The organism is Shewanella sp. UCD-FRSSP16_17 (genome assembly GCF_001675935.1).
GTDB classification, from domain to species: Bacteria; Pseudomonadota; Gammaproteobacteria; order Enterobacterales; family Shewanellaceae; genus Shewanella; species Shewanella japonica.
Genome location: NZ_LZFV01000013.1, coordinates 115,343 through 173,013 on the forward strand (window position 1 = coordinate 115,343; position 57,671 = coordinate 173,013).

General features: G+C 40.8%; 53 protein-coding genes and 1 tRNA gene (2 of these 54 running past the window's edge). 28 read left to right on the forward strand and 26 right to left on the reverse strand.

Annotated features, from left to right (window positions below):
• From phrB to A9267_RS09600, 11 genes are all read left to right on the forward strand, one after another.
• A protein-coding gene (phrB, locus tag A9267_RS09550) for a deoxyribodipyrimidine photo-lyase (RefSeq protein WP_065109008.1) crosses the window boundary here: on the forward strand, window positions 1-452 show its final stretch. 1,015 nt of this gene lie to the left of the window's left edge; 452 of the gene's 1,467 nt are visible here — the last part of the coding sequence; the start codon falls outside the window, past its left edge; its stop codon occupies window positions 450-452.
• Window positions 453-713: 261 nt separating this feature from the next.
• Window positions 714-1,925, forward strand: coding sequence for an NnrS family protein (locus A9267_RS09555; RefSeq protein ID WP_065109009.1), 1,212 nt, complete (start codon window positions 714-716; stop codon window positions 1,923-1,925).
• A gap of 96 nt (window positions 1,926-2,021) precedes the next feature.
• Entirely contained in the window at window positions 2,022-3,377 is a 1,356-nt protein-coding gene (locus A9267_RS09560) for an ammonia-forming cytochrome c nitrite reductase subunit c552 (RefSeq protein ID WP_065109232.1), read from the forward strand.
• 341 nt (window positions 3,378-3,718) lie between these two features.
• Window positions 3,719-4,162 (forward strand): nuclear transport factor 2 family protein, encoded by a 444-nt coding sequence (locus tag A9267_RS09565; RefSeq protein WP_065109233.1) that lies wholly within the window; start codon window positions 3,719-3,721, stop codon window positions 4,160-4,162.
• Window positions 4,159-4,923 carry an SDR family NAD(P)-dependent oxidoreductase gene (locus A9267_RS09570; RefSeq protein WP_065109010.1) on the forward strand — a complete coding sequence of 255 codons (765 nt, stop codon included), beginning with the start codon at window positions 4,159-4,161 and terminating at the stop codon, window positions 4,921-4,923. The genes A9267_RS09565 and A9267_RS09570 overlap by 4 nt, the downstream gene beginning before the upstream one ends.
• A gap of 75 nt (window positions 4,924-4,998) precedes the next feature.
• On the forward strand, window positions 4,999-6,267 hold the full coding sequence (locus A9267_RS09575; protein ID WP_055024264.1) for an NAD(P)/FAD-dependent oxidoreductase: 1,269 nt from the start codon (window positions 4,999-5,001) through the stop codon (window positions 6,265-6,267).
• Entirely contained in the window at window positions 6,264-7,076 is an 813-nt protein-coding gene (locus tag A9267_RS09580; RefSeq protein WP_065109011.1) for a DUF1365 domain-containing protein, read from the forward strand. Before A9267_RS09575 ends, A9267_RS09580 begins: the two co-directional genes overlap by 4 nt.
• 77 nt (window positions 7,077-7,153) lie before the next feature.
• The gene (locus tag A9267_RS09585) at window positions 7,154-8,425 is read left to right on the forward strand and encodes an SAM-dependent methyltransferase (protein ID WP_065109012.1); all 1,272 of its coding nucleotides are present in this window, start codon (window positions 7,154-7,156) and stop codon (window positions 8,423-8,425) included.
• A gap of 2 nt (window positions 8,426-8,427) precedes the next feature.
• Window positions 8,428-8,958: a DUF2878 domain-containing protein gene (locus A9267_RS09590; RefSeq protein WP_065109013.1), complete on the forward strand. Its 531-nt coding sequence runs from the start codon at window positions 8,428-8,430 to the stop codon at window positions 8,956-8,958.
• 13 nt (window positions 8,959-8,971) lie between these two features.
• Window positions 8,972-9,646 (forward strand): chalcone isomerase family protein, encoded by a 675-nt coding sequence (locus tag A9267_RS09595; protein ID WP_082972327.1) that lies wholly within the window; start codon window positions 8,972-8,974, stop codon window positions 9,644-9,646.
• On the forward strand, window positions 9,646-10,191 hold the full coding sequence (locus A9267_RS09600) for a DUF3833 domain-containing protein (protein ID WP_065109014.1): 546 nt from the start codon (window positions 9,646-9,648) through the stop codon (window positions 10,189-10,191). The genes A9267_RS09595 and A9267_RS09600 overlap by 1 nt, the downstream gene beginning before the upstream one ends.
• 117 nt (window positions 10,192-10,308) lie before the next feature.
• Here the strand turns inward: A9267_RS09600 and A9267_RS09605 are convergent, their stop codons facing one another.
• Window positions 10,309-10,653 carry a DUF3634 family protein gene (locus A9267_RS09605; RefSeq protein WP_065109015.1) on the reverse strand — a complete coding sequence of 115 codons (345 nt, stop codon included), beginning with the start codon at window positions 10,651-10,653 and terminating at the stop codon, window positions 10,309-10,311.
• A gap of 286 nt (window positions 10,654-10,939) precedes the next feature.
• On the opposite strand from A9267_RS09605, the gene A9267_RS09610 reads away from it, so the two are divergent.
• Both A9267_RS09610 and A9267_RS09615 read left to right on the forward strand, forming a co-directional pair.
• On the forward strand, window positions 10,940-12,391 hold the full coding sequence (locus tag A9267_RS09610) for an NAD-dependent succinate-semialdehyde dehydrogenase (protein WP_065109016.1): 1,452 nt from the start codon (window positions 10,940-10,942) through the stop codon (window positions 12,389-12,391).
• A gap of 179 nt (window positions 12,392-12,570) precedes the next feature.
• Window positions 12,571-13,311: a DUF599 domain-containing protein gene (locus A9267_RS09615; RefSeq protein WP_055024256.1), complete on the forward strand. Its 741-nt coding sequence runs from the start codon at window positions 12,571-12,573 to the stop codon at window positions 13,309-13,311.
• A 94-nt stretch (window positions 13,312-13,405) separates the two neighbouring features.
• Here the strand turns inward: A9267_RS09615 and A9267_RS09620 are convergent.
• From A9267_RS09620 to rpsU, 5 genes are all read right to left on the reverse strand, one after another.
• Window positions 13,406-13,482, reverse strand: a tRNA-Ile gene (locus A9267_RS09620).
• Between the two features lie 260 nt (window positions 13,483-13,742).
• Window positions 13,743-15,575 carry an RNA polymerase sigma factor RpoD gene (gene rpoD / locus A9267_RS09625; RefSeq protein WP_055024255.1) on the reverse strand — a complete coding sequence of 611 codons (1,833 nt, stop codon included), beginning with the start codon at window positions 15,573-15,575 and terminating at the stop codon, window positions 13,743-13,745.
• Between the two features lie 149 nt (window positions 15,576-15,724).
• Window positions 15,725-17,449, reverse strand: coding sequence for a DNA primase (gene dnaG / locus A9267_RS09630; RefSeq protein WP_065109017.1), 1,725 nt, complete (start codon window positions 17,447-17,449; stop codon window positions 15,725-15,727).
• Between the two features lie 84 nt (window positions 17,450-17,533).
• Entirely contained in the window at window positions 17,534-17,977 is a 444-nt protein-coding gene (locus A9267_RS09635; RefSeq protein WP_065109018.1) for a GatB/YqeY domain-containing protein, read from the reverse strand.
• A 7-nt stretch (window positions 17,978-17,984) separates the two neighbouring features.
• On the reverse strand, window positions 17,985-18,200 hold the full coding sequence (gene rpsU, locus A9267_RS09640; protein WP_055024252.1) for a 30S ribosomal protein S21: 216 nt from the start codon (window positions 18,198-18,200) through the stop codon (window positions 17,985-17,987).
• Between the two features lie 236 nt (window positions 18,201-18,436).
• Here rpsU and tsaD point away from each other — a divergent pair, with 236 nt between their 5' ends.
• The gene (gene tsaD, locus A9267_RS09645) at window positions 18,437-19,450 is read left to right on the forward strand and encodes a tRNA (adenosine(37)-N6)-threonylcarbamoyltransferase complex transferase subunit TsaD (protein ID WP_065109019.1); all 1,014 of its coding nucleotides are present in this window, start codon (window positions 18,437-18,439) and stop codon (window positions 19,448-19,450) included.
• 126 nt (window positions 19,451-19,576) lie between these two features.
• Here the strand turns inward: tsaD and plsY are convergent, their stop codons facing one another.
• Window positions 19,577-20,194 carry a glycerol-3-phosphate 1-O-acyltransferase PlsY gene (plsY, locus tag A9267_RS09650; protein WP_055024250.1) on the reverse strand — a complete coding sequence of 206 codons (618 nt, stop codon included), beginning with the start codon at window positions 20,192-20,194 and terminating at the stop codon, window positions 19,577-19,579.
• Window positions 20,195-20,435: 241 nt separating this feature from the next.
• On the opposite strand from plsY, the gene folB reads away from it, so the two are divergent.
• The 4 genes from folB to A9267_RS09670 all read left to right on the forward strand — a co-directional run bounded on the left by folB (window position 20,436) and on the right by A9267_RS09670 (window position 23,158).
• On the forward strand, window positions 20,436-20,789 hold the full coding sequence (gene folB / locus A9267_RS09655; RefSeq protein WP_055024249.1) for a dihydroneopterin aldolase: 354 nt from the start codon (window positions 20,436-20,438) through the stop codon (window positions 20,787-20,789).
• 110 nt (window positions 20,790-20,899) lie between these two features.
• Window positions 20,900-21,403 (forward strand): 2-amino-4-hydroxy-6-hydroxymethyldihydropteridine diphosphokinase, encoded by a 504-nt coding sequence (gene folK, locus A9267_RS09660; RefSeq protein WP_055024248.1) that lies wholly within the window; start codon window positions 20,900-20,902, stop codon window positions 21,401-21,403.
• A 19-nt stretch (window positions 21,404-21,422) separates the two neighbouring features.
• The gene (locus A9267_RS09665) at window positions 21,423-22,223 is read left to right on the forward strand and encodes an undecaprenyl-diphosphate phosphatase (RefSeq protein ID WP_055024247.1); all 801 of its coding nucleotides are present in this window, start codon (window positions 21,423-21,425) and stop codon (window positions 22,221-22,223) included.
• A gap of 107 nt (window positions 22,224-22,330) precedes the next feature.
• Complete coding sequence (locus A9267_RS09670; RefSeq protein ID WP_065109020.1) at window positions 22,331-23,158, forward strand: SAM-dependent methyltransferase; 828 nt, start codon at window positions 22,331-22,333, stop codon at window positions 23,156-23,158.
• Window positions 23,159-23,330: 172 nt separating this feature from the next.
• Here the strand turns inward: A9267_RS09670 and A9267_RS09675 are convergent, their stop codons facing one another.
• On the reverse strand, window positions 23,331-23,597 hold the full coding sequence (locus A9267_RS09675; RefSeq protein ID WP_055024245.1) for an Lpp/OprI family alanine-zipper lipoprotein: 267 nt from the start codon (window positions 23,595-23,597) through the stop codon (window positions 23,331-23,333).
• Window positions 23,598-23,869: 272 nt separating this feature from the next.
• Window positions 23,870-25,105, reverse strand: coding sequence for a multifunctional CCA addition/repair protein (locus A9267_RS09680; RefSeq protein WP_055024244.1), 1,236 nt, complete (start codon window positions 25,103-25,105; stop codon window positions 23,870-23,872).
• Between the two features lie 184 nt (window positions 25,106-25,289).
• Here A9267_RS09680 and A9267_RS09685 point away from each other — a divergent pair, with 184 nt between their 5' ends.
• On the forward strand, window positions 25,290-26,891 hold the full coding sequence (locus A9267_RS09685; protein ID WP_065109021.1) for an ExeA family protein: 1,602 nt from the start codon (window positions 25,290-25,292) through the stop codon (window positions 26,889-26,891).
• Window positions 26,891-28,036 (forward strand): general secretion pathway protein GspB, encoded by a 1,146-nt coding sequence (locus A9267_RS09690; protein WP_065109022.1) that lies wholly within the window; start codon window positions 26,891-26,893, stop codon window positions 28,034-28,036. The genes A9267_RS09685 and A9267_RS09690 overlap by 1 nt, the downstream gene beginning before the upstream one ends.
• 100 nt (window positions 28,037-28,136) lie before the next feature.
• On the opposite strand, the gene hemL is transcribed toward A9267_RS09690, so the two are convergent.
• The 3 genes from hemL to A9267_RS09705 form a co-directional block, all read right to left on the reverse strand.
• The gene (gene hemL, locus A9267_RS09695; protein WP_055024241.1) at window positions 28,137-29,429 is read right to left on the reverse strand and encodes a glutamate-1-semialdehyde 2,1-aminomutase; all 1,293 of its coding nucleotides are present in this window, start codon (window positions 29,427-29,429) and stop codon (window positions 28,137-28,139) included.
• 28 nt (window positions 29,430-29,457) lie between these two features.
• Window positions 29,458-30,477 (reverse strand): aspartate carbamoyltransferase, encoded by a 1,020-nt coding sequence (locus A9267_RS09700; RefSeq protein WP_055024240.1) that lies wholly within the window; start codon window positions 30,475-30,477, stop codon window positions 29,458-29,460.
• Between the two features lie 211 nt (window positions 30,478-30,688).
• Entirely contained in the window at window positions 30,689-32,413 is a 1,725-nt protein-coding gene (locus tag A9267_RS09705; protein ID WP_065109023.1) for a chloride channel protein, read from the reverse strand.
• Between the two features lie 67 nt (window positions 32,414-32,480).
• Here A9267_RS09705 and A9267_RS09710 point away from each other — a divergent pair, with 67 nt between their 5' ends.
• Both A9267_RS09710 and erpA read left to right on the forward strand, forming a co-directional pair.
• Complete coding sequence (locus A9267_RS09710) at window positions 32,481-33,194, forward strand: DUF6776 family protein (RefSeq protein ID WP_231919069.1); 714 nt, start codon at window positions 32,481-32,483, stop codon at window positions 33,192-33,194.
• Window positions 33,195-33,273: 79 nt separating this feature from the next.
• Window positions 33,274-33,624 (forward strand): iron-sulfur cluster insertion protein ErpA, encoded by a 351-nt coding sequence (erpA, locus tag A9267_RS09715; protein ID WP_055024237.1) that lies wholly within the window; start codon window positions 33,274-33,276, stop codon window positions 33,622-33,624.
• 80 nt (window positions 33,625-33,704) lie between these two features.
• On the opposite strand, the gene A9267_RS09720 is transcribed toward erpA, so the two are convergent.
• The 5 genes from A9267_RS09720 to A9267_RS09740 all read right to left on the reverse strand — a co-directional run bounded on the left by A9267_RS09720 (window position 33,705) and on the right by A9267_RS09740 (window position 38,652).
• On the reverse strand, window positions 33,705-34,217 hold the full coding sequence (locus tag A9267_RS09720; RefSeq protein WP_231919070.1) for a hypothetical protein: 513 nt from the start codon (window positions 34,215-34,217) through the stop codon (window positions 33,705-33,707).
• Between the two features lie 192 nt (window positions 34,218-34,409).
• Entirely contained in the window at window positions 34,410-34,796 is a 387-nt protein-coding gene (locus A9267_RS09725; protein WP_055024236.1) for a DUF2750 domain-containing protein, read from the reverse strand.
• A gap of 135 nt (window positions 34,797-34,931) precedes the next feature.
• Window positions 34,932-35,633 (reverse strand): aquaporin Z, encoded by a 702-nt coding sequence (gene aqpZ / locus A9267_RS09730; RefSeq protein WP_055024235.1) that lies wholly within the window; start codon window positions 35,631-35,633, stop codon window positions 34,932-34,934.
• Window positions 35,634-35,828: 195 nt separating this feature from the next.
• A complete protein-coding gene (locus A9267_RS09735) occupies window positions 35,829-37,004 on the reverse strand; it encodes an anhydro-N-acetylmuramic acid kinase (RefSeq protein ID WP_082972328.1) in 1,176 nt (391 codons plus the stop codon).
• Between the two features lie 121 nt (window positions 37,005-37,125).
• Window positions 37,126-38,652, reverse strand: a complete 1,527-nt coding sequence (locus tag A9267_RS09740) for a peptidoglycan DD-metalloendopeptidase family protein (RefSeq protein ID WP_065109024.1) — start codon at window positions 38,650-38,652, stop codon at window positions 37,126-37,128.
• Window positions 38,653-38,774: 122 nt separating this feature from the next.
• Between A9267_RS09740 and tyrS the strand changes: the two genes are divergently transcribed.
• Window positions 38,775-39,971, forward strand: coding sequence for a tyrosine--tRNA ligase (gene tyrS / locus A9267_RS09745; protein WP_055024233.1), 1,197 nt, complete (start codon window positions 38,775-38,777; stop codon window positions 39,969-39,971).
• Between the two features lie 83 nt (window positions 39,972-40,054).
• On the opposite strand, the gene A9267_RS09750 is transcribed toward tyrS, so the two are convergent.
• The 7 genes from A9267_RS09750 to gltB form a co-directional block, all read right to left on the reverse strand.
• Window positions 40,055-40,498, reverse strand: a complete 444-nt coding sequence (locus tag A9267_RS09750; RefSeq protein WP_055024361.1) for a nuclear transport factor 2 family protein — start codon at window positions 40,496-40,498, stop codon at window positions 40,055-40,057.
• A gap of 42 nt (window positions 40,499-40,540) precedes the next feature.
• Window positions 40,541-41,173, reverse strand: a complete 633-nt coding sequence (locus A9267_RS09755; RefSeq protein WP_065109025.1) for a trimeric intracellular cation channel family protein — start codon at window positions 41,171-41,173, stop codon at window positions 40,541-40,543.
• Entirely contained in the window at window positions 41,166-41,588 is a 423-nt protein-coding gene (locus A9267_RS09760; protein WP_055024231.1) for a DUF2721 domain-containing protein, read from the reverse strand. Before A9267_RS09760 ends, A9267_RS09755 begins: the two co-directional genes overlap by 8 nt.
• Before the next feature lie 68 nt (window positions 41,589-41,656).
• Complete coding sequence (locus tag A9267_RS09765) at window positions 41,657-42,673, reverse strand: cobalamin biosynthesis protein CobD/CbiB (protein ID WP_065109026.1); 1,017 nt, start codon at window positions 42,671-42,673, stop codon at window positions 41,657-41,659.
• A 44-nt stretch (window positions 42,674-42,717) separates the two neighbouring features.
• Window positions 42,718-43,410, reverse strand: coding sequence for a 5'-methylthioadenosine/adenosylhomocysteine nucleosidase (locus A9267_RS09770; protein ID WP_065109027.1), 693 nt, complete (start codon window positions 43,408-43,410; stop codon window positions 42,718-42,720).
• A 256-nt stretch (window positions 43,411-43,666) separates the two neighbouring features.
• Entirely contained in the window at window positions 43,667-45,079 is a 1,413-nt protein-coding gene (locus A9267_RS09775) for an FAD-dependent oxidoreductase (RefSeq protein ID WP_065109028.1), read from the reverse strand.
• Between the two features lie 5 nt (window positions 45,080-45,084).
• A complete protein-coding gene (gene gltB, locus A9267_RS09780) occupies window positions 45,085-49,533 on the reverse strand; it encodes a glutamate synthase large subunit (protein WP_065109029.1) in 4,449 nt (1,482 codons plus the stop codon).
• 516 nt (window positions 49,534-50,049) lie between these two features.
• Between gltB and A9267_RS09785 the strand changes: the two genes are divergently transcribed.
• The 3 genes from A9267_RS09785 to oxyR all read left to right on the forward strand — a co-directional run bounded on the left by A9267_RS09785 (window position 50,050) and on the right by oxyR (window position 52,602).
• Window positions 50,050-50,985 (forward strand): TIGR01212 family radical SAM protein, encoded by a 936-nt coding sequence (locus A9267_RS09785; RefSeq protein WP_065109030.1) that lies wholly within the window; start codon window positions 50,050-50,052, stop codon window positions 50,983-50,985.
• A gap of 179 nt (window positions 50,986-51,164) precedes the next feature.
• Window positions 51,165-51,530 (forward strand): Hpt domain-containing protein, encoded by a 366-nt coding sequence (locus A9267_RS09790; protein ID WP_055025581.1) that lies wholly within the window; start codon window positions 51,165-51,167, stop codon window positions 51,528-51,530.
• Between the two features lie 163 nt (window positions 51,531-51,693).
• Window positions 51,694-52,602 (forward strand): hydrogen peroxide-inducible genes transcriptional activator OxyR, encoded by a 909-nt coding sequence (gene oxyR, locus A9267_RS09795; RefSeq protein ID WP_055025582.1) that lies wholly within the window; start codon window positions 51,694-51,696, stop codon window positions 52,600-52,602.
• Between the two features lie 284 nt (window positions 52,603-52,886).
• On the opposite strand, the gene A9267_RS09800 is transcribed toward oxyR, so the two are convergent.
• Entirely contained in the window at window positions 52,887-53,960 is a 1,074-nt protein-coding gene (locus tag A9267_RS09800) for an adenylate/guanylate cyclase domain-containing protein (protein WP_055025583.1), read from the reverse strand.
• 121 nt (window positions 53,961-54,081) lie between these two features.
• On the reverse strand, window positions 54,082-54,750 hold the full coding sequence (mutH, locus tag A9267_RS09805; protein WP_119968896.1) for a DNA mismatch repair endonuclease MutH: 669 nt from the start codon (window positions 54,748-54,750) through the stop codon (window positions 54,082-54,084).
• 730 nt (window positions 54,751-55,480) lie between these two features.
• On the opposite strand from mutH, the gene rppH reads away from it, so the two are divergent.
• Entirely contained in the window at window positions 55,481-55,999 is a 519-nt protein-coding gene (gene rppH, locus A9267_RS09810; protein ID WP_055025584.1) for an RNA pyrophosphohydrolase, read from the forward strand.
• Between the two features lie 24 nt (window positions 56,000-56,023).
• A protein-coding gene (gene ptsP, locus A9267_RS09815; protein ID WP_055025585.1) for a phosphoenolpyruvate--protein phosphotransferase crosses the window boundary here: on the forward strand, window positions 56,024-57,671 show its 5' portion. The gene runs 587 nt beyond the window's last position; 1,648 of the gene's 2,235 nt are visible here — the first part of the coding sequence; the start codon lies at window positions 56,024-56,026; the stop codon falls past the right edge of the window.

Genomic DNA, 57,671 nt, shown 5'->3' on the forward strand with positions numbered 1-57,671 from the left:
TGAGGCAACTTAATCAAACTGGTTGGATGCATAATCGATTAAGAATGGTGGTGGCAAGTTTTTTAACCAAGCACTTACTTGTAGATTGGCGGTGGGGAGAGCGCTATTTTAGACAACAATTAATTGATGGTGATTTAGCCGCGAATAATGGCGGTTGGCAATGGTCGGCAGGAACAGGTTGCGATGCTCAACCTTACTTTAGAGTGTTTAACCCGATGAATCAAAGCAGTAAGTTTGATCCCGATGCGAGTTTTATTAAACACTATGTACCTGAATTGAAAGATGCGCTGCTAAAAACAATTCACCAACCTACCTTTACTAAAGACACACAAATGTTTGATGATTTGTTTAGTAATAAGCAAGCCAAGTCAGTGAACTATCCTTCGCCTATTGTTGAGCACAGCTTTGCACGCAAGCGAGCAATAGAAGTATTAAGTTCGCTAAAGCGTTAATGCCTTATCTAATTTTTATCAATACAAGCCACTTTTAAGTGGCTTTTTTGTTGTTAACACTGCCTTTTCAAATCTAACTTAAATCGAAGTCATCAAGATAGTTCATTGCCTTTATTTGCGAGAGATCACAGTTTCAACTAGGTTAGTAACACTGACCATTTTTAATGATTGCTGGAATGGAATTAACAACATACAATAAACATATATCTTAAATGCATCTTTAAAGTGGTTCCTCACGTTAAGTTAAAAGGTTTGAATATCATGCTAAATATTGACGATCCGGCAGAAACTGAAAAAACCGCAGCAATATGGCGATTAGCATTTAGGCCTTTTTTCTTAGGCGGTGCAGCGTTAGCTATGCTTTATATTCCACTGTGGTTAATGGGTTGGTATATTCCCGAATACAGTTTGTTTAATAGTCAATTTTGGTCAAATGTATTGCCTTTGTGGTGGCATCCACATGAACTGTTATTTGGCTTTGCAATGGCTATCGTGTGCGGTTTTTTACTGACGGCAGTACAAACTTGGACTAATCAACCTAGCTTGAAAGGGCCAATGTTGGCTTTAACATTTACCAGTTGGTTTTTAGCCAGACTATTGCTGTTATTGCCTTTTGATATTCCACTATTTTTACCTGCTTTTTTTGATAGCGTGTTTTTAGGCATTGCAGCCTTCACTATGTGGCGGAATGTTTATCGTGTGAAGCAATGGCAAAATATTGGTTTTTCTATCATGCTTACAGTTGCGCTTGTGGTTAATCTTGTGAGTTATTACGCATTACAAGAACGTAATTTCATTTTAGCTAATCAAATTTGGCAAGGAATGTTATTTTGGTTGGCTTTGTTGATTACGATAGTAGGTGGTCGAGTCATTCCTTTTTTCACGGCGATGAGAGTAAAGCTGCCAAAAGCTGAACCAATTTTTGCCATTGAGAAAAGCTTACTTGTGTTAATGATTGCGCTTGTTATACAAGCCATTTTTAAAATCTTTCCAATAGCGGTTGAGCAAGTGCTATTGCTGAGTGCTGGCGTATTGCACTTAGTCAGAATCAGCCGCTGGTTACCGCACAAAACAGTGAAAGAGCCAATGCTATGGTCGTTACATCTATCGTATCTGTCCTTGCCTATTTCATTGTTGGGTTTAGGTTGGTTTATCAATGATGAGTTTGCTTATCGGAGTTTATTGCACCTGTTTGCCATTGGCTGTTTAGCTTCATTGTGTTTATCAATGATTTCAAGGGTGTCACTTGGACATACCAGCAGAAACATTTATCAAGGTCCAAACATGGTATTAGCATTTGCGTGCCTACCTATTGCAGCTTTATTTCGAGCGGTGATGCCGCTACTTATGCCAGCTAATACACAGGTTTGGTTATGGATTGCGGGTGGCTTTTGGTTTACGGCCTTTGCGCTATTCGTTTGGCATTATAGTCCTATTTTATCTCGTCCAAGAATTGATGGACGACCTGGTTAATAGCCTGATGAGCTATGACATTTTATTACGTTGTAAGGAAAAACTGTGAATAAGCAATTAGCTTTGTTTAAACAAAATAACAGCAAGGTGTTGGGGATGACTAAAAAGTGTGTAGCGAGTTTTGTTGCTGTATTGGGCTTAGCTTCATGCTTCGGTGCAAGCGCCAAAACAGATATCAATCAAACTAAGTTTCCTGACCAATATAAAACTTGGGCCGAAACAGAAGAGCAAACAGAGCGAGAAGATATGTTAGCAAGTTACCCTGCTAACATTATCTTATGGGCAGGTTCTTCATTTGCCAAAGAGTATCACAGTCCCCGTGGGCACCAATTTGCGGTTGCAGATGTCACCCACACATTACGCACTGGCGTGCCACCTAAGGAAGGTGAAAAAGGCACGTCAGCAAGCTGTTGGACATGTAAAACACCTGATGCACCTCGTTTAATCAAAGAGATGGGGTTTGAAGGGTATTCAGCGTCTAACTTTACTGACTTAGGTACGGAGATTAATAGTGTTGTTTACTGTACTGATTGTCATGTAGATGGCAGTGCTGAACTCGCACTACCTCGTCCGCATGCTCAAAATGCAATGAGTAAAACAGGTATTCCTTTTGAAAAACAAGATGCATCAATGCAAGGGGCACAAGTATGTGGTCAATGTCATGTGACTTACTACTTCCAACCTGAAAAAAGTAACGTCGTTAACATGCCATGGATTTTTGGCAGTGATACTGACAACATTTTAAAATACTACGACACTCGCCGATTTTATGAGTGGATCCATCCTATTTCTAAAACGCCGATACTCAAGGCGCGTCATCCTGAGTTTGAACACTGGAGCCGCAGTAAACATGCTGAGGCGAATGTGACTTGTATTACTTGCCACATGCCAGTTGAAGAAAATGCAAAAGGTGAAGAGTTTACCAACCATAAAGTTGATAAAGCATTACCGCATTTTGATAAGACATGTATAGCGTGCCATGAAAGCAAAGAAGCGATCACAGCCCAGCTTGATGCTGATAAGCATGAAATTGAAGCTATGGCTCGTGAGGTTGAAGGCTTGTTAGTGAAAGCCCATTATGAAGCGAAAGCAGCTTGGGATGCTGGTGCTAATTGGGAGCAAATGAACAGTGCGATTATGTCAATTAGGCATGGTCAATGGCACTGGGACTTTGCGATGGCTTCACACGGTTTATATGCCCATAACCCAGACGAGGGTCGTATGCTGCTGAGCCGTGCAACATCTCAAGCTAAAATGGCAAGAGCGGTACTTGCACAAGTATTAGCTGGTCTTACAGTGGATAAGGTTGAGTATCCGGATATTAGCTCGAAAGAGTCAGCACATGCCGCTGTAGGAATTAATGAAGCTAAACTAAGTGAAGCTAAACAAATGTTTATTAAAGATGAAGTTGAAAAGCATTGGAACCCAATCGCAGTAAGAGGCTATCAATAAGCTGTTCAGTCAATTTTAGCAAGCTGGTGAATCAATACTAAGTTGATCATTTAGCTGAATAACATTAGTAAAAAGCACCTAGGGTAACCTAGGTGCTTTTTTTTGATCTTTAGAAGCTATTTCAACGTACTTAAGGGTATATAAAATATTTAGGTTTTGTTTGATTATTTTTAAGACAAATCCAGTAACTAAGCTTATTATCAATAGATAACTATTCGTTTTAATTGCTTTTTGTTTACTGTACTTCAGCTTTTAAAAATTAAACATGATGTTTAGTGAAATGGTTCAAGGAGAGTTAAATGCACAGTAGCACTAATACCGTTAGTGAGTTACCTGAGCCGATGAATTTCGATACGCCTGTTCAGGCGCAAATTGTTGATGACTTCATTAACATGTATCAACAGCTCAATAAGAATACTTTGCACCTTCTGAATCAGGTCTACAGTGAGAATATCGTGTTTCAAGATCCACTACATAAAGTAGAAGGATTAACTGAGCTGACCCAATACTTTGCGAACATGTATGCCAATGTTGAGGCTATCAACTTTGATATACAGCAAGTAAGTGCCTCTGCAAGCCAAGCTTCAGTTTTTTGGGTCATGACTTACCAGCATTCTAAGCTGAATCATGGCCAGCCTATTAATGTTGAAGGCATGAGCCATCTGCAATTCACAGATAAAATCTACTCTCACCGTGATTACTTCGATCTTGGCCAGATGCTATATGAACCCATTCCACTATTGGGAAAATTGATTCGTATGGTTAAGTCTAGGGCATCGTCATGAAAACCAATACAGCTAAACAGGAAGCGATTTTAATCACAGGTGCAAGCTCTGGTATTGGGCTTGCGTTAGCACGTCATTATATTGAGCTGGGATACCATGTGTTTGCGTGTGGTAGAAATGAGCAAACGCTCAACACCATTGGCGGTGCATATCCGTTGATGTTTGATATCAATGATAAATATCAAATAGAACAAGCATCAATGCAACTTAACACTATGCTGAATAATAAAGGACTAACGCTAACAACCGTTGTTCTCAATGCGGGAAGTTGTGAGTATATCGATAATCCGCTTCAATTTGATGGCGCTTTATTTGAAAGAGTGATTAACACTAATCTGATTGCAATGGGGTATTGTTTACAGTTTTTTTTACCACTTATTGCTGCTCATGGCCGTATCGGTTTAATGAGCTCAAGTGCGACCTATTTACCTTTCCCTCGTGCGGAAGCTTACGGCGCGTCAAAAGCCGCTGTTAATTACCTTGCAAGTAGCTTGCGGTTAGATTTAACGCAACACGATATTGGCGTCAGTGTGATATGCCCAGGCTTTGTATCAACGCCACTAACAGATAAAAACGATTTTTCGATGCCGATGAAAATCTCTGCGCAACAAGCGGCTATTGATATTTTTAGTGGATTGAAAAAAGGTCGTGATGAGATTCATTTCCCTAAACGTTTTACCTATATATTGAAATGTTTAGCTTGTTTACCTTCGGGATTGATTAACAATTTACTTGCGCCTAAAGCGCAGAAGCACTCTTAAAATGGTTAAAACTGAGATTTTGGCCTCTAGAACAGTATAAATGGTCTAAAACAATAATAATCATAAAGGATTAATATGAAAAAAATTGCAGTGGTTGGATCAGGTATTTCAGGGTTAACATGTGCTCATTTACTCAGTCAATTACATGAAGTGACTGTATTTGAAGCGAATGACTATATCGGTGGGCACACGGCAACAATTGATGTCGAGGTGGGAGGGAAACCCTACGCTATTGATAGTGGTTTTATTGTATTTAATGATCGTACTTATCCAAGATTTCAGAAATTAATGGCACGATTAGATGTAAAGTCTTTGCCTACAGAAATGAGTTTCAGCGTTCAAAACACCCAAACAGGTTTAGAGTACAATGGCCACACGCTTTGGAGCATGTTTGCTCAGCGTCGTAACTTATTAAAACCTGATTTTTATCGATTTCTAGCTGAAATCGTTAAGTTTAATAATCAATGTAAAGCCATTTATGATGCAGAAGACTATCAAATTGACACGTTAGGCGAGTTTTTAGATAGCCAAGGTTTTTCTGATTTTTTCAGTGAACACTACATTTTACCTATGGGCGCCGCCATTTGGTCTGCCAGCATTAACGACATGCGTGCCTTCTCGTTACGATTTTTCATTCGATTCTTCCATCACCACGGATTGTTGAATATCAGCGACCGTCCGCAGTGGTATGTACTTGAAGGTGGCTCTCGTAGTTATATTCCTGCACTTATTGAACCATTCAAACAGCGCTTGTTTCTCAATTCTCCGGTAACGTCAATTGAGCGTAAGCATGATGGGGTCAATATAAAAATTAACGATGGAGAAGTGCAGTACTTCGATGAAGTCATATTGGCTTGTCACAGTGACCAAGCGCTAGCCATGCTAACAGACGCTTCTGAAGATGAGCGTCAAGTTCTGGGGGCGATGGCTTATCAAGATAATGAAGTTGTATTACACACCGATGTGAACCTATTACCAAAGCGAAAAGCAGCATGGGCAAGCTGGAATTATCGTTTACAAGGGGTTGATGCGAGTGATATCGCGAATAAACCCGCCAGTGTGACCTACAATATGAATATATTGCAGCGTCTTCCTAAAGATGCACCCACCTTTTGTGTCACCTTAAATCAAACTCATTTGATTGATGAGAGTAAAATCCTTCGTAAATTTAACTATGCTCATCCGGTATTTAATGAAGCGAGTATGGCCGCTCAAAAAGAGCGAAGCCGAATTTGTGGCGTGCGTCATACTCATTTTGCTGGTGCATATTGGTATAACGGCTTTCATGAAGATGGTGTGCGCAGTGGCTTAGATGTATGTAATAACTTCGGTATTAGCCTATGACATCAGTGGTAGAGTCTGACAAATTCCATAGTGGTATTTACCAAGGCGAGGTAAGCCACAGACGGTTTACGCCTAAATCTCATTCTTTTGAATATGAGATGGCTTTGATGGCGATAGATTTAGATGAGGTTAACCAACTAGAAAAAGTCAGTAAAATCTTTGGTTTGTCGAAATGGAGTTTGCTGAAGTTTAATCCAAGTGATTATTTAAACAATCTTACTAGCCAATTTTCTAATGAAGCAGTGATTGAATTAATGGCAGATTGTGATGTTATGTCTCCTGAGGCTGGCTTAAAGCATCGAGTGCTTTGGACCATTACACAGTTGGGTGCTAGCACTCAATGTGACTCGGTTATCTTTGCTGGGCAAATCAGGCATTTTGGCTTTTACTTCAGTCCTGTTAACTTTTACTTTTGCTATCAAGACGGCGAACCTATCTATATGCTCGCAGAGGTGAGTAATACACCATGGGATGAGCGACATTGTTATTTAGTGGACCTACAGGATACACAACACACTGATAAAGTGTTCCATGTTTCGCCTTTTCTTGATCTTGATATGCATTATCATTGGAAAATTACCCCACCCAGTAAGCGACTTAACGTCACGATTCAAAACCGAGATGACGCTAATAACAAACTATTTGATGCGAGTCTTTACTTAAAGCGTCGAACATTTACTGCCGCAAACATTCGCAAGATGTTGATAGGGTTTCCTATTATGACTGTGAAAATAATGTGGGGTATTTATTGGCAAGCTTTAAAACTGTTTGTAAAGCGGATCCCGTTTGTGGTTCACCCGCAAACTTAAATTAAACCAAATGACAACTTGTTACGTATATCAACATCATAATGATAAACAGATTAACGTAGGACGCGGAGAGTGATATGGAAAATACAGCAACAGGTGCCAACTTAGCTCAAGCAACTATTTCCGAAGGTTTTGCCAAGAAAATTTTATTAAGAGCATTAACGCATCTTTCTGATGGCTATTTAACGATTGTGAGCTCCGATGATCAAGCTAGCGCAGAACAAAGTGTCAGTTTTGGCAATTTTGATTCAGATTTACATGCCACTATCCAAGTCTCTCATCCTAGTTTTTACAAGCAAATTATTTGGGGTGGTTCAATTGGCGCTGGTGAAGCGTACATTCAAGGGCATTGGTCCAGTCCAGACTTGACTAAAGTGGTTCAATTGTTTGCTCGAAACCTTGCACTTTTAGACAATATTGAACGCTACTTTTCATGGTTTAGTGTTGGTGTTAATCGCATCAAACACGTATTCAACCGCAACTCTACATCAGGCTCTAAGCGTAATATTCTAGCGCATTATGATCTAGGTAATGCAATGTATGAGCAATTTCTGGATAAAGAAATGCTCTATTCAAGTGCGTTATATCCGCATAACAGCGCCAGCCTAGAAGAAGCACAACTACACAAATTGCACACCATTTGTGAGCGGTTGGATTTAAAACCTGGCCAAACATTGCTTGAAGTGGGAACGGGTTGGGGAGCGTTAGCGATTTACGCAGCGAAACACTTTGATGTCAATGTCACCACAACCACAATTTCAGACGCTCAGTATGAATATGCAGCTAACAGAGTCGAGCAAGAAGGCTTGAGTGATCGTATTACCTTACTTAAACAAGATTATCGATTATTGACTGGTGAATATGACAGGGTTGTATCGATAGAAATGATTGAAGCGGTGGGGCATGAGTATTTACCGAGCTTCTTTAAGAAGCTTGAAACCTTATTAAAGCCTGAAGGAAGAATGCTTATTCAGGCTATTACTATTGCCGATCAGCGCTATGACAGCTACCGAAAAGGTGTTGATTTTATTCAACGTTATATATTCCCTGGTGGCTGTTTACCATCAGTAAGTGAAATGAACAAACATGTTGCAAAACAAACCGATATGGTTGTTTGGTCAATTGATGATATGGGGAAAGATTACGCACAAACATTACTTCACTGGCATCAACGTTTTGATCACGCGCAGCAAAAAGTTAAACAGCTTGGGTACGGTGAAGACTTTATTCGTATGTGGAAGTTTTATCTAAGTTATTGCGAAGGTGGCTTTTTAGAGCGCACTACGAGTGCGGTGCATTTGGTGGCTGTTCGTCCCAAGTATCGTACTGCTTTAGCAAGCGGTGCTTAACAATGAATAGCCATACCAACATTATTAATGCTTGTGCATTTCAGGTTATTTGGTGGGCCGGTGTATTAGCCGGAAACCAATTAATTGTCATACCCGCATTGTTAATCGTATGGCATTTTGTGGTGAGTCAGCAAAAGAAGTGGGACCTTAAGGTTATGCTGGTAAGCGCCTTAGCGGGCTGTTTAGTCGACTTATTGCTGACGGTATTTGGAATATTTGAGTTCGCTTCATTCCCTATTTGGTTAGGGCTACTTTGGGCATATTTTGCTATCTCATTAAATTACAGTCTGGCACTGTTTAACCATTTGCCCGTTGCTATTCAAGCACTGCTAGGTGGCGTATTTGGCAGCTTAAGTTATATCGGTGGTGCTAACCTTGGGGCAGTGACCTTACCTCAAGGAACTGCTACAACGGCGATTGTATTGTTTGTAATTTGGTTTGTGTTATTTCCATCTTTTTTGCATCTAGCAAAATCTATCGGTCTAAAGCAAGCCAAACACTATTCAAATAACGTCTTTAATCAACTGTCATAAAGGAGGAAGGAGCATGAAACTATCTAGTAGAACGGCAATGTTAACGTCATCAATAACGACAAAAAAACGTTGGTTAGCCAGTTTTAATATTAAACATGATACTAAGAATTCTTTGCGAACAATCGCTGCGACTTTATGCCTGACTCTAAGCCCATATTCTTCAGCCGCAGTTACCGCTGATTTTGAAGCTGCAACGACAGCTATAACAGTTCAAGAATCAATGCCTGCGACTAAGCAAGATACTAATGAATCAAGTGTGTTGAAAATGGTAGGGCAGGCAGATATGGACTTACTGTGGTTTTCTATTTATAGCGCAAAATTGATGTCTGTAGATGGGGAATACCAACAAGACCAATTTCCGCTAAAGCTTGAGATTGAATATCACCGCGATATTGATGCTGAAGATTTAATTGAAGCGACGGTCGACCAATGGCTGCACATAGGTATCGACAGTGAAGAAATTGTGCGATTGCAACAGCAGATCGAACAAGCATGGCCAGATGTTAAGGAAGGCGATAGATTAAGTTTTATGATGCACAGCCAAGATAAAGGGCAGTTTTACTTCAATGAGCAAGCATTACCCATTATTCAAGAACCGGGTTTTGCTGCCGCATTTTTGGATATTTGGCTTTCGGAGCAAACCAGTAGGCCAGAACTTAGACTGCAATTAATTGGAGCCAATAAATAATGACTCAACTAAATAGAATAAAGTCATTTTGCATAGCAACCTTGGCAGCTTTATCTTTAATGTCTTGCTCATCGGCTTCAATCGAGGATTACGATAAAACGACCCCTGTATTGGATTTGCAGCAGTTTTTTGCTGGTAAATTGACTGCAGCCGGCATTGTTCAGGATTTTTCAGGCACTGTGACTCGTAAATTTACAGTCTCGATGGATGCTAGCTGGCAAGATAATCAAGGTATTATTGACGAGCGATTTATTTATGATGATGGGGAAAAACAAACCCGAATTTGGCATATTACTGATTTAGGTAATGGCCAATATGAAGGAAAGGCTAACGATATTTTAGGTATTGCTACAGGCGAAGCTAAGGGCAGTGCGTTACGTTGGGCTTATGACATGAACTTGATTGTAGATGAGTCAGAATATGAAGTGCACTTTGATGACTGGATGTTCTTAGTGGATGAAAATACTATCATTAACAAAAGCGATATTATTAAGTTTGGGGTAACAGTTGCCCAAGTGACTTTGGTTATTCAAAAGCAACCATAGTTATTAAAAGAGTTATTTAAAAGAGTTATTAAAAGCTAGCTAACTGTCTAAAATATCTATAGCAGATTGAGCAAAACTAAGGTTATTAAGAAGACAATAACCTTAGCAGTATCGCAATTAGCCTTTTAATTTTGAATTATCAGGCTGTTTTTTATCGTAATATTCAAATGGAAACACATTTCTAATTCGTTGGGTTAACTTATCTGACACGTTGGCAGATACGTGTAATCTGACATCACCTTGCTTTTCAGCACGTACTGTACAAGTTAACTTTTCAGCTTTTGCTATGGCTTTACACTCTCTTGAGAAACGTTCAGGTATTTTGCCCGAATGTTTATTCAGTTTCCCTTCTTTGAAATGCATTTCAAATATTGTTAGTCCACGAGAACCTGAAAAAATAAGTTTGTAAGCAATGACAAAAAAAACTAATACAAAGAGGACTTTAAAACCCGTTTCAAGCATATATCGATCCTTTTAATTTCAATCCTTTAAAGACACACTATCAATAATAAAGATACTCCGCTGATATAAGATTGCAATCCATTTAGGTCATTAATACGTTGGATGACGGTTAGAACACATCGCTGAAGCACGACATTTGAAGCGTCATTGAATACACAATTGATCTTGGGTCGTTATGTCTATGAAACTTAGTTACTATTAACTTATTCGAGTAAGCCATCCCAATTATTKATGAGTCAGTTTTTGAGTGTTGGTTAGGTACTTATTTTCGTTAAAAGGTCATGCTATGCACCGAGTTCAAGATACCTCTCTTTTTCGTCAACAAGCTTACGTTAATGGTCAATGGATTGATGGGGATTCTGGTTTCACTCAAGATGTAATCAATCCCGCTACCAATGAGCTTGTTGCCTGTGTGCCACAACTTAGTGAATCACAAGTTCATTCTGCGATTAGCGCAGCGCAGCAGGCATTAGTCCCTTGGCAAGCGTTAACGGCTAAAGCACGCCAACAAATACTGCTCAAGTGGTATCAGCTTATACTGCAGCATAGTGACGACCTTGCCAGGATTATGACGTTAGAGCAGGGAAAACCCCTCGCGGAAGCTCAAGCTGAAGTGAATTATGGCGCATCGTTTATTGAGTGGTTTGCTGAGGAAGCAAAGCGAGTCTATGGAGAGACAATTCCGGGGCATCAAGCAGATAAACGCATAACCGTCATAAAGCAAGCCATAGGTGTGACTGCGGCTATTACGCCATGGAACTTCCCCTTAGCAATGATTACTCGCAAAGCTGCACCTGCATTAGCCGCAGGCTGCAGCATGATTGTCAAACCAGCACCACAAACGCCATTAACTGCGCTTGCCCTAGCCGAGCTTGCTCATAGAGCTGGAATTCCTAACGGGGTGTTTAATGTGGTTATCGGAGAGGCAAAGAAAGTAGGTCAAATCTTGTGTGAAAGCCATCAGGTAAGAAAGTTATCTTTTACTGGCTCAACAGCCGTGGGGGTTAAATTAATGCAACAATGTGCCCCCACAGTAAAAAAGTTATCACTAGAGCTTGGCGGCAATGCGCCTTTTATTGTGTTCAATGATGCAGATATTGAAGCTGCTGTAACTGGGGCGATTCAAGCTAAGTTTAGAAATGCTGGGCAAACATGCGTTTGTGCAAACCGTATCTATGTGCAGTCAGGGATCATAGAACAGTTTACTTCGAAGTTCGTCAAAGCGGTTACAGCGCTTAATGTAGGCGATGGCTTTGATGTAGAGACTGATATTGGACCGCTGATAAACCAAGATGCCGTTGATAAAGCCAAATCGCACATTGCGAATGCCTTATCACTTAATGGCAAAGTATTAGTTGGTGGTCAGCCACTTACAGACTCTGGTCACTTTTTTGCTCCCACAGTGATAAGCAATTGCCAGCAAAACATGTTAGTAGCAAAAGAAGAAACCTTTGGACCCATCGCCCCTATTTTTGAGTTTGATGATGAAGCACAAGTGATAGAAATGGCTAATGATACAGATTTTGGTTTAGCTGCATATTTTTATGCAAACGACATTAGTTTAGTTTATCGGGTTTCAGAGGCGTTAGAGTTTGGCATGGTTGGGGTTAATACAGGGCTGATTTCAACTGAAGTTGCTCCGTTTGGTGGGATTAAGTCTTCTGGTATTGGTCGAGAGGGATCCAGACACGGTTTGGATGAGTACCTTGAAATGAAGTATGTTTGCGTTTCAATATAAAGCGTTTCTCTTTTTATCGAGCGTTTAGCGTTATATGCAGTAGCGCGTTTACGGCAAATAGATTGAATACGTAACACTAACCGCTCAATTAACCGAATAATGTTTTATTAATAAAGCGGTTTAAGCGTTAGAGAATGTGATGCATAATTAAACACATCACCAATAACCAATTAAGAGCGATGCTTTTTTCTTTATTCGATATTTTAGCGCTTGTCTGTTTCTTCCTTTGTTGGGTGGGATACACCATTTTTGCTCGAAAAAAAGCAAAAAATACTAACTGTATTGCTCGATGCTTACACCAACACCGAATTCATTGGATGGCAGAGGTTATGACCAAGGAGATCCGCGTAGGTGAAGCGTCTTTATTGGCCAATTTAGAACGAAACATCGCATTTTTTGCCTCGACAACCTTACTGGTCTTAGCAGGTGTGTTAACGCTGTTTGCGCAAGTAGAGCGACTTGAAGACGTCATTAGCTCGATACCATTTGCTGCAGAGCCCAATCATGCATTAGTGCAAGTTAAGCTCGCTTTGCTTGCGGGTATTTTTGTATTAGCTTTTTTTCAATTTACTTGGTCAATGCGTCAATATGGCTTTTTAAATGTGATGATAGGCGCAGCCCCCATAGACCCAACAGGTCAAAATAAAAATTTAGCTGCCTATTCCCGACAAATGGCCACTGTAGGTGATCAGGCTGCTCATTCCTATAATTATGGTCTACGCTCTTATTATTTCTCAATGGCGGCGCTGTGTTGGTTCTGGAACCCTATGCTATTGATTGTGGCGAGCTTGCTGGTGGTATATACCCTTTATCAACGAGAGTTTAAGTCTAGAGCGGTCAGAGCGATTACGGCAGCTCAAACTCATTTAGAGATTGCCAAAGCAGTCAAAGACAAAGCTCATGAAAGGTCAACGTTATAAGCTGTGACTATTTGATTGGGAGTGTTGAATTCCATTTTGTTGAAAAATAGACATGAAAAAGCCGCTTAAATTTCTTTAAGCGGCTTATCAAAATTGGTGGCCCCTCCCAGACTCGAACTGGGGACCTGACGATTATGAGTCGTATGCTCTAACCAACTGAGCTAAGGGGCCGACTTAAGTTAGTCGTCACTACCAAAAGCGGAGGGAAGTATACGAAGTTTATTGTTACTTGTCACCACTGAATTTGCCAGAAATTGACTTCTGAGTATCGTTTGGTTATCTGTTAAGCAATATAGGACGGCTATTGAATAGATATTGCTGATTTATAACAACAAAAAAGCCCGCTTTATGCGGGCTTTTTAATCTTTCGATTATCTTAGTTCTATTAAGACTTTTTCGTCTTTTTATAGACTTACTCGTTTTTTATAGACTTACTCGTCTAAGAACGACTTTAAGATTTCTGAACGAGAAGGGTGGCGTAGCTTACGCAATGCTTTCGCTTCAATCTGACGAATACGTTCACGTGTTACGTCAAACTGTTTACCGACTTCTTCAAGCGTATGGTCGGTGTTCATATCGATACCAAAACGCATACGTAATACTTTAGCTTCACGAGCTGTTAGACCTGCTAATACTTCGTGAGTCGCATTCTTTAAACTTTCGCTTGTCGCTGAGTCTAAAGGAAGCTCTAAGGTATTATCCTCAATAAAGTCACCTAAGTGCGAATCTTCATCGTCACCAATTGGTGTTTCCATTGAAATCGGTTCTTTAGCGATTTTTAACACTTTAAGAATTTTATCTTCAGGCATAAGCATACGCTCTGATAATTCTTCAGGTGTTGGCTCGCGACCCATTTCTTGTAACATTTGACGTGAAATACGATTTAATTTATTAATCGTTTCAATCATATGTACTGGAATACGAATAGTACGCGCTTGGTCAGCAATAGAACGAGTAATTGCCTGACGGATCCACCAGGTTGCATAAGTCGAGAACTTATAACCACGGCGGTATTCAAACTTATCTACTGCTTTCATCAAACCAATGTTACCTTCCTGAATCAAATCCAAGAACTGTAAACCACGGTTGGTGTACTTTTTAGCGATAGAAATTACAAGACGTAAGTTTGCTTCAACCATTTCTTTCTTCGCACGACGAGCTCTAGCTTCACCGATTGACATGCGACGGTTGATGTCTTTAATAGCACGGATGATTAAGCCGGTTTCTTCTTCGATTGCAGCGAGTTTAGTGCTACAACGAACAACGTCTTCTTCAACCATTCTTAAGCCTTCAGCGTAAGGCTTATTACTGTCTTTTTCAGCGTGGAACCAAGCTAAATCAGTTTCATTGCCAGTGAAGAACTTAACAAAGTTTTTCTTTGGCATTTTAGCTTGTTCAACACAAAGCTTAAGGATTAAACGCTCTTGAACACGAACACGATCCATCATGGTGCGCATGCTTTTAACTAAGCGATCAAACTGTTTTGGGATTAAACGGAATTCTTTGAAAAGCTCGCCAATCACGAATAAAGCGCCAATGGCTTCAGGGTGATCACGACCTTTCTTTTCGATTACCAATAAGCCTTTTTCGTAAGCTTCACGTAATTGGGTGAATTTTTCTTTGGCTTCTTCAGGATCAGGACCTTTTGGACCTTCTTCTTCATCGTCCTCGTCATCACCGTCATCATCTTCGTCTTCTAGTTCTTCTTCTGATAACTCAGAGCCTACGTGTGTTGCTGTTGGCGCAACATCGTCATCATCTGGGTTAACAAAGCCTGAAATAATATCAGTTAGACGAAGTTCATCAGCTTCATACTTATCAAATTGCTCAAGAATCATCGCAATGGCTTGCGGGTATTCAGATACAGAGCTTTGAACCGTATTAATGCCTTCTTCAATACGTTTTGCGATGACAATTTCGCCTTCGCGGGTCAATAGCTCAACCGTGCCCATTTCACGCATGTACATACGGACTGGATCGGTTGTGCGACCTAATTCACTCTCTACCGTTGCAAGTGCAGCTGCTGCTTCTTCTGCTGCATCTTCATCGGTGTTGTCCTCAGACATCATCATTTCATCGGCATCTGGCGCTTGTTCATAAACGCGGATACCCATGTCATTGATCATCTGGACAATATCTTCAATCTGATCTGAATCGACCATGTCAGCTGGCAAGTGGTCATTGACTTCAGCATAGGTTAAATAACCTTGCTCTTTACCTTTAGCAAGCAACAATTTAAGTTGCGACTGCGGAGTATGCTCCATAGATATCATCCAAGTTGGGTAACTGAAATAACGACTGGACACTAGCCGAAGCATAAGTGCCAAGCAAATCGTCAATTATAGCTGTATGAACTAAAGTACGCTAGTCCATGACATTGCTTTACTGAACATTTTTGAAATAAAAAATGTGCTTACGCAATGCCTTTCATGATAGAAATCAGCTTCGTTAGCTGAATTTTTTCAGCTTTTGTTAGAGTTTGTTTAAGACTCAGTTCTTGATAGCGCTGTTCAATATATTGATTGTTCAGCCAGATCAAGGTTTGCTTAAACTCCTGAACTAAGTTTTCATCCGCCACTTGGTGGTCCCATTGGGCCAATTTTATCAAGGCACTTTTTTGTTCGTGCTCTCGATACATCTCAAGTAGTTGTGCGCTGTTAAACTGTTGTTCACGAGTTAAGTTTAGCAAATCAATGAGCAATGCAATGCCAGGGATTTGCAAATGGGCTAATGCGGGTTGAGCAGCTAGGCCAAACCCTAATTCAGGACGTTGTACTAATAATGCAATTGCTAATCGCAATGGCGTACCACGACCTTGTAAGCCCTTTTTATTCATAGGCTGCTGTTGTTTAACAGCAAAACCCAATTTTTTCTTTAAATCATCTGCGCTATTCATACCAATTTTATGCGCAAGATTCTCTAAGAGTAAATTCTGTAGAACAGTATCTTGTACTCGTTCAATGAGTGTAATGGCTTGTTTGGCCAGTGCACTTTTATCTGTGCCATATTGGGCTGTTAATGTCTCAAATAAGAATGCGGGCAAGTCGAGCGCATCGAGCATTAATTTTTCAAAACCGTCTTTACCAACTTGACGAACCATCGTATCTGGATCTTCGCCTTGGGGTAAAAACATAAACCGAACCACATCACCTGGCTTTAATAAGGGCAGTGCAGTTTCAAGTGCACGCCAAGCAGCGGCTTTACCTGCTTTATCACCGTCGTAGCAACAAATGACTTCTTTAGCACTACGTACAAGTAACTGAAATTGTTCAGCTGTTGTCGCAGTACCTAATGAAGCAACAGCATAATCTACATCAAATTGGGCTAATGCAACAACGTCCATATATCCTTCAACAATCAACACTTGTTGTGGATCTCGATGACGCTGTTTTAACTCATAAAGGCCGTAAAGCTCGTTGCCCTTATGAAATATGGGCGTTTCTGGCGAATTCAAGTACTTTGGTGTTCCATCGCCTAAAACTCGACCACCAAAGCCAACTACACGACCTCTGCGGTCGCGAATTGGAAACATTAACCGATCTCTAAACCGGTCATAGCGCTTACCGTTATCATTGGCGATTAGCATGCCAGCAGTTAGCAACTTGTCTTGTGCAGCTTGGTTTTGACGGTATCTACCTAAAAGGCCATCCCAGCCATCTGGCGCAAAGCCTATTCCAAATTGTTCTACTACTTTTGAAGACAGTCCGCGAAAATCTAAATAGTCGATGACTTTTTGTTTGTCTGAGTGCTGGCGCAATTGACTTTGATAGTAAAGATTGGCTTCTTCCATCAATTGATATAAATCGCGACTCAAACCTTGATCTTTTTTGGGACCCGTACCTTGTTCTCTTGGTACATCTAATCCCAATTTACCAGCGAGTTCCTCAATGGCATCAACAAACTCCAATCGATCATATTCCATAATAAAATCGATGGCATTGCCATGGGCACCACAGCCAAAACAGTGATAAAACTGCTTATCTTGACTCACGGTAAATGAAGGTGATTTTTCGCTATGAAAAGGACAACACGCAGAGTGATTTTTCCCTGCTTTTTTCAAAGGAACACGATGATCAATCAGATCAACAATGTCTGTGCGAGCTATGAGCTCATTGATAAAGTCACGAGGTATCGCCATAAATGCTATAGGTCTCGCATTACCATGTAGATAAAACAAACAAGCCGCGCAATAATGCACGGCTTATTCAACATTAAAATTTAACTAGTTTAATTTAGCACGAATTTGGCTGCCAATGGCACCCATATCTGCACGACCTTGAACTTTAGATTTTAATGCTCCCATTACTTTGCCCATATCCGCCACGGATGATGCACCTACCTGAGCGATAGCTTCATCAATAATTGCCGCAACTTCTTCTTCTGTTAAAGGAGAAGGCAAGAAAGTTTCAATAACTTGAATCTCTTCTGCTTCAGATGCTGCTAACTCCGGGCGACCTGCTGACTCATATTGAGCAATAGAATCGCGACGTTGTTTTACCATTTTGGTTAAAACGGCTATTGTTTGTTCGTCAGTCAGAGTTTCGCGGGTATCCACTTCAATCTGTTTAACGGCAGACAATGCCATACGAATAGTCCCCAAACGTGCCTTATCTTTGGCACGCATGGCTTCTTTCATTTGGTCTTTTAGCTGTTCAACTAGGCTCATAATGAGATTAGTATAAACGTACGCGACGTGCGTTTTCGCGAGAAAGCTTCTTAGCTAGACGCTTAACAGCGGCAGCTTTTGCGCGCTTACGTGCAGAAGTTGGCTTCTCGTAGAATTCACGAGCGCGAACATCAGCTAAGATACCTGCTTTTTCACAAGAGCGCTTGAAACGACGAAGAGCTACGTCGAATGGTTCGTTTTCACGTACTTTAATAATTGGCATACGCCATCACCCCTTAGGTGTAGTTAATTTGGCACTACCATCAAAGGTAGATTAACCAAGGCTATTTAAAATGGTGCGAAATTCTACACCGATAATGATGCTTTTGTAAACCCCCTTTATGGGCGACTTTGTGTAATTGGCTTGTCATATTTTGCAGTTAGTCCCTTGATGACTGGAATAACCTCTCATCAAGAGGTAGAATTGCCGCCCTTACATTTTTAGGAAGATGAGCTGCTATGCGGGTTTTAGGTATTGAAACATCTTGTGATGAAACAGGAATTGCTGTGTTTGATGACGAGCAAGGATTGTTATCACATGCTTTATATAGTCAAGTAAAGTTACATGCTGATTATGGCGGCGTTGTACCTGAGTTAGCCTCACGAGATCATGTTCGTAAAATTGTCCCATTAATTAAGCAAGCGTTAAAAGAGGCCAATTCAACGGTCGATGACATTGATGGTATTGCCTTTACCAAAGGCCCTGGCTTAATTGGTGCTTTATTAGTGGGGGCATGTGTTGGTCGCTCTTTAGCCTATTCATGGGATAAACCTGCGATTGGCGTACATCACATGGAAGGGCATTTACTTGCGCCAATGCTTGAAGATGATGCGCCAGAGTTTCCTTTTCTTGCTTTATTGGTATCTGGCGGACACTCGATGCTTGTTAAGGTCGATGGTATCGGCCAATACGAAGTGTTAGGCGAATCAGTGGATGATGCGGCAGGTGAAGCGTTCGATAAAACCGCTAAATTAATGGGGCTGGATTATCCTGGCGGACCTCGCTTAGCTAAGCTTGCATCAAAAGGTGTCGAAGCGGGTTACAAGTTCCCAAGACCAATGACAGACAAACCAGGCTTAAATTTCAGTTTTTCAGGTTTGAAAACATTTACTGCCAATACAATTGCTGCCGAGCCTGATGATGAACAAACACGTGCTAATATTGCGCGTGCGTTTGAAGAAGCGGTAGTGGATACGCTTGCGATAAAATGTCAACGAGCCCTTAAATTAACCGGTTATAACCGACTTGTCGTCGCAGGTGGAGTCAGCGCCAATACTCGTTTAAGAGAAAATCTCGCGACTATGATGACAAAGCTCAATGGTGAGGTATTTTATCCGCGTGGTGAATTTTGTACCGATAATGGCGCTATGATTGCTTTCGCTGGTCTACAGCGCCTAAAAGCAGGACAAACTGAAGATTTAGAAGTGAAAGGTCAGCCTCGCTGGCCCTTAGATACGTTAGATGCCATTTAATATTTATAACGTGTAATAGGCTTGGTGCTTTAAATGTAAGCGGCTAAAGTACCTGTAAAAAAACCTAAGCTACGGCTTAGGTTTTTTTATTTGATTTTTTATCTATCCAGTGTGAAGGGGGTTAAATCAATTGTGTTCAGTTGATGCTTTCTTTTTTCTCGATAACTTACTTTCTTCACCAATACGTAAGCGCTTTATGTTGTCTTTATGCCTAATTACAATTAGCAGTGACAGCATAGCAACAGGAATGGTAAACCTGTCATCAAGCCACCAAGTATAAACGGGAGCGAGTATGGCGGTTAAGATAGCTGCAAGAGATGAATAACGAGTCAAAAAGACAAAGACTATCCATGTGGCAATTAAACATAATGCTAAATCCCCGCCAATCGGTGCCATAGCACCAAATGCTGTAGCAACACCTTTACCGCCTTGGAAATTAAAAAATATCGGGTAGATATGGCCTAAACAGGCTGCAATAGCTATTAAGCCTAACGAAACGGCATCTTGTCCTAGCACATAGCTAAAATAACTTGGGGCTGCTCCTTTGAGCATGTCAAAAAATAACACTAATGCCGCTGAACTGGCACCACCAATCCTGAGCACATTTGTTGCGCCTGGATTCCCCGAGCCTTCCGTGCGGGGATCTGGCAAACCACGTAATTTACATACGAGAATTGCACTTGAGATAGAACCGGCTAAGTAGGCGGTTATAATCATCAAAATAGTGATTGTAACTGCGCTCAAATTGGTTTCCTTTCACTTCTTAGGGTATCATCGCCCATTAATTTATTTCACTTGAGACGTAACCTGATAATTGGGTTAATACGCTCTGTTACATCGTGACACGTTCAAAGATTACAGCCGTTATCCTACTGCGTAAATCGCTTAGGAAAAAGGCGAGATCTATAATAACTGCTATTTGAGTTAATTTTCAGCCTTTTCAGCTGAAATATTTATGAAAAGACGTGTAAACCTTGGAGTTCACATGGATAAAGTATTAATACGCGAACTAAAAGTTGAAACTGTTATCGGTATTTATGAGTGGGAAAAGAAAATACACCAAACATTACTGATAGATTTAGATATGGCTTGGGATAACAAACTGGCTGCCGCTTCAGACGATTATCAACATGCTCTGTGTTATGAAACTGTCTCTAATCGTTTAACTGCGCTAATTACTGAAAAGCCGATAGAGTTGATTGAAACCGTTGCTGAAATGGTCGCTAATTGTTTAATCAATGAATTTAATGTTTTGTGGGTAAAGGTCGCTGTTATGAAACCGGGTGCAGTACCAACGGCAAAATCAGTCGGCGTAGTCATTGAACGTGGTCATATATGATGTCCATCGTTAATGGACTTTATTTAAGTAATAATCACATTTAATTGACAGTTAACATGTTTCAATTAATCAAATATTCATAATCGCTCTGTATAATTTCGGATGAGTTAATGGCACGTATTTATATCAGCTTGGGCACCAACATTGATCCTGTTGAGCACATGCAGTCGGGACTAATTGACCTACACGAACAATTTGGTCAATTAACCCTATCAAGAATGTTTGAAAGTGAAGCTGTGGGCTTTAATGGCACTAACTTTTTAAATATGGTTGCTGCAGCAGATACTGAAATGAGTATTGCGGATGTGGTTGCCACTTTTAAACGTATTGAAAAACAAAATGGACGTATTCGTGGCGAGAAAAAATTTAGTCCGCGAAGTTTAGATATCGATTTACTGCTCTATGACAACGAGGTTTGCCAATTTCCAATTGAGCTTCCCCGTGGTGAAATTCTTTATAATGCCTTTGTATTATGGCCGCTTGCAGAAGTTGCGCCGAGTTTACAGCATCCAAAAAACACTAAAACATACCAGTCATTGTGGGAAGAGTACGATAAAACGAGTCAGAACATCTGGCCTGTAGAATTTGACTTTCCAGCAATACTGACTCGTTAATTATATTTAAAGGAACAACATGGAAACGCTTCAGGTTATCTTTTTAGCGCTTATTCAAGGGCTAACAGAGTTCTTACCCATTTCAAGTTCAGCTCATCTTATTTTACCTTCGCAGATTTTAGGCTGGGAAGATCAAGGCTTAGCCTTTGATGTTGCAGTGCATATAGGTTCATTGTTGGCTGTTGTGATTTACTTTAGAACAGAGATTTGGGCCATGTTGAAAGCCTGGATTGCCAGTATAACGAAAGGTGTTCACACCGATGACAGTAAATTAGCTTGGTGGATTATTCTAGCGACGCTTCCAGCGGTATTTTTTGGCTTCATGGCAAAAGACTTAATTGAGACTTACTTACGTGGCCCTGGTGTGATTGCTATTACGACGGTTATTTTTGGTCTGCTTTTATGGGTAGGTGATAAAATGGCTCGTAATGAACTCACTGAATATCAAACGGGTTGGCGTAAAGCGTTATTAATCGGCTTCGCGCAAGCTATGGCAATTATTCCGGGTACTTCACGTTCTGGTATCACCATTACCGCAGCATTGATGCTAGGTCTTAATCGCGACGCAGCGGCTCGCTTTTCATTTTTAATGTCTATTCCTGTCATTTTAGGTGCGGCTATTTTAATGAGTAAAGACGTGATTTCTGGCGATCTCACCATGGATTACACTGAATTACTATTAGGCGTTGCCGTTTCTTTTGTTGCTGCATATACCTGTATTTTCTTCTTCCTAAAAATCATTAGTAAGATTGGTATGACACCATTTGTGTTGTATCGATTAATGCTAGGCGCCGTATTATGTGGCTTTATTTTCCTGTAAAATAAGCTATCTTGAAAAACGGGTGCTAGCACCCGTTTTTTGTTTCCTACACTTTTTCTTCGAAAAACTCATACCCAATACTGCCACTGTAAGGATGTTTTCTCGTTATGGATTCAATATTAGTTTGCCCGATTTGTGCTGAATCGCTGCAGTTACATGAGCAATCTCAAGGTTATTATTGCAATAACAAACATCACATTGATAAAAATGCTCAAGGCTATTGGTCGTTTGTCACATCGCCTAAATTTAAAGGCAGTTCCGAGAGTAGGCAGCAGCTTAGAGCAAAACGTTTTTTGAAGGCATCAGGTATTTTATCGCCGTTAGTTAAACAAGTATCGAGCGTATTTTCTGACGTAGCGGAAGGCAAAGACGAAGTTAATCATCTGAATTATCAGTGTAATGATGGTTTTTATATTCGAGCACTATCAACAATATCAGTACAAGCTGAAGATAATGTTACACATTGGGGCGTATCTGAGGCGGACAATGCCTTATTTGCAGCGAGTAAAGATAGCACTCCAGCAAATTTATTGTTAACACCGTTTAAAAAGCTTCCTTTTAAATCTGACGCAATAGATATTGTGACTGTTTTTGAGGCGCAGCTAAAAGGTAAAGAATGTTTACGAGTGTTAAAGGCAAATGGCGCTTTATTGTTACTGGTACCAGGCGCGAGACATTTATGGCAGCTGAAGCAAAAAATCTATCAAAATTTGCTTGAAAAACCGCAGCAACTCAATCTACCGAAAGATGTTGAAATAATTAATTCAACTGAGATTAAGTTCAATGCAGATGTATCGGGTGAACAGGCAATTACTTTATTAGATATGAATAACCTTAGCTGGCGAGTAAACGACGAGTTGGCGCATCAAATTAAACAAACAAGCTTTGAGCAACTAGAGTTTGATTATGTGTTATTGCACCTAAAGAAGCGCTGATAAGGTTATGTTGTTACTATTGAATTACTGCTAGTGAAGATGAGTGAAATAGCATAAAAGATGTCGTACTAGAAACAATTAAGGCTTGAAATATTCAATGACGGTTAAGTCAAATCAGTATTATCAAGCCTTAATAATCAACCTAAATAAATAAGCTAATTTTCATGTATTCTTACTTTTTGTAAGAAGAAGCCATGTTGTCGATACGGTCGTTAGCACGCTTAGCTTCTGCTTGTGCGTCCATTGATGCAGCTTTTGCATCTTTAACATCAGCAGCGATTTTGCTTTGATCAGATTTTAAAGAGCTAACTTCAGCAGATAGTTGATCTACTTTGTTACCTAGGTTAGCAACACTTTCTTCAAGAGCAGTAGTGTTAGCACAGCCACCTAAAAGAGCAGTCATAGCAACACCAGCAATCATTAATACTTTCTTGTTCATGGAAAATCCCTTCATTATAGGTTGTATAAATTGCTGAGGTACAATACCCAGCAGCCGTTTAATTATGTCACAGCTTTTAAATTTTGCTATACCAAATAACAATAAAAGTGACAAAAAACATCGTAAATCTAATGGATTGAAGCATATTTACTTATCATTTAGGCTAAAACTGCTTAAAACGGCACCAGATTCAGATTTTAATGGCTTCAACATTTAGCTGATTAGTTTAGGTATTGAATTCATTGAAAGAATACATCAAGGCGCCATAGGTACTAAGTTTGGGCTTGCAAAGTTTGCTTAAATTGCTTTATTGCCTCAATTCTTCGAACCGATAATTGCTGTTTGATCTCTTTACCTTGAAAGCCTGCTTTAATCACCTCTTGTACATTGACTTCTTGTGCAAGAATGAAACACTTTTTCAGGTAATCACTTTGAGGGTAATCAGCATTTTCAAACCCCGTTCTGCCTTGAATATCCGCTTGGCAGCAAATTAATAAGTCATCTAAGCGATGTGGTTTACGCCAAAAATCTGCTTTATCAAAAATTTTGATAATGGTTTCAGGCCTTAGCTCATCAGCATTGTGTATATTTTGATGTTGGTCACTACACAATAGTGCAAGCTCTTTGAATTCATTGGGTGTTTTAAGGCGCTGACATAGCTTTTTGATAATAGGTAAGCCTTTTTGGCCATGACCATGATGCTTAGGCCACAACTCTTTTGGTGTGATGCCTTTACCTAAGTCATGAACCAAAGCTGCAAAACGTATTGCTTTATTAGTGCTCAGTTTCGTCGCTGCCTGTAATACCATCATAGTATGAATACCACTGTCGATTTCAGGGTGCCATTTTTCAGGTTGTGGAACGCCAAATAAGCAATCGATTTCCGGGAATAAAACCGCTAAAGCGCCACACTTTCTAAGTTGTTGGAAAAACACTTCAGGTCGTTCAGTTGATAACGCTTTATCTACCTCTTGCCATACTCTTTCAGGGGTGAGAAATTCAAGTTCGCCAGACTCGGTGATCTGAGTCATCAATGCCATTGTTTCACTCGCGATGTCAAAATCTAAATGAGCAAATCTAGCGGCAAATCGGGCAACCCTTAATACCCTTAACGGATCTTCAATAAATGCACTTGATACATGCCTAAGGACACGCGCTTCAATATCTTTTTGGCCACCATAAGGGTCGGTAATGTTACCTGACTCATCCTGAGCCATCGCATTAATCGTTAAATCTCGTCTGAGTAAGTCTTCTTCTAATGTCACGTTTTGGTTGGCATCACAACTAAAGCCTGCATAACCTTGTCCGTTTTTTCGCTCAGTTCGTGCTAACGCATATTCTTGTTGAGTCTTAGGGTGTAAAAAAACAGGAAAGTCTTTGCCTACTTGGCTATAGCCTAAGTCAAACATTTGCTCTACGGTACTGCCTACAACGACAAAATCTTTATCTTTGATAGGAAGTGATAAAAGTGAGTCACGTACAGCGCCGCCCACAAGATAGGTTTTCATAAAGTGACATATCCAAAGTATGATAATGAAACAGATAAATAGAAGCTGGTTGTGTTACTGGCTTCGTCATTATAATTTTATACCTAAAGCTTATCACGAGTAACATTTCTACGGCTAAATTTTGACAAGTATCAGCGCAAGCTATAACGTGAGCCGTCAGTTTTAAATAAGGATTTTTGGCCAGATGTATAAAGCATTTTATGGATTAAATGATAATCCATTTTCAATCGCACCCAACCCGCATTATTTGTTTCTCAGTGATCGTCACAGAGAGGCCTTAGCGCACCTGACCTATGGACTAGGTGAGACGGGTGGCTTTGTATTATTAACGGGTGAGGTTGGAACAGGGAAAACGACAGTATCACGTTGTTTGCTGAAACAGATTCCTGAAAATACCGATACAGCCTTTATTCTTAACCCATCGCTGACTGAACAAGAATTGTTGGCAACCTTATGTGATGAGCTAGGTATTAGCTATGGTGAGAACCCATCCATTAAGCAGTTAACAGATTTAATCAGTCAGTATTTGCTAAATAATCATCAAAATAATCGCAACACAGTGTTGATTATTGATGAAGCACAACATCTTCGTGCTGAGGTACTTGAGCAACTGCGCCTGTTAACAAATTTAGAAACGGACACCAAAAAACTATTGCAGGTCATATTAATTGGTCAGCCTGAGTTGCAGCAATTATTAAAACGACAAGAACTCCGTCAATTAGCACAGCGTATTACAGCGCGTTATCATTTATTACCCTTAACAGTTGAAGAAATTCAATTGTATGTTCAGCACCGATTACAAGTAGCGGGACGTTTTGAACCGTTATTTACCAAAAAAGCGTGTAAAGCATTGCATAAATTCAGTGGCGGGATCCCTAGATTAACCAATCTGTTATGTGAAAGAGCTTTAATGGCGGGTTATGGCCAATCTAAAGTGCCGATTGATCACCATATGGTTAAGCTAGCAGCTGCCGAAGTTTTAGGTGATTTACCCACTGAAAGTTCAAATAAATGGCCGATGATTATTGCAGCTTCTTTAGTGTTAGCTTTTGGCTCATCTTTATACTTCTTTATTGGCCATTCATCAGATATGTCTTCGAGTGGTGAAAGGGCTAAACAGTCAATTCCTCAAACTCAATCAAGCGAGTCAGCTCGACAGCCAAGCGGTAATCAAACCATATTACGAGCAGCTATGTCTCAAAGCCGCAGTATTGATAATGCCTTCGCGGGTTTGTTTGCCTTGTGGGATAAACAACCCATTATCGGGCTAACCGCTTGTCAGGCTGCGAAGCAACAAGGCTTAATGTGTCATCAGCAGCAAGGCAATTGGAATAGTATTTCAAGGTTAAATTACCCAGCAGTTGTATATCTTCAAGATCAACAAGCACAGCCTTTTTACGGAGTTGTGGTTGCAAGAGAAGGTGAACAAATTTTACTGCAACTCAGTGAACAACAATTGTGGGTGAGTAAAGACTGGTTTAATCGATACTTCAGTGGCACCTTTGAACTGTTATGGCACTCAGACAGCACATTGCCTCGAGAAATTAGCCGCACATCGAGCTTGTCTCAAATACAATGGTTAGAGAACAGTTTGGCATTGATAGAGCATAGAACGGCAAGATTAGTGAATGATTTTGATTCTACTCTAGAGCAAGCCTTGATGGATTTTCAAAGATTGCATGGTCTAAAGGCTGATGGTATTGCTGGGAATCAAACATTAGTGCAACTTAACCTGTATCTGAGCCAGCAAGGGCCAAGGTTAACTCAAAGATCAGGACGTAGTTAATGTCTATTTTATTAGATGCTGTGACGAAAGAAAAACAGCAACAAATGGGTGAGCTTCCTGATGCAGTATTAACTCCAAGGGCAAATTACCAGCAAGTTGGCGCTGCTAAATCTTGGGTTAAATATTTACTATTAATTGCGGTCATTATAATAGGTATTTTGGCAGCGTGGGGACTGGCAAAGTTGTTAAAGCCTGATGTGTCCGGCACGCCTCGTGTTACAAGCGCGCAAGTTAACGTTAATTCAGCTGAAGAAAAGCAAGCTGAAATTAGAATCGCTAATAAAGTGGCTTTACCAGTTGCAAAGCCGCTAAACCAACCTAAATATCGTTCAAGACAGGCGGTAAATCAGAGAGAAGAACAGTCTGTGACTGATGTGGTCTATGATTATCGGTTGAATGATAATCGAGGCGTTGTGACGGCGAGTCAAGCAGAGCCAAGTTTATCTGCACCAGCAAAATCTCGAGCTGTACCAAGAGAGACCACATCAAACTCATCAACAGAAACGCTTGCAGCATCGGTATCAAGAGCTGCTCAAGTGGAAACTCGTCTTAATGAATCACCTAGCGCTAATGCTGCCAACAATGACATTCCGTTAACGGCTGCTGAGCTGCAAGCACTGTATGGTGAAGATGCAATTATTCTTGGTGCAAACTCAAATTACAAAACCGCCTCAGATTTAGATGCTCTGAAATTAAAAGTGAGTGCTGCGGCAAGTGATGTCAACTTTGAGCAACAAGCTCAAGCGCCACAACAGGCGTCAATCACCCCAGATGAAAATGCCAATGTTGTAGATAATTCCAATAACTTAATGGCAGCGTTTGAAGCTGCTTTAAAAGAAGTTGAATATGAGCAATCAGCGAATGCACCTGTGACAGAACAAAAGCTTGACCCGATCCCAGAGCCGAAAAAAGATGAAATCCCTCGCTATGGTCAATTACCTGCCAGTGTGCAACTACAAGTGCCAGAGTTTTCTATTCAGGCCCATGTGTATTCTTCTGCAGCAGAAAATCGTTGGTTGAATGTTGACGGTAAAGAGCTTCAAGAAGGTGACAGTATTAAAGGCAAGTTAAAGGTCATCGAAATTAGACCAAGAGATGTTGTACTTGAGATTGATGGTGAGCAGTTCAAGGTGCCAGCGATATAATCATTTACCTGAATGACTTGTGAATCAGCAAGATTTAGCAAAATAAAAAAGGCGCATAATGCGCCTTTTTTCTATTTTAACTCATCGCTCAAGCAAAGGGTTATAACGCCTTTAATGCAGCAAATGCTTTATCTGCAGCAGCAAGTGTTAATTCAAGCTCTTCTTCACCGTGAGCCATAGATAAGAAGCCAGCTTCATAAGCACTTGGTGCTAAGTAAACGCCTTCATCAAGCATTAAGTGATAGAAATGACGGAAATGATCCATGTTACATTGAGTCACTTGGTCAAAGCTGGTGATTGGGTTTGTGTCTTCAGTAAAGAAGAAACCAAACATACCGCCCACTTGGTTAATGCTTAATGGAATACCATGCTTATCAGCAGCCGCTTTAAAGCCTTCAGCAATGCGCTTGGTCTTAGCGGTTAATTCTTCGTAAAGGCCAGGCTGACATAATGCGTCCATTTGCGCTAGACCCGCAGTCATGGCAATAGGGTTACCTGATAACGTACCAGCTTGATACACAGGGCCCGTAGGAGCAATGTACTGCATCACATCTTTACGGCCACCAAAAGCACCGACTGGCATGCCGCCGCCAATCACTTTACCTAGCGTCGTAAGATCTGGCTTCACATTGTAGTGGCCTTGTGCACCGCTTTTAGATACGCGGAAACCCGTCATGACTTCGTCAATGATCATTAATGCACCGAACTCATCACAAATTGCACGTAAGCCTTCAAGGAAGCCCTCAACAGGAGGGATGCAGTTCATGTTGCCAGCAACAGGCTCAAGAATGATACAAGAGATAGCCTCAGGATGTTCATTGAAGATAGCTCTAACTGAGTCTAAGTCATTATAAACCGCGGTTAGTGTGTGCTTAGCAAAGTCTTCAGGAATACCAGGAGAGCTTGGTTGACCAAGGGTTAAAGCACCAGAGCCAGCTTTAACTAATAAGCAATCAGCATGACCATGGTAACAACCTTCAAACTTTAAGATTTTGTCACGGTTGGTGAAACCACGTGCTAAGCGAATCGCACTCATTGTGGCTTCAGTACCAGAACTGACCATACGAACTTGTTCGATTGATGGCACCATTTCAATAACTTTTTCAGCCATTTTAACTTCAAGTTCAGTTGGCGCACCAAATGATAAACCGTTCTCTACCGCTTCTAATACTGCTTGGCGGATTTGCGGGTTGTTGTGGCCTAAAATCATCGGGCCCCAAGAACCAACATAGTCGATATATTTTTTGCCATCAGCATCGTAAATATAAGCACCATCAGCTTTTTCGATGAATAGTGGCGAGCCACCAACACCATTAAAGGCACGGACTGGTGAGTTTACGCCACCAGGGATGGTTTGTTTTGCTTGTTCAAAAAGCGCTTCTGAGCGGGTCATGTGAAATCCTTCTAATTTCTTCAGCTGACTATCTATCAGCTTTTCGTGAATACCAATTAACTGGGCACTCGTGTTGTTTTAACTCGTTTTCAACACCAAGCGTTAACGCAAAAAGTGCCATTCGAATAAGTAGCCCATTGTCCGCTTGTCTGAATATGGCCAGACTTGGGTGGCTATTTAAATCATTATCTAATTCATTTGCTGCCGCGCGTGAGTCACGAGGTAATGGATGCATAATCACAGTATTGGATTTACAGTGTTGCGTGTAAATACTGTGGTTTAATCTAAACTTACCGCGATATTTGTCCGCTTCATCTTGTGATGGGAAGCGTTCTTCCTGAATACGAGTCAGATAGAGTATATCAGCTTGATGTAAATTACCTTCTAACTGATCTGTTATTGTGATCTTATGACCAGCATTTTCAATGTCACTGATCACATAGTCAGGCATTGCTAGGTCAGTTGGGGAAATTAATGTGAATTGAATGTCTTTATACATGCAAAGTAACCGTGATAAAGAATGCACAGTTCGCCCATGTTTTAAGTCACCAACCATCGCGATATGCATTCCGCTGATATCTTGTCCATGATGGCTTAATTCTTTTTGGATGGTAAATAAATCCAGTAGTGCTTGAGTCGGATGCTCGTTTGAACCGTCACCACCATTAATGACCGGTACTCGACTGCCTTCGGCAAACTCTTTTACTGAAAAAGGTTCAGGGTGACGCATTGCAATCACATCGGAGTATGTCGATAACACTCTTGCGGTATCGTATAACGACTCACCTTTAGATAAAGATGATGAGCCCATCCCGACTGTTTCTCTAACATGACCGCCAAGTAAGTTAAATGCACAGCCAAAACTGACTCGGGTACGTGTGCTAGGTTCAAAAAACAAATTACCTAAAATTGCACCGTCTAACACCTTAGTGCGCTTTTCTCGTAAAGCGTAAGGCGTCATGTCTTCAGCGACATTAAAAATAGTATTGATTGCATCAAGATCCAGTTGATTAACTGAAAGAATGTGAGAACCGCTAAACTGTGTCATCAGCCTGATTTCCAATTATTAGGAGAATAAATAGGGCTATTTATTCTGTGGTTATGTAGGGTGGCTGAGGCGAGATTTTAACAGAGAGTGAATGAATATTAAATCTCGCTAATGATTATTTATCACTTTTTAGACATAACACAGATTAGCCATATAAGAACAATAGGCAATGACGATGAACTTAGAGTAACTCAGTGTTTTGATATACTGATTACACCTGACCTGAGCGGATTTCTTGCCAGAGGTTTGCCCAGCTAATAACCCCCACAATATGCTGATTATTGTCTCGGTAAATATACACTTCGCCACGACGCTTAATCGACAGCAACTCATATACTTCATTGAGAGTGGCAGTATCTGGAAATCCTTGCATAACATGGCGTGACAAGGTGGTTGAATCTTCAAAGGATTGCATTTCAAGGCTCAACATTTGAATTTGAGATTCTGCATTTCTGACTAATACCGGTCTGCCTTCTGCCCGTTTCATGACTTCTAGCAATAGATCGTCATTATCATTGACGATAACAAAACGTCTATCCATCAAAGCACGCACGCCTTTTTTCTGTAATCCTTGATTCACCGGTGGGACTTTATATCCAAGCCCCATAATATCCAGCTGTTTTAAAAAGACCGAGCTGGTATTAAAGCCCTGATAGGCAATCAAAAATGCAGGAATGGTCACAAACATTGCAGGAAGGATGATTGAGGCGTCGTTGGTCAATTCTAATAGTGCAACTAAAGCAGCTAAAGGTGCACTGAGACATACGCCCATCATGGCAGTCATGCCAATGACGGTATATAGCCCCACATATGGTGCAATAGATGGAAAAAATATCGCACTTACTAGTGCGAGTATTGCCCCAATAAGCGCGCCAATCCCGTAAAGGGGGCCGATTAAACCACCAGGAATGCCAAAGCCTATTGCAGCAATAGTGGCAATAATTTTACCCACTAATAGTGCGAGTAAAAACAGTAAACTCGGATTATCAATAATGGTTGCTTGAATCGCTAAATCACCAGAGCCGAGCGCTTGAGGCAAGAACAGTCCAATAAGCGTTGTGACACTTGCTGCTATCATTAAGCGATAAATAAGTGGCCAATGTTGGCCAATTGCCGTCATCTTTAATAATGAATGATTAAACCCTGCGGCTGCGCAGCCAAGTACGATGCCCCCTAACGCTAGGATGGGGTAATGATCAAGCGGGATACGAGTCACCGTAATGAGATCGTATTCGTGGATGTTACCAAACACCAGTTGGCTTGAAAGTGCTCCGCAAATTGCTGATAACATAATGGGGAAAAAATAATGGATTTTGTATTCACGGACGATGACTTCAAATACAAATAACACGGCAGCCAATGGAGCGTTAAAAATGGCGGCGATACCAGCAGCAATACCGCTAGCGCACATAATACGTACACTGTTATCAGGAAGCTTGAATTTTTCAGCAAGGTAACTCGCGCTGGTCGCTCCTAGGTGAATCGCTGGGCCTTCTTTACCCACTGAGAAGTTGGCGATTAAAGCAATGAGCGCTTGAAAAAACTGTCCAGGAGCCGATTGAAGCGGCACTTTGCCATAATGTAGCTTGAAACGATGCAGTACATAAGCAATGCCCATTCGGCGGTACCGCTTTGAACCAATGCCTGCCACAACCCATATGAGTAAGGCGCCAACAATAGGCAAATAAGTTCGCCAATCACTTACAGCGCTTGAAAAATCTGTTGCTTCTGGAATGGTGTGTTCTTGAGCCCAACCCAGCGCAAGCCGAAATAGGATTATGACCCCAGATGCAATAATGGCAAATAGCAGTGCTATGACGCAAAGTTGCGCACTAATCTTCGCTTGAGAAAGCTTATCTCTCAAATCATTACGAAGATATTTGCGTGTCGCAGCTTTGGCGTGAATAATAGCGGCTTTATTTATCTTAATTTGCACTGTATTGCCTAAGATCCATTTAAGGGCGAATTGTTGTCATTGTATTTTATTAAGGGCTTGTTACCTAATGCTAAATTATCATCGCTTGCTTGACCGCTTGCAAGTTCAAGAACGTAAATTTCGCTCGTCTGGCTTATATCTAACTGCACTCATTGCCGTGAGCTTTCTTATTGGAGTGTTAAGCCACACGGTGTTTATTGCTGAGGTGGTGGAACCAGAGCAAGCATCGGCAGAAATCACTAGCCTAAATACTGAACTTAAACGTCAATCCCATGTGGTTTCTCGCCTTGAAATGGCATTAGCGATTGAAAAAGAAGCCAATGCAAATATGAAGCAAATGTTCAGTAAACAAATTCAGAAACAGAAAAACCTAGAGCAAGAGTTGGCATTTTATCGCAGCTTGATGTCACCGGAGAAAGAAGTCGATGGCATTGCCATTCATGGTCTTGAACTTTCTAAAGGTTTATTGCCAAACCGTTATCAATTACGCTTGATTTTAACTCAGCTACAAAAACGTAAAAATAGCGTGAAGGGTGTGGCTGATGTGGTTCTTGTTGGTGTTCAAGATAATGAACAAATTGAAATTTCATTAAATGATCTCGACATTGAAAAGTTTAATTTTGGTTTTCGTTACTTCCAAATGTTTGATGCAGAGATTAGCTTACCTCAAGGGTTTGATTTACAGAGAATTAAAGCTGTCGTTCAAGTCAATGCAACCCGAGGAGTGAAAGGGGGACGTATTGAGCAAACGTTTGAGATCGCAGAGTTACTAGAAAGCTAAAAAAGAACTAAGAGTAATACTTGAACAAATTAGTCAGGTAATAGATAATTCCGACCTGAAACTGAAGTAAGAGGTAGTAATGACTGAACAAACAGATGCAGCAATGCCAATTCAATTTACAGACGCTGCGGCAACGAAAGTGAAGGGACTGTTAGAAGAAGAGCAGAACCCTGAATTAAAGCTTCGTGTATATGTAACAGGTGGCGGTTGTTCAGGTTTTCAATACGGTTTTACTTTCGATGAAAAAGTGAACGAAGGTGACTTCACGATTGAAAAGCAAGGAGTTCAACTGGTTGTCGACCCTATGAGTCTTCAATACTTAGTTGGGGGCGAAGTTGATTACACTTCTGGCCTTGAAGGTTCTCGCTTTTTCGTTAAAAATCCTAATGCAACAACCACCTGTGGTTGTGGAGCGAGCTTCTCGGTTTAAGCTTTTAACAGTTTACGAGTCATAAAAAAGCCGTCTAAAGACGGCTTTTTTCATATCTGAATGGCAGGGTTTAGCTGTTATTAGCTGATAATATTAAAGTTCATTCTAGGTTTGAACCACTTTAAAACTGCTTTATCAAAACTTATCCATACCTGTATTAATGCAAGTACGATTAAAACTGTAAAGATGACCCAGTCAGATAACACCATTTGCATAAATCCAAAATCAACAGTCGTGGGGCCTGCAACGATATTATCGGGATCATACATGATGGCTGGTAAAGCGCTGTATAACGCGAGTTGTAATATGGCATAGGCTCGCAGCATATAAAGTGCAGCTTTTTGTCTACCCGCAACACCTAGCACCATCATCAAGGTCAATATGCATAATAAAACCCCTTGTTGAGCCATCAAACCGCTGACAGAGGTAATAACATACACACACATTAACGCGATGAGTCGCTTAGGAAAGAGAGGTTTGTTTTGCTCTTGAGGTGCTGGTGCGCTGTCTGTCACTTCTGAAAGTTGATCAGACGTACGGTTGTCAGTGTTAAGTTCAGTTTCTTGTTGAGGGTTGTTTTTATTATCAGTCATAACGCCTTAACTTTATTGTTTATTATTCTTTTGTTTATTACTTCGACAGTTACGCCTTGTTTTACTTCATCATTTGCGCTGCAACGGCTGAGGGCATTAAAAACTAAGCTTATTAAGCACGCTTCATAAATCCTCATTATAAGTGCACTGATTGAGCATTTAGCCAGCTACAGCGTAAATGATAAAACTCGATTAGTGTTTAGCTTGTTTCTTTGGCGTTAAACGTTGGTCAAGTTCATAAGGTGGGATAACAACCCCCAGATCTTCTTGAACGGGGAAAACGGCAACAAATAGGTCATCTTCTTCCATACCAGACACCCAACGTTGTTGGAATTCACTTAATGGAATTGATAGTGGTTCACAATCTTTCCACTCTTCAACAGCCCAAAGTTTTGCCGCTTCTTCAGAAGGCCACATCGGGATACAATCTTCATCTTCTGTTGTTAGCATGACACAGCCATCTTGATCTTGCAGGCTCCAGATTTGTTGTTCTTGTTTAACTTGCTCAACTAAATAGTCATAGCGTGCTTCAGGGGTCATATTAAGTTGGTCGGCAATTGATTTCATTTTGCTGCTCATGGTTGGCTCTCATAACAAGGTGTCGCAAATGTGGCGTACAGTAACGCAATTGGGTCATGATAACATTGACTGCTAAATTGAAAAAGAAAAGAGCACACTCGGTGCTCTTTGATAGATATAGCCTCACTCAATATACTAATGCTCAGCGGGTTGCTCAAAAAAGCGGAAGATCATACCAGCGAGAATCGCCCCAGCGATTGGCGCAACCCAGAATAACCATAACTGCGACAATGCCCAGTCTCCAACAAAAAGCGCAGGACCAGTACTTCTAGCTGGATTTACAGATGTGTTAGAAACAGGAATACTGATTAAATGGATTAAAGTTAAGCCTAAACCTATGGCAATGGGAGCAAAGCCAGCTGGAGCACGTGCATCTGTCGCACCAAGTATGATTAATAAAAAGAATAAGGTCATGACCACTTCTGTGATCAGCACGGATGTCATGCTATAACCGCCTGGTGAATGTTCGCCAAATCCATTTGATGCAAACCCACCTGCAAGACTAAAACCATCTTGACCACTCGCGATTAAAAACAACACCCCTGCACCAGCAATCCCCCCCGCGACTTGGGCAAGGATATATGGTGCTAGTTCCGCAGTCGGGAAACGACCGCCTGCCCATAATCCAAAAGATACAGCTGGGTTTAAGTGGCACCCTGAAATATGACCAATTGCAAAGGCCATCGTAAGAACGGTTAACCCAAATGCTAAGGCAACACCTAATAACCCAATGCCGACATCCGGAAATGCCGCAGCGATAACGGCACTACCACAACCTCCTAATACGAGCCACAAAGTACCAATGAACTCTGCTAACATTTTTTGCTGAATACTCATTTAAATGTCCTTATAAAAATTGAATACTGCTGTTTAAAACACAATTAACGTCCACAAAGAGTTAAGCAGTAAACCTTTATAAATTCAATTGAACATCATTGATAAATTGATGGGAGCTTGAGTGATGAAAATGGGAAGGCTGAAGCGATGTATTTTCATTCGTCGCTGCATCATGTTATTGAATGAAGGTAATGGTTAATAAGCGCTGTAAAAATGACCTAAAATCGCAGCTCGTTTTGCTCCTGTCACTGCGGGTAAGTTCCCGGTTTTTCCTAATACATGGCGCATTGCGAGCCAAGCAAAAGCGATTCCTTCAACCCATTTAGGATCGATACCAATGTCGCTGGTGGTAGAAAGTGACAGTTGAGGCAGTAATTGCTTAAGTCGCTTCATTAACTCTGAATTTAAAGCGCCACCACCGCAGACAAACACTTCTCCATTTTTAGCAATGGCTTGAATGTCGTTAGCAATAGAGTGACAGGTTAAGTCAAGTAGCGTGGACTGAATATCAGCAGGTTGTAGATGAGAGAAGTTAGCCAATTGCTGTTCAAGCCATGCTTGGTTAAATAGCTCCCGGCCCGTACTTTTAGGGTAATCCAATGCGAAGTCGGGGTGAGATAAAAGTTGCTTTAGAAACGCTGGGTCGGTGTTACCAGAAGCTGCCCATTGTCCTGATTCATCAAAAGGGCGTTGTAACTCTTGATTAATATACGCATCCATCAAGGTATTACCTGGGCCTGTATCAAATCCAATGACTGCTTCACTGTCACCATTGAGGTAAGTAATGTTCGCTATGCCTCCAATATTGAGAATAAAGCGGTGACAATCTTTCTGAGCAAAGCTGGCATGATGAAATGCTGGAACAAGCGGTGCGCCTTGTCCACCTAAAGCAATATCTTTACGACGAAAATCGGCAATAACATTAATATCGGTTTCAACGGCGATGGTTTCAGGATCGCCAATTTGCAGCGTAAAGCCTTGCTCTAAATTAGGCATATGCCGAATTGTTTGCCCGTGACTGCCAATGGCAATAACCGCAGATTTATCAATTCCCGCACGGTCGACTAGCTCATTAACTGCTTGGGCAAATAACAACCCCATTGCGCGATCTGTTCTTCCCATAATATTAATTTCATCAGAATTTGGGGAACATAAACGATGTAGGTTATTTAATATATGAGCAGGAATTTCAAGGGTATGAGTTGCTATTAGTTCGATATGATTATTTGAGAAGTCAACCAATACAGCATCAATGCCATCCATGCTAGTGCCAGACATTAACCCTATGAAGTAACCTGGCGACTGCGTGTTGCTGCCGTCAGTTTGAGTTGTGTGAGTTTGTTTCTGAGATATAGCGTTCGTTGCATTCATGGTAATGCTCATTATCTGTGTAGTCATAAAAAAGGCAGCCAATACTCATGGTAAATACTCGCCGTAAATATTAACTTCTAGTATTACGATAAAAGGTGGATTCAAGGCTGCGCATTGAATGCTAGTTTGTCGAGTTACTGGCGTAATGCAATTGCTTGTTTTGCTCGATTTTAGCCATTAATTGCTTACTTAACGCATCAAACTGTGACTTCTCTTTTTTATCAATAGGCTGTGATTTTGGCAGCTTTATTGTGCGGGGATTACGGTGCACACCATTGACGATAAATTCATAATGCAAGTGTGCGCCAGTCACGCGGCCCGTTTTACCTAAGGTACCAATAATTTGACCTTGTTTTACGGTATCGCCACGTTTTACTTTTCTTTTGGTTAAGTGCAAATACTTGGTTGTGTAAGTATCGTTATGCTTAATGAAAACATAATTACCGTTGTACTTGTTGTAGCTAGCCTCAACCACTTTACCACGACCTGCAGCTTTAATTGGCGTACCAATAGCGGCAACATAGTCGACACCTCGGTGCGCTTTCACTTGCCCTGTCACAGGGTGTAGTCGGCGTGGGTTAAAGTTAGAGCTGACGTACTTAAAATCAACCGGAGAGCGTAAGAATGCTTTACGCATGCTATCACCTGATTCTGAATAATATTCTCCGTCAGTGTATCTAACTGCGGTATATCGTTCGCCTTGGTTGTAAAACTCAGCAGCAAGAATATTCCCTGTGCCGATAAATTGACCATCAACGTATTCTTCTTCGAACATCAGCGCAAAATGATCGTCCTTACGGATATCCAGTGCAAAATCGATATCCCAACCAAAAATGTTTGCCAGTTGCATAATGTGATTTGCTGATAACCCAGCAGTGGCGGCAGCATTCCAAAAGTTACTGCTTATATTGGCTGTGATAAATTTAGTTTCTAAGGTGATGGTTTTAACCGTTACCTTTTCTTCAAATTTATCTTGGTTCTTGGTTATCACCAGTGTGGAAATCTTATCCATCTGATAACTCAGCTCTGTCACTTCGCCCTGAGCATCCTTTGTCACAGTGAGCTCTTCACCGGGCATAATTTTTAATAAATTTTTCTTGGACTTTGGCAAGCGAGTGATTTGATAAACATCTCGCGGTGTTAATCCCGCTCGGTTTGCCAGTCCGCCAAAGGTATCTCCTTTGGCCACTTTATAGCTTTTATGGGACAGTAAGTCAGCTTCTCGATAAGGGACTGCGTTTTCTTGGTCTTTTGGGGTTGATAGTAGGGTATTATCCGAAACCGATAATGGGTCAAGGTTAGCAATAGGATTACTGTCTTTAGATGGCGTTAAGGTATCCGTATCTTGTCGTGTCATTTCAGACGTAGTGGATCGACGAGATTGGCCTGGCGGAGTGGGCGTTCTAAATGCAAGTGGCACAGAATATTCAGACTGTTTATTAGGTGATGATGACTGAGTATTATCTTGATTAGTGTGTTGTGCATTAATGCGAGCAGAGATATCAACACTACCAGAAGTGACTTGTTTTGAGGCTTGGACATCATCAGAGGGGAATAGCACGATAATCATCGTGAAAATTACTAATAAACTGAGTGCAATTTGATGCGCTTTTGGCAGTAATTTGAATAAAGTGATTAACTTTGCCATTGACCTGAGTACCAATTTCTCTTTTTCGTTGTAATCCCCTTAGTGTACACACTTTCAATTAATGTGGCTAACAAGTAACATAGGCCTCTTATTTTTTTAAAGCTGCAGGAGTAGGTGCCGAAATGGCTGATTTAGACCAAGTGTTAGCAGAACTTAAACGTGGTACCGACGAAATATTAGTCGAGTCTGAGCTGCTAGAAAAACTTAAAGAAGGGCGTCCTTTAAGAATTAAGCTAGGTGCAGATCCTACCGCTCCAGATATTCACCTAGGCCACACTGTTATTTTGAATAAGTTACGTGCTTTTCAAGAGCTAGGTCATGAGGTTATTTTCTTGATTGGTGACTTCACCGGAATGGTAGGTGACCCAAGTGGTAAGAATAATACTCGTCCTCCGTTAACTCGTGAAGATGTACTTGCAAATGCTGAGACTTACAAAGAGCAAGTTTTCAAAATCCTTGACCCAGCCAAAACTCGCATTGAGTTTAACTCAAGTTGGTTAGAGCCATTAGGTGCTGCTGGTATGATCCGTCTAGGTTCTAAGCAAACTGTTGCACGTATGATGGAACGTGATGATTTTAAAAAGCGTTATGCAGCCGGCCAGTCAATTGCTATTCACGAGTTTATGTATCCTTTACTACAAGGTTACGACTCTGTCGCATTAAAGGCAGATGTAGAATTGGGTGGTACCGATCAAAAATTCAATTTATTAATGGGCCGTGAGCTACAAAAAGCGGAAGGGCAAAAGCCGCAATCAGTCATTATGATGCCGCTATTAGTTGGACTTGATGGCGTTAAGAAAATGTCTAAGTCTGCTCATAACTATATTGGTGTGAGTGAGCCTGCGAATGAAATGTTTGGCAAAATCATGTCTATTTCAGATGATTTAATGTGGAGCTATTTCGAGCTGCTTTCATTCCGTCCATTACAAGAAATTGCCCAGTTTAAAGAAGATGTTACTAATGGTCAGAACCCGCGTGATGTGAAGATTGCTTTAGCAAAAGAAATCATTGCAAGGTTCCATGACCAAGCACAAGCTGATGCAGCACATCAAGAGTTCATCAACCGCTTCCAAAAAGGCGCGATGCCAGAAGATATTGATGAGCTAGACCTTGAAGCTGGTGAAGGCCTAGCGATTGCTAACTTACTTAAAAATGCAGGTTTAGTAGGTTCTACGTCTGATGGCATGCGCATGGTTAAGCAAGGCGCTGTGAAAATGGATGGTGAAAAGCTGACTGATACTCGTCAAGTCTTTGAGGCGGGCGTGAGCGCTGTGTTCCAAGTCGGTAAGCGTAAATTTGCTAAAGTGACTCTGGTTTAATTTGAACTAAACGAGAAACGTTAAACTAAAAAACGACTCAAATGAGTCGTTTTTTTATGTCTTGCTGTCAATAAATCCTGTGGCTACTGTGATTGTAATTGATCAGACATCGTTTGGTAGTCCATTAAATCAACTTGTTCTGTCATTCTTTCAGTATTCAAATCAAATTTAAGCGTGGTAACTCCAGGCACTGCTATTTCAATTATTTTACCTGGTTTGCCAAATTGATCACCTGGACCACGTAAGTGATAATTACCAATTAGGACAACCAATGAGCCTGTATTGAACATATGCTCGATATTGAAACGATACTCTAATACACCTTCGTGAGCACGCTCTAAAAACTCAATGATATGTCGACCACCAGTGTAAGTGACGTTAGCCGTTTTATCGTAAAAAACACTATCACGATTATAAAAACGCCTTAACTGACGATAGTCATGATCGGTTAATGCTTGAATATATTGCACTGCTAATTGTTGTACTTTTGGCATCTCGCCGACAGCGGCTTGTGATGAAAAGCTCATCAAAAAAAGATACGCACTACATAGTAAACCAATTAATCGCACTCAGGGCCTCTTACTTTTTAAATCAAATGCAGGTAAAGACAAATGCCAGCGAATAGCACTTAGGCGAATAATTAAGGTGCTAAACATTGCAAAAAATAATGCGTCAATGCTATCCATTCCGACTTCAATACTCAAGGTATAACAAATCCCGCCTACAATTGATGCAGTCGCATAGATTTCAGTTCTTAAAACCATAGGGACTTGGCGACATAATAAATCACGAATTATACCGCCGCCAACGCCTGTAATTAATCCCATTATCACTGCAGACATACCGGATAATCCGAGCAATAAGGCTTTCTCTGCACCGATAACGGTAAACAGTGCTAATCCAAGTGCATCAGCGACAGGTAAAGTAAGAGTAGGGAGCTTATGAGGTTTTCTAACGAAAATAAAACATGCAAGTACTGTCGCAAGAATAACAATGATGTAATTAGAATCAGTAATCCAAAAAACCGGTGTTGAGCCAGTTATCGCATCTCGAATGCTACCTCCACCAACAGCGGTAACAGATGCGAGAACAATAACGCCAAAAGGATCCATACGGTGTTTACCCGCAGCAAGAGCACCAGACAGGGCGAAAACAGCAGTTCCACATAAGTCGAATAGGTATATCCACTCTATGTTAATCATGGTTTTGCTCTGAACTTGCACGTTGCTTTTGGCTAAATTCTTCAATATGGATATTCAATGCATCCACGGATATGCGGATTTCGATAACCGATAAGATTAAAGAATAAAGCAAAAACAATAAGCTAACGCCAAAAACAATAGAGCCTGTATGGAAGAAACCTAAATAAATGAAAATCATGCTGATCACACAGATAGCAAAACTTACAACACCCGCTTCTTGCATGCGTCTAATGATACTGATGCGTTGGCGTAAATTTTTAATTTGCTCGTTATCAACAGGCTTGCCTGAGGCACTCAGGCTGCGGATCAGTGCAGCAAGTGAAAAAAAACGGTTGGTATAGGCTAACAACAATAATGAAATTGCAGGAAATAATAAGCCGGGTGTTGTTAACGAAATTTGGATGTTATCTAACAAAAAGGTTTGCCTCTAAATAGTGCTAACGCACGTCTAAGTCCGATATGATAACGCTTTTTCGCTAAAAATTACATTGATTGAACCCACCTTAATGCGGTCCATAAAATAGGAATAGCGATGGTAAAAGATAACCAAAAAGTGACAGCCCAAGTCGTTAAGCTAATTGCATTACGGACATCTGCAATGGTAGGCACTCTTGATGGGTTAATCTTAGTAATACTGACACGATATTCAGCATTTCCTATCGTCATCTTCTGGGGGCCACCAAGTTCAATTTGCAAGATTTTTGCGCCAAGATACAAGCTAGAAGCGCCATACACGCCTTGAATGTTCTTTGACTTTTTAAACATCGCGCCGAGATTACTAAGGCCGCCCTGAAGGACTAATGTTAGATTCCATAACCACTGAGGAACAGCAAATGCGATACGGTTAATCCAGTATACTGCTGCACCAAAGTAACGGTACTGCGGAACGTAATTAGGCCAACAGTGTTCAAGTTGTTTGAATAAATGCAGTAACAATACTAACGGAGTACCGCCTAACGCATAGAACAAAATTGTTGCGACAGTGCCGTAACTTGGGCTTATCAGCAACCGTTCTATTGTGGCTTTACATATCCCCATTTCAGATAAACTGGCTGTATTTTGCATTAACCAAGGGGAAAGGTAAGTTTTAGCTAAGCCTTTTTGCCCGTGCTCTAGAGCACTAATGACATCTTTTGCAACGGGTTTAAATCCAGCGTCACTGATACAGAAATACAGCACGAGAAAGTCAAAAAACCAAGGGTAAGCAGCTAAAGAAAGAATAAAGTAAATAATAAACCAAATCGGTATAACTAATAGCGTGGTAGCCATTATTCCAGCAATTAATTGCTGCTGAGCTGAACGCTGCGGATGGTTTACTTTTTTACTGAGTAGTAAAGCAAATTGATGAAACCACACAATAGGATGCAGGTGGCGAGATAAAGGCGCAACTCTTGAAATAAGCAGCGCCATAAAGAGCACCAAGCAGCTTTTTAGTAAGTTGCCATCTGAGCGAAGCAGTTGTTCATAAAACGTGTTATCAGTGATTATGCTATCAAACATTCATCTTCACCCAGGTATGCTAACAATGAATTGCTACAAGACAATTATAGTTGTTTTAATAATGCGATAACCATTAGCGCTGAGTAATGGCCTGCTTTAACAATATAAGAGTCAAAATCAACAGGTGAGTCATTATTTGCATTGTCTGATAATGAACGAATCACGACAAATGGTACGTTAAATTGATGACAAACCTGTGCAATCGCCGCCGCTTCCATTTCACATGCTGCCATTGTCGGGAAATTGTTTAACATGACTTTAGTGCGTTCAGGATCGCAAATAAAGCTGTCACCAGTCGCAATTAACCCTTCAATTACTTGTGCTTCACCTAGGGATGAAATTGCAGATTTAGCGGCATTAACTAACTTTTCATCAGGAATGAAAGCGGCTGGTTGAGAGGCCATTTGGCCAATTTCGTATCCAAATGCGGTAACGTCTACATCGTGATGACGTACTTCTGATGAAATGACAATATCGCCAATATTTAAGCTGTCGACAAAACCACCTGCTGAGCCTGTATTGATAACGGCATCAACCTTAAAGTTATTAATCACTAGTGTCGTAGCAATACTGGCTGCGACTTTACCGATACCTGAACGAGTAACGACGACGTTTTGTCCCGATAATTGACCTTCAACAAATTCGATTCCAGCAACAGTTGAGTGAACTGGATCTGTCATTGACTCAATTAAATGAGCAACTTCTGGTTCCATGGCGCCGATAATAGCGATTTTCATAATTAAACTCTCAGTATGTGTAATTAGGCCAATGTTAAATGAGAATTGGCAAAAGGATAAAAGGCTTAAATTTGCTAAGGAAGACCGTCAATGGTTCGAACAAGGTTAAGCGGAACTCAATGGCGGCTAATATAGCATAAATGAAATTTGCAGAAGTGATATAGGTAAATTATTTCTAATAAAAAAGCGCATTTTTCAATGCGCTTTTTAGCTTGTTTGAGGTGAATTAACACATTAAAACATGATGTGTTTTTGTTTAAGCATCTTCAAAAGCGTTAAGTATTCCTTGGGCTGCATCACGACCTTCAGCAATGGCTGTTACCACAAGATCTGAACCTCGAACCATATCACCACCGGCAAAGACTTTCGGGTTTGTGGTTTGGAACGGATTATCATCAAACTTACTCGCTTTCACTAATCCCCATTCATTGGTTTCAATACCGTAGTCTTTAAACCAAGGGGCAGGGCTTGCTTGGAAGCCAAACGCAATAATAATGGCATCAGCTTCCAGTACTTGTTCACTACCTGGAATGATTTCAGCTTTTTGACGTCCAGATTCATCCGCAGCGCCCATTTGGGTTTCGACACATTCAATTCCAGTTACAACACCATTTTGCTCTTTAATCGCGACAGGTTGGCGATTAAATAAGAAGTTGACCCCTTCTTCACGAGCATTTTGTACTTCACGGCGTGAACCTGGCATATTGGCTTCATCACGACGGTATGCACAAGTGACGTTTTTAGCGCCTTGGCGAACGGCTGTGCGGACACAATCCATGGCAGTGTCACCACCACCTAGTACAACCACATTCTTGCCTTCAAGGCTTTGATATGGATTTTCTGTGCATTGGGTTCCCATTAACTCATGGGTGTTGCCAATAAGATACGGTAAGGCTTGAATAACACCTTCACTGTCTTCTCCCGGAAGACGTGCTTTCATTGCCGTATATGTGCCCATACCTAAGAATACTGCATCGTATTCATCTAATAGGGTTTGGAATGGGATGTCTTTTCCTACAGTAACGCCCATCTTGAACTCGATTCCCATTCCTTCAAGAACACTTCGGCGAGTCTGCATGACATCTTTATCTAATTTAAAGGCTGGAATACCGTAGGTAAGCAAGCCACCAATTTGTGGATATTTATCGTATACAACAGCTTTAACACCATTTCGACTTAAAATATCTGCACAACCTAAACCAGCAGGACCAGCGCCAATGATTGCTACACGTTCTTTACGTGGAGTAACCTTGCTCATATCTGGTCGCCATCCTTGGCTAATTGCGGTATCAGTAATGTACTTTTCAACATTACCAATAGTGACAGCACCAAAGTCATCGTTAAGGGTACAAGCACCTTCACATAGGCGGTCTTGCGGACACACTCGACCACAAATTTCTGGTAGCGTATTGGTTTCGTGGACTAAGTCTGCCGCTTCAAGGATACGTCCTTGTTCAGCTAACTTAAGCCAATTAGGAATATAATTGTGAAGAGGACACTTCCATTCACAATATGGGTTACCACAATCTAAACAGCGATCAGCTTGCTCTGCCACTTGGGGCTGAGAAAAAGGCTGATAAATTTCGATAAACTGTGTCGAACGCTCTGCTGCAGAGTGTTTAGAGGGATCTTTACGATCTACCTCAATAAATTGAAAATCATTACTCATCTAAATTACCCCGCCTTAACAGCTAGTTCCGGGCTCTTTTGCTCTATTTTCAGCAAGTCGGCAACGGCAATATTCTTAGGCTTAACTAAAACAAAACAGTCTAACCAGTTTTCGAAATCACTTAAGATCATCTTGGCATGCTCACTTCCTGTTGCTGCTACATGGGCTTCAATCAGTTCTTTTAAGTGTTGCTGCTGGATTGACGATTCTAATTTTTGAGTATCGACGAGTTCGTTATTAACGCGACGACTAAAGTGATTGAAACGGTCAAATATATAGGCAAAACCGCCAGTCATACCGGCACCAAAGTTAACCCCAGTTTGACCTAGTACCACTACAATACCGCCAGTCATGTATTCACAGCCGTTGTCACCCACGCCTTCAACCACCGCGATAGCGCCAGAGTTACGAACAGCGAAACGTTCACCTGCTTGACCAGCTGCGTAAACACGTCCGCCTGTTGCACCATACAAACAGGTGTTACCCATAATGGCACTTTCTTCACTTTCAAATGGGCTACCCACTGGTGGATGAATAATAATTTCACCACCTGACATGCCTTTACCGACATAGTCGTTGGCATCACCAATCAATGTGAGATTCAGTCCTGGGCTATTCCATACGCCAAAACTCTGACCCGCACTACCGTTAAACTGCAGTGATAACGGAGCTTTAGCGCCCTTAAGGCCAATGTTCGTTGCAATAAAGCCTGATAATGAGGCGCCTACTGAACGATCGGTATTATTAATATTGTACTGTTTAGTGAAACTTGAGCCTTCAAGTACCGCTTGACTGCTATCGGCAACAATTTGTAGGTTTAAGTCACCTTTGTCATCCGGTGGATTAAGCTCTTTCCAAGTAATATCGGTACCAGCTGGGACTTTAGGTTGATAAAGAATAGGGGCTAAATCTAATCCTAGTTGCTTGGCTGTTTGACCTTCAAGGGCATATAACCAGTCGGTTCGACCGACGAGATCTTCAAACTTGGCAACACCAAGTTTTGCCATCCATTCACGAACCTCTTCAGCAACAAACTCGAAATATGTCATTACTCGCTCAGGTAACCCGTGATAATGGTTGTCACGTAGGTTTTTATCCTGTGTTGCCACACCTGTTGCACAGTTATTTAAATGACAAATTCGTAAATACTTACACCCAAGCGCAATCATTGGCACAGTACCAAAACCAAAGCTTTCAGCACCTAATAACGCAGCCTTGATGATGTCCATACCTGTTTTTAAGCCGCCATCAACTTGTAGGCGGATCTTGTGACGTAATCCGTTTTCAACAAGTGCTTGATGTACTTCTGCTAAGCCTAATTCCCAAGGAGAACCTGCATACTTAACTGAGGTAATTGGACTAGCACCAGTACCACCGTCATAACCAGAGATGGTAATCATGTCTGCGTAAGCTTTAGCTACACCCGTCGCAATTGTGCCGACACCCGGCTCTGAAACGAGCTTGACTGAAACTAATGCTCTTGGATTGATTTGCTTTAAATCGAAAATAAGCTGGGCTAAATCTTCAATAGAGTAAATATCATGGTGTGGAGGCGGTGAAATCAACGTAACCCCAGGTCTTGCATGGCGCAGACCAGCGATTTCTACACTGACTTTATGACCAGGAAGTTGTCCACCTTCACCTGGTTTAGCGCCTTGTGCCACTTTAATTTGCAATACATCAGCATTCACTAAGTAATGAGCTGTCACACCAAAACGACCGGATGCAATTTGTTTGATTGCTGAATTACGTTCGCTATTAAAACGACTAGGATCTTCTCCACCTTCACCAGAGTTAGAGCGTCCGCCTAGACGGTTCATTGCTACAGCTAGCGCTTCATGTGCTTCAGGACTTAATGCACCAATACTCATTGCAGCACTATCAAAGCGCGGGAATAAGTGCTCAGCACCTTCAACGCTTGCAGCATCGATTGCAGCTTTGTCACCTTTAACACCAATTAGATCTCTTAATGTCGCGATTGGTCTATCATCAACGAGCGCTGCAAACTTCTTATATTTTGGATAATCTTTATCTTTTAAGCTTTGTTGAAGTGTATTAACCACATCAGGGTTAAAGCTATGGTACTCGCCGCCCTCAACATATTTCAGTAAGCCACCTTGTGGTAATGGCACATGGGCACGATAGGCCGCTTTATGAAGTGCTTTTTGATCTGCAGCTAAATGCTCAAAGCTTGCCCCTTCGATACGGCTTATGACACCTTTGAAACATAATTCAATCACTTCAGTTGACAAACCAATAGCTTCGAATTGTTGGCTGCAACGGTAAGAACCTACAGTACTGATGCCCATTTTGGACATAATCTTACGAAGGCCTTTTTCGATGCCTTGACGGAAGTTCAGCATCAATAAACTGTCATCTTCAACTTGGTTCTTTTTCGCCATCGCTGAAATAGATTCATATGCTAGATATGGGTAAATAGCGGTCGCACCAAAACCAAGTAACACAGCAAAATGATGTGGGTCACGAGCCGAAGCCGTTTCAACAATGATGTTAGTATCGCAGCGTAAGCTCTTATCAACTAAGCGTTGCTGCACTGCGCCAACAGCCATAGCTGCTGGAATGACTTGTACATTTTTATCAGTGGCTCTGTCAGATAAAATAAGTAGCGTTGTTCCGCTTCTTGCCAAGCGCTCAGCATCATCTGTTACACGTTCAATGGCTTGCTGTAAGCTTTCGTGTGCATCGTAATTTAAATCAACGGTGTTTGCTCGGTAGTAAGAACTATCTAAGCCTAATAATTGGTTGAAATCACTGAATAGCAGCACAGGTGAGTCAAACATCACTCGATAAGCAACACCTGTAGTCTCGCAAAATAGGTTTTGCTCACGCCCCACACAAGTGGTTAATGACATTACGTGTTTTTCACGTAGAGGATCGATTGGTGGGTTAGTTACCTGGGCAAACTTTTGACGGAAATAGTCATATAAAGAACGAGACTTCTTAGACAATACAGCCATTGGGGTATCGTMACCCATTGAACCGGTTGCTTCTTCGCCTTTTGATGCCAATATCCAAATGACTTGTTCGAGCTCTTCTCGGCTATATCCAAACTGCTTTTGATATTGAAGCAATACTTCAGGTGTAAATTGACTAGCACCTTGTTGAGCTGCTTCAATTTGATTTGCAGGGATAAGTGTTTGACTATTTTTAGCCATCCACTCTTTGTATGGATGGCGACGTTTTAAATCATTATCAATTTCAAATGATGAATATAAACGGCCGTTCATCGTATCTAGGACTAATAGTTCACCTGGACCAACACGACCTTTTTCTACAACCTCATCAGCTGAGTAATCCCAAATGCCGACTTCTGATGCCAAGGTTAGAATTCTGTCTTTAGTAATCACATAGCGAGATGGACGCAGTCCGTTACGATCGACGGCACAGGCAGCATGACGACCATTACTCATCACGATACCTGCAGGTCCGTCCCAAGGCTCCATATGCATTGAGTTGAAATCGTAAAATGCTTTTAACTCGTCATCCATTTCAGGATTACTTTGCCATGCAGGTGGAATCAATAAGCGCATCGCACGATATAAATCCATGCCACCAGATAATAGCATTTCTAGCATGTTGTCTAATGAAGAGGAGTCAGAACCCGTTTCATTCACAAAAGGTGCGGCTTGTTGTAAGTCAGGTAATAGTGGCGAGTTAAACTTATAAGCACGCGCACGAGCCCATTGGCGGTTGCCAGTAATGGTATTGATTTCGCCATTATGAGCTAAGAATCTAAATGGTTGTGCAAGTGGCCATTTAGGTGATGTATTAGTTGAAAAGCGCTGGTGGAAAAGACAAATCGTACTTTTAAGACGAATATCAGCAAGATCGGTATAAAAAGACGGCAGATCTGCAGGCATCATTAAGCCTTTATAGACGATGACTTGTCCTGACAGACTCGCGACATAAAAATCCTTGTCATCGACAATTTGTTGCTCAAGTCGGCGTCTAGCCATATATAGACGACGTTCTAAGTCTTTTTCACGCCAGCCAACAGGGGCGTTAATTAATACTTGGTAGATCTCTGGTAAGCTCTTGCGACCAATTTCGCCGAGCACGTCAGGATTGACTGGTACCTTTCTCCAGCCTGCAACACTTAATGTTTCACGTTGTAATTCTTTTTCTAATATAGCTTTAGACGCTTCAGCTTTAACTGGGTCTTGGCTAAGAAACAGCATACCAACAGCAAATTTACGACTTAGATGCCAATCATTTTCTGTTGCTACAGCAGCAAAAAAGTCTTTTGGCATCGACATTAGTAGTCCACAGCCATCACCTGTGCGACCATCCGATGCAATACCGCCACGGTGTTTCATTCTGTCTAAACCGTGAATAGCAGTACGGACAATACGATGGCTAGCATCGCCATCCATTTGGGCTATTAAGCCGAAACCACAATTGTCCCGCTCAAAGCTGGGATGATATAAGCTCATACAAAAACTCCCTAAACCTAACTTAATACGACTCGGATAATGCGGAGAAGTTCTCATAGATATGCACCCGAACCACTCAAATTAGCCCGATAATGAATAAAGGTCAAACTTAAATTACTCAACAAAATGAATTGTTATGTCTATTACAGATGTTAAAAAAAACCAGCCTTACGTTAACGTAAACTGTATTTTTGTTCGTATAACCTTATGAATAAAAAGAATTTTAAAAAAGTCGGCTTTTTGATTTTACTTTTTGTTAACACTTTAGTCTAATTGATTTAGTTTTATAAATAGTGAATTTATTTTCAAGCACAGTTGCAGTGAACTATTTATTTAATTTGCGTATTTATTCACTTTGATAGTTGGTTTTAAATTAATCAAATTTACCATTTGTGAAGTTGTACTGACATTGGTTGAAAAATAATCGCATTAATTCATCATTTCTTGATATAGCACCAAGTATTTACTCTTTAAGCTGTATATCATCGGCCACTTTTTGAAAATTGAGGATTGGCAGTGGGTTTAGATGATTACGTGAATACATTTGGTGCTGTATGTAAACAGCAATACGGTGGACGGATCAGAAAGCTGACTATCGATGCCAAATTCACTTGCCCAAACAGAGATGGCACCCTTGGCAAAGGCGGCTGTACATTCTGTAATGTTTCTTCGTTTAGTTATGAGCAAGGGACTGAGGCCAGCATCTCAGAACAACTGAGCCAAGGTAAGCAACGTTCAGTATTAGCAAATGCACCCGCTTCTACCTCTAAATATATAGCATACTTCCAAGCTTATACTAGTACTTACGATGAGTATCAGGTGTTAAAGCAAAAGTATGACGAAGCGATAAAAGATGCCGACATTGTTGGATTACATATTGGTACCCGTCCAGACTGCGTGCCGGATGATATATTGGACTTACTTGTCAGCTATCAAGATAAAGGAATTGAAGTCTGGTTAGAGCTTGGTTTACAAACGGCGAATAATGGAACTTTAAAAAAAATTAACCGCGGCCATGATTTTGATAGTTATAAAGACACTGTTATAAGAGCAAGAAAACGTGGGATTAAAGTCTGTGCTCATTTGATTCTTGGGTTACCTGACGAGACGTTTGAAGATTACCTTTCCAGTTTAACGCAAGTTATATCAACAGGTGTTGATGGTATAAAATTACATCCATTACACATTGTTGAAGGAAGTGTCATGGCTAAGGCTTGGCGACATAAAGGAATGCCTTTATTGAGTCTGGAAGATTATGCTCACTACGCGAGTGAGTTAATTAGACATACTCCAAAAGAGATAATTTTTCATAGAGTCACAGCATATGCTAAAAAACCGATGTTACTTGCTCCAGAGTGGTGTGCTTTTCGTTGGGATGGCTTAGTAGCAATTGTCAAAAACTTAGCCGAGAATGGCGGACAAGGGCATTATGTTACCGGCGGAACAGTGTAAAAAGTAACCAGTTTGCATGTTTTGCAGTGATTTATATGGGCGTATTTTAATTTTTTGTTAAAACCATGTAATTAGTTTACGAAAATTGGACTTGAAAAGCGCTGAGTTGTTGCATAGGCGATTATTGCGAGTATTATAAATTCCAATTTTACAGAAATAAATTAGAAAGAGGTGCCACAATGGCCACAGTCCAGCTAGAGTCTATTTTAGATCTCAATACTTTAGAGCAATATTGTAGTGCTATTGGTGCAGGTACTTTATTAAAAAGTGTCGTGTTATTTGAGCAATTAATGCCTGAGTATGTAGGTAGTTTAGTTAAAGCAAATGATGTGAATGATAAAGATACATTATGCGCAGAAGCTCATAAATTTAAAGGCGCTGCTGGTTCAGTTGGTTTGAAGCGCATTCAGCAGTTTGCACAAAAACTGCAGCATGGTGAAGAGTCATCATGGGAAGCTGAGCACAACGCTTGGTTAGCTGAAATTGTTGAGCATGCTGGTTCAGATTTACAGCAATTAAAAGCATTCCTAGAAGCCAAAGCATAATCACTGCTGGTTTATAGCGACATTAAAAGTCCCGCAAGGGGCTTTTTTTTTGGTCTTTTTTTTGAGAATAGTAAAATTGAGCTATGGATCGCGCAGCTGTGATTGTTATTTGTTGTGACTTAATTCATTATTTAAATGAAATCTTCTTAGGGTAATCGATTAAATGAAAAACCTACCGAGTTTAAAAAATCTATTCTATCTGGTTAACTTGCACCAAGAACAAAATTTTAACCGAGCTGCTAAGTCATGCTTTGTTAGTCAATCTACTCTATCGAGTGGCATTCAAAATCTTGAAGAACAACTGGGCTACCAATTAATCGAGCGAGATCATAAATCATTTATGTTCACAGCAATAGGTGAGGAAGTTGTTGAAAGAGCGAGAAAGCTGCTTACTGATGTTGATGACTTAGTTGAATTGGTTAAAAATCAGGGTGAGCCTATGACTGGAGAGATCCGCTTAGGTTGTATTCCAACTATTGCCCCTTTCTTATTAAGCCGTGTAGTAAAGCAATGTCAGCAAGATTATCCACAATTGAGTTTATTGCTAAAAGAAGACACTACCGACAGCTTATTAGACTCATTAGGAAAAGGGGAGCTGGATTTATTGATACTTGCATTACCAGTAGATACTACTGGATTTCACAGTATGAAAGTGGGTATTGATCCTTTTAAAATGGTCGTTCATGAAGAGTTATCGGGTGGGATAATAAACCCAATTGATTATCAAAAAATGCCAGATGAAAGTATTTTCTTACTGCAAAGTGAGCACTGTATTACTGGTCATGCTATTACTGCTTGTCAGTTAGGCAATAGTGCCAAAATTAATCCTTTTGCTGCGACCAGTCTACATACATTAGTTCAAATGGTTGATAGCAAATTAGGCACCACATTCTTACCGCAAATGGCAATTGATGCTGGGATCTTAAAAGATACTGAGTTGAATATAATGAACCCGCCAGGTGAAAGCCCTTATCGAGATATCGGCTTGGTGTGGCGTCAAACAACTAGCAGAATCGCCACATTCAGAACATTAGGCTTAATGCTAGAGAACTTACTTGCTAAACCTGAGTAGCCTGTTGTTGAAAGGGAGTTTATTAGCAAGTTCATCTAGATAAATACCTTGTTATCGGTAAGAAGCGGGTAGAGAGGTTACTTTCTTCTTACAAACCATGATTGTTCCGTTCGAACCCGTTTTTACATCGTAGCTAACGGGTTTACTTTTTATCTGGGAAAACAACAGGAATAAGAAGTTTATAAGGCGCTTTGTACTTTTGAGTAAGCTAAGGTGAACTGGAGAGGAGCAAAGGCAAGGGGCGCTAACGAGGGATATTTAATTATATTCCTTAAGTTGCTTGTTTAGGGCTTTTTAGGGCTCACACCATACACTTCAATTTCATGCTTTTTGCCTTTGAGCTTCATAGCGCCTAAATCTGATAACTCAAATCGACTATCTTGTCTTTCTAGGCGGTGTGCCACTTCCCCAGAAATAAGCATTCTTTGACCTAGCGGGTTACATTGGTCTTGTAGTCTTGCCAAGGTATTTAACACATCACTGAAAAAGCTAATTTCTTGCTTTTGAACACCAACCACAGCAGCAACAACTTGGCCGCAATGAGCTGCCGCTTTAAATTTAGGCACAAAGCCATAGTGTTCTTCAAAGTAAGGTCGATGCCAGTTAAGTTGTTGGCTAAATTCGTAGTAAATATTCATACAGCGATCTTGCTTGATCCCATCTTCAAGAGGCCAATGAATCAAAACTGCATCACCCATATAGCGATAAATTTCAGCATCATTATCAGTTACTGTATCAGCCAGCATACTAAAACTGTCTTGAATTAATCGGCTAAAGCGATAGTCGCCTAGGGTTTCAGCGTGCGCAGTTGAAGATACCATATCAACAAAGAGGAATAGTCGATGTTCATATCTTGGCTGATGGTACTTACCTAAGCCAATGTTCATCAATACTCGAGGGCCCACGAGTAGTGCCATTTGTTCGATAAAGGCAAGTCCTACACGTACAGCGACTAGATATATGATTAATGCTTGAAAAGAAGGACTATAAAGGATGTGCGCTGTGAGCATTTGTCTTAGCGTGACAAGATGATTTTCAATAGCCCACATATTGAGGAATTGGGTAACATAGGCAAGCGTCATTGCGCCTAGCAGTAGAAACAAGCCTTTAAAAATAACTGAGAAGATATAGGGTAAACGACTGATTGCACTAAAGTCAGCGATTAAATTCGACATCCAATGCAGACAACCAAACACAAAACCCATGAAGATGGCTAATGTGGCAAGGTCTGATTTTCCCATAGCCCATTGGGGGAGTTCAGGGGCTTGTGAATAACGAAAAAAGACAAATGCGCCCATGGCTAAACACCATGCTAATATCGCAAATAATAGCTTTCTCGTCTGTCGACGTGCTTTCACTGGTTTATATCTGATCCGTTGATATTTTGAGACAGGCTAGTTTATAGAAAATTACCCTACTTGTCATAGTGGTATTCTAATAACTTTCAAAATAGATTATGAATGTTGATTTATTGTAATGTTATCCAAACGCATTTGTTAGTATTTGGTGGGTGAAATTGATCTTTAAATAAAAACCTCTTGGATTAGATAGTTTAATTAAGCCATTTTCTGCAATTGATTCAGTTAATGAGTGACTATTTGCAGCCTTAGGTCTTAGTTGTAATACTTCTCCGTGTCGAGCTGTCACTTTTTCAACTTGCCCTAATGCGATCATCTCCATTATCTCTTCCCAGTCTTGTTGTAACGCGGTTAACTGTTCAGGATTTGGGCTCCATAGTACAGGGGTGCCTATTTTTCTGTTTGCTACCGGAATACTTCGATCACCTTGTACTGGTATCCATAAGACTTGCTGTAGCTTATGAAATACGACACTGTTTTCCCATGTAAGGCCCTGGATATTTGTTAACGGTGCAACTGTGACATAAGTTGTTTCAATAGGGCGACCAGATTGGTCTATGGGAATGGTTTTAAGTTCGACCCCTAAGTGCAAAAAATCTTGCTGGGGTTTAGAACCTGCTGTTGCGCCGAGTTCCATCTCAATCAATTGACCAATCCAGCCTTTATCTCTCTTCAAATTATCAGGTACATTGAGTTGATGCTCATTTGCAATATCTCCTAATGAGACACCGGCCATATCATTGGCTCTTTGCATTAATTCTGCGATGGAATTTGGCTGGCTATTCATCATTATTGCTTACTTTCCCCTAAATAGGCTTGGTCATTATAAGTTTACTTGTTTGGCAGTTTTTACGCATCTATTGTTACTGGTCATTAATTGTGCAGTGATTTTATTGAAAGTTATTCACTGAGTAAAATAATCCCAATGTACTGATTAATAAGTTTTTTTGTTTAAATTGGTCAATCTGTTTTACCAATTTATTAAGTTACTCTCCTTTTGCTCTACTATTTCACACATAGTTATCCACAGATTTGATGGATAACTTTAAAAAAGTATCGCTTAACGGATAATTTTTTGTTCGTCAATGCTTAAAAATAGCTTTATTTTAATATTAATGAAATAAAACTCTTGTTTTTTGTGTATAACTTAAAACCCATAAAATGAATTTATTAATAAGTAATTTACCTGGTTAAAAAGTGACCTTTGGTCATCTGGGATAACTGTAGCTAGTCTTGTGTTTTATTTATTTTGTTGAATTTTATGGTTTTATTGTGGTTGTTTGACTTTTTTATTATACGGTAGCTTATGTTCTTTAAAGCAGGTTTTACTGTTATTAGTGAGTTTCGAACAGAGATATCCACAGATTTTGTGGATAATGTGCATTAATATTTTTCCCTTCTGTTGATAAAAGTAATAATTCTTAAATTTTATCCCAAGTTATGCCGTTATTAGTTGATTGCCCGTAGCCGTGCTTTATGAAACAATCTAATCATTAATTTGTAGTGACATTGGAGTCCATGTGATTGATAGCGACGGCTTTCGTGCAAATGTGGGCATTATAATCTGTAACAAATTTGGTCAAGTTATGTGGGCCAGACGGTTTGGACAACATTCATGGCAGTTTCCACAAGGTGGCGTTGATGACGGAGAAAGTCCTGAACAAGCTATGTACCGTGAATTGTATGAAGAAGTTGGTTTAAAGCCGGAAAATGTACAAATTTTAACGTCAACACGCTCATGGTTAAGATACCGTTTACCAAAAAGATTGATTAGACAAGAAAGTAAACCTATTTGTATTGGTCAAAAACAAAAGTGGTACTTATTACAGCTTAAAGATAGCGATGACAGTATTAATTTGAACTCCTGTGGACACCCTGAGTTTGATGACTGGCGTTGGGTGAGTTATTGGTACCCAGTAAGGCAAGTTGTTTCTTTCAAACGAGATGTTTATCGTAAGGTTATGAAAGAGTTTGCATTCACCACTTTAGCGTTTCAAGGACGTGAGCCCAATCGCAAACGAGGGCGACACCGTAATTAATGTAAACTGATAGGGGATAAAATCGTGTTAAACACGCTCAGGGATATAACTCAAGCGGTTGCTGGAGCTAGCAGTCTTGAGTCTGCACTGACACAGTTGGTTTCGCAAACAAAGTTAGCGATGCAAACTCAGTGCTGTTCAGTATATATTCTTGAGCAACAACACCTTGTCTTATCGGCGACAGACGGCTTGGCTGTTGCCGCCATCAATTTTGTTAAAATGCCCCTTTCTGAAGGACTGGTGGGGTTAGCTGCTGAAAAAGAAGAAGCCGTTAACCTTGCCGACGCCAAAACACACCCACGCTTTAAGTTTTTTCCAGAAGTAGAAGAGGAAGAGTACCGAGCGTTTCTTGCTGTTCCTATTATTTTTCAAAAACAAGTGGTTGGAGTTATTGTGGTTCAGCAGCCACAGCCTCGACAGTTTAGTGAGAATGAAGAAGCCTTTTTAATGACGCTGGCAGCGCAGCTGGCGGTGGTCATTCGTAGTCTCAAGAACAAAGCGGCGATTAGCAATGTTCAGCAACAAGTCGTTTTCAAAGGGGTTAGCGCATCTAAAGGGATCGCCATTGCAGATGCATTTGTATTAGGCGGCGCGATATCTTTAGTGCAGCCAGATCAACAATGTAGCGATACCGAGCAAGAAACCCTTAGACTGAAAGCTGCAATGCAGCGTTGTAAAGATGCAATCAGTGCCTTGTCCCAGCGTTTTGACCGTGAAAACGTGGATGATATAGCATCTATATTTTCAGCGTTACAACTCTTGCTTAATGAGGCTAGTTTAGGTGGTGAATACATACGAGAGGTGAGTTTAGGCTGGCAAGCTGAATCAGCCGTTAGCCGCGTTTCAATTCGCTATATTGATCAGTTTATGGCAATGGAAGATCCTTACTTAAAAGAACGCGCTAGCGATATTCGCGAACTCGGACAAAAAGTATTACGCCAACTTATAGAGCCAGATAAGTTAGATTTAGCCCCTTCAAAACCTGTTATTTTAGTTGCTAAAGAAGTGGATGCGACACTACTCGCTGAATTCCCACGAGGGAAACTAGCAGGGATCGTCACCGAACTTGGGGGAGTTAACGCCCATGCCGCTATTTTAGCTCGAGCATTAGGTGTGCCAGCCATTGTCAGTGTTGATCAAGTCATTGCGGCCAATATTGACGATAAAAAACTCGTTCTTAATGCGACTAGCGGTCAGCTTCTTGTTTCTCCTTCAGAATCCGTGCTACGTGAATATTACACTTTAATTTCGGAAAATCAGGAACAGCAACGTCAATTCTCAGCTGAATTGTCATTACCTGCGCAGACAACGGACGGCCATCGTATTCAGTTATATCTGAATGCTGGTCTATTAAGTGGGTTAAGTACCGACATGGCCGAGGGTGCAGATGGGATTGGGTTATATCGTACGGAAATTCCATTCATGCTACATCAGCGATTTCCGAGTGAAATTGAGCAAGTTCATGTGTATAAACAAGTGTTATCTGCTGCTCGTGATAGACCTGTGGTTATGAGAACATTAGATGTGGGAGGAGATAAACCCTTACCTTATTTTCCTATTAATGAAGATAACCCCTTTCTTGGCTGGCGAGGTATTCGATTATCCCTTGACCATCCAGAGTTATTTTTGATGCAGCTACGGGCAATGTTAACGGCAAATGTAGACTCATCAC

Bases quoted from the DNA above. Each gene is read 5' to 3' on its own strand.
- A9267_RS09775 (WP_065109028.1), bottom strand. From the start codon at position 45,079: ATGAGTAATGATTTTCAATTTATTGAGGTAGATCGTAAAGATCCCTCT.
- A9267_RS09585 (WP_065109012.1), top strand. From the start codon at position 7,154: ATGGAAAATACAGCAACAGGTGCCAACTTAGCTCAAGCAACTATTTCC.
- A9267_RS09565 (WP_065109233.1), top strand. From the start codon at position 3,719: ATGAATTTCGATACGCCTGTTCAGGCGCAAATTGTTGATGACTTCATT.
- A9267_RS09580 (WP_065109011.1), top strand. From the start codon at position 6,264: ATGACATCAGTGGTAGAGTCTGACAAATTCCATAGTGGTATTTACCAA.
- A9267_RS09670 (WP_065109020.1), top strand. From the start codon at position 22,331: ATGGATTCAATATTAGTTTGCCCGATTTGTGCTGAATCGCTGCAGTTA.
- A9267_RS09605 (WP_065109015.1), bottom strand. From the start codon at position 10,653: ATGCTTGAAACGGGTTTTAAAGTCCTCTTTGTATTAGTTTTTTTTGTC.
- hemL (WP_055024241.1), bottom strand. From the start codon at position 29,429: ATGACCCGCTCAGAAGCGCTTTTTGAACAAGCAAAACAAACCATCCCT.
- A9267_RS09575 (WP_055024264.1), top strand. From the start codon at position 4,999: ATGAAAAAAATTGCAGTGGTTGGATCAGGTATTTCAGGGTTAACATGT.
- tyrS (WP_055024233.1), top strand. From the start codon at position 38,775: ATGGCTGATTTAGACCAAGTGTTAGCAGAACTTAAACGTGGTACCGAC.
- A9267_RS09770 (WP_065109027.1), bottom strand. From the start codon at position 43,410: ATGAAAATCGCTATTATCGGCGCCATGGAACCAGAAGTTGCTCATTTA.
- erpA (WP_055024237.1), top strand. From the start codon at position 33,274: ATGACTGAACAAACAGATGCAGCAATGCCAATTCAATTTACAGACGCT.
- A9267_RS09570 (WP_065109010.1), top strand. From the start codon at position 4,159: ATGAAAACCAATACAGCTAAACAGGAAGCGATTTTAATCACAGGTGCA.
- A9267_RS09610 (WP_065109016.1), top strand. From the start codon at position 10,940: ATGCACCGAGTTCAAGATACCTCTCTTTTTCGTCAACAAGCTTACGTT.
- oxyR (WP_055025582.1), top strand. From the start codon at position 51,694: ATGAAAAACCTACCGAGTTTAAAAAATCTATTCTATCTGGTTAACTTG.
- dnaG (WP_065109017.1), bottom strand. From the start codon at position 17,449: ATGGCGATACCTCGTGACTTTATCAATGAGCTCATAGCTCGCACAGAC.
- folK (WP_055024248.1), top strand. From the start codon at position 20,900: ATGGCACGTATTTATATCAGCTTGGGCACCAACATTGATCCTGTTGAG.
- rpoD (WP_055024255.1), bottom strand. From the start codon at position 15,575: ATGGAGCATACTCCGCAGTCGCAACTTAAATTGTTGCTTGCTAAAGGT.
- A9267_RS09755 (WP_065109025.1), bottom strand. From the start codon at position 41,173: ATGATTAACATAGAGTGGATATACCTATTCGACTTATGTGGAACTGCT.
- A9267_RS09710 (WP_231919069.1), top strand. From the start codon at position 32,481: ATGCTAAATTATCATCGCTTGCTTGACCGCTTGCAAGTTCAAGAACGT.
- A9267_RS09765 (WP_065109026.1), bottom strand. From the start codon at position 42,673: ATGTTTGATAGCATAATCACTGATAACACGTTTTATGAACAACTGCTT.
- tsaD (WP_065109019.1), top strand. From the start codon at position 18,437: ATGCGGGTTTTAGGTATTGAAACATCTTGTGATGAAACAGGAATTGCT.
- mutH (WP_119968896.1), bottom strand. From the start codon at position 54,750: ATGATGAATAGCCAGCCAAATTCCATCGCAGAATTAATGCAAAGAGCC.
- A9267_RS09615 (WP_055024256.1), top strand. From the start codon at position 12,571: ATGCTTTTTTCTTTATTCGATATTTTAGCGCTTGTCTGTTTCTTCCTT.
- A9267_RS09720 (WP_231919070.1), bottom strand. From the start codon at position 34,217: ATGACTGATAATAAAAACAACCCTCAACAAGAAACTGAACTTAACACT.
- A9267_RS09595 (WP_082972327.1), top strand. From the start codon at position 8,972: ATGAAACTATCTAGTAGAACGGCAATGTTAACGTCATCAATAACGACA.
- A9267_RS09690 (WP_065109022.1), top strand. From the start codon at position 26,891: ATGTCTATTTTATTAGATGCTGTGACGAAAGAAAAACAGCAACAAATG.
- A9267_RS09675 (WP_055024245.1), bottom strand. From the start codon at position 23,597: ATGAACAAGAAAGTATTAATGATTGCTGGTGTTGCTATGACTGCTCTT.
- A9267_RS09700 (WP_055024240.1), bottom strand. From the start codon at position 30,477: ATGACACAGTTTAGCGGTTCTCACATTCTTTCAGTTAATCAACTGGAT.
- A9267_RS09685 (WP_065109021.1), top strand. From the start codon at position 25,290: ATGTATAAAGCATTTTATGGATTAAATGATAATCCATTTTCAATCGCA.
- folB (WP_055024249.1), top strand. From the start codon at position 20,436: ATGGATAAAGTATTAATACGCGAACTAAAAGTTGAAACTGTTATCGGT.
- A9267_RS09735 (WP_082972328.1), bottom strand. From the start codon at position 37,004: ATGAATGCAACGAACGCTATATCTCAGAAACAAACTCACACAACTCAA.
- A9267_RS09680 (WP_055024244.1), bottom strand. From the start codon at position 25,105: ATGAAAACCTATCTTGTGGGCGGCGCTGTACGTGACTCACTTTTATCA.
- A9267_RS09560 (WP_065109232.1), top strand. From the start codon at position 2,022: ATGACTAAAAAGTGTGTAGCGAGTTTTGTTGCTGTATTGGGCTTAGCT.
- rpsU (WP_055024252.1), bottom strand. From the start codon at position 18,200: ATGCCAATTATTAAAGTACGTGAAAACGAACCATTCGACGTAGCTCTT.
- A9267_RS09740 (WP_065109024.1), bottom strand. From the start codon at position 38,652: ATGGCAAAGTTAATCACTTTATTCAAATTACTGCCAAAAGCGCATCAA.
- A9267_RS09555 (WP_065109009.1), top strand. From the start codon at position 714: ATGCTAAATATTGACGATCCGGCAGAAACTGAAAAAACCGCAGCAATA.
- A9267_RS09590 (WP_065109013.1), top strand. From the start codon at position 8,428: ATGAATAGCCATACCAACATTATTAATGCTTGTGCATTTCAGGTTATT.
- A9267_RS09665 (WP_055024247.1), top strand. From the start codon at position 21,423: ATGGAAACGCTTCAGGTTATCTTTTTAGCGCTTATTCAAGGGCTAACA.
- aqpZ (WP_055024235.1), bottom strand. From the start codon at position 35,633: ATGAGTATTCAGCAAAAAATGTTAGCAGAGTTCATTGGTACTTTGTGG.
- A9267_RS09635 (WP_065109018.1), bottom strand. From the start codon at position 17,977: ATGAGCCTAGTTGAACAGCTAAAAGACCAAATGAAAGAAGCCATGCGT.
- A9267_RS09750 (WP_055024361.1), bottom strand. From the start codon at position 40,498: ATGAGCTTTTCATCACAAGCCGCTGTCGGCGAGATGCCAAAAGTACAA.
- A9267_RS09725 (WP_055024236.1), bottom strand. From the start codon at position 34,796: ATGAGCAGCAAAATGAAATCAATTGCCGACCAACTTAATATGACCCCT.
- A9267_RS09790 (WP_055025581.1), top strand. From the start codon at position 51,165: ATGGCCACAGTCCAGCTAGAGTCTATTTTAGATCTCAATACTTTAGAG.
- A9267_RS09600 (WP_065109014.1), top strand. From the start codon at position 9,646: ATGACTCAACTAAATAGAATAAAGTCATTTTGCATAGCAACCTTGGCA.